This is a genomic window from Conservatibacter flavescens (genome assembly GCF_002795425.1).
GTDB classification, from domain to species: domain Bacteria; phylum Pseudomonadota; class Gammaproteobacteria; order Enterobacterales; family Pasteurellaceae; genus Conservatibacter; species Conservatibacter flavescens.
In genome coordinates, this window is record NZ_PHHA01000016.1 from 1 (window position 1) to 57,671 (window position 57,671).

Here is a 57,671-nt window from a genome sequence, read left to right on the forward strand (position 1 = left end):
AAAGTCCCACCCTTTAATCCTAAGATATTACGCGGTATTAGCCACAGTTTCCCGTGGTTATCCCCCTCCATAAGCCAGATTCCCAAGCATTACTCACCCGTCCGCCACTCGTCAGCAAGAAAGCAAGCTTCCTCCTGCTACCGTTCGACTTGCATGTGTTAAGCCTGCCGCCAGCGTTCAATCTGAGCCATGATCAAACTCTTCAATTCAAGTTCAATCGCTCAATAAACTGCTTAGCTAAAGTTTACATATTACTTAAAGCTTCTAAAGTAAAAATGAATTTCTAGTTTAAGCACCTATTAAGACTTCAAAATTAAAAATAATTTCAACATTAAGTCAATCAACAAGTGCCCACACAGATTGTCTGATAAATTGTTAAAGAACCATTGCTTAACCCTAAAATAAAACAACCCTAGAATTTAAGCGAAAATAAAACGACGCACCGCTAATCTCATTCACAACAGCGCGTCGTTGTGTGGGGCGTATTATAGATAAATCTCAACCCTTTGCAAGTAATTTTTTACAAAAAACTTGAAAAAAATTACCACTTGCTTAAATTAAGTACAAATTGCAGTTTACAGACAAATCAAACCGTAGATAATTGAATAAATTGTCGCAGTAAAGGACGAAAAATGGCTATCACAGAGTTAAAGTATATTTTAGGACTGGATTTAGGCATTGCCTCGGTCGGGTGGGCCGTAGTAGAAATCGACCCACAGGAAAATCCTATCAGCTTAATTGATTTGGGCGTACGAACCTTTGAGAAAGCGGAAGTGCCCAAAACAGGTGAATCACTTAATCTATCTCGTCGTTTGGCTCGTTCACAGCGACGATTAATTCGCCGCCGTGCTCACCGCCTATTAAGAATGAAACGGCTGTTAAAACGTGAGGGAGTGTTACAAGCAGTGGATTGTGGCAAAGATTTTGCCAACTTGCGGTTGCCAAATAATGTATGGTCATTGCGCGTAGCAGGATTAGATCGCTGTTTAGATAATAAAGAATGGGCGGCAGTATTGCTACACTTGGTAAAACATCGGGGCTATTTATCACAGCGGAAAAATGAGAATAAAACTGACGATAAAGAGCTAGGCGCGTTACTTTCGGGCGTGAATGCTAATCATCAACTCTTACTAGCGAAAACCTACCGCAGCCCCGCTGAAATTGCCGAGCAAAAATTTGCCTCAGAAAAAGGACATATCCGCAATAAAGCTGGCGATTATGCTCATACATTCAATCGGTTAGATTTGCAGGCAGAAATGCGACTTTTATTTGAAAAACAAGCGAAACTAGGTAATCCTTACACTTCAGCCTCCTTTCAAGCTCAATGCATTGATTTATTGATGACACAACGAGCTCCCTTATCGGGTGAGGCAATTTTAAACATGTTAGGGCATTGCACCTTTGAGCCAACTGAATATAAAGCTGCTAAAAATACCTATTCTGCCGAGCGTTTTATATGGCTTACAAAGCTGAATAACTTACGCATTTTAGAAAGTGGTTCGGAGCGTCCACTGCTTGATGCCGAACGCCAACAACTACTTAACCAGCCTTATCTCAAAGCCAAGCTCACCTACACTCAGGTACGAAAAATATTGGATCTTAGCGAACAAGCTCGGTTTAATATTCGCTATCAGCGAGATAAAACATTAGAAGAAAGTGAAAAAGCCACCCTAATGGAAATGAAATCCTATCACGCGATTCGCAAAGCTTTAGAGGGAGCCGGACTGAAAACGGAATGGCAGGGACTAGCGACTAAGCCTGACCTATTAGACAGGATCGGCACAGCATTTTCGCTGTATAAAACTGATAATGATATAAGCACTTACCTCAGTGACAAAATCAGCCAGCCAATACTCAATGCTTTATTGGAAAACATCAACTTCGATAAATTTATCAATTTGTCATTACAAAGTTTACGCAGAATTCTCTCTCTAATGGAACAAGGTGAGCGTTATGACACCGCATGCAAAACGATTTATGGCGACCATTATGGCGCAAAATCTGCTGAATTGCAGCTTACCTTGCCTGCTATTCCTGCTGATGAAATTCGCAATCCTGTTGTACTTCGTACCTTATCGCAGACCCGAAAAATCATCAATGCAGTGGTAAGGCGTTACGGCTCACCTGCCTATATTCATATTGAAACGGGACGAGAAGTAGGAAAATCCTTTAAAGATCGTCGAGAAATAGAAAAACGTCAGGAACAAAATCAAGCTGAACGCCAAAGAGCGGTCGAAAAATTTAAAGAATTGTTCCCACATTTTGTGAGCGAACCGAAAGGGAAAGATATTCTAAAAATGCGGTTGTATGAACAACAGCAAGGCAAATGCCTCTATTCAGGTAAAGCGATTGATATCACTCGGCTAAATGAAAAAGGATATGTAGAAGTGGATCACGCTCTACCGTTTTCCCGTACTTGGGACGACAGTTTTAATAATAAAGTGCTAGTATTGGCGATCGAAAACCAAAATAAAGGCAATCAAACCCCTTATGAATGGCTAGACGGTAAACACAACAGCTTACGCTGGCAGACCTTTAATGCGTTAGTACGGGGTTGTCATTTCCCCTATGCAAAAAAACAGCGGATTTTAACCGCTGCCCTAGATGAAGAAAGTTTTAAAGCTCGCAACTTAAACGATACGCGCTATGTAGCTCGTTTTTTAAGTCAATTTATCACGGAGAATATGCAGCTTACAGGCGAGAAAAAACGCCAAGTGTTTACTTCAAATGGACAGATTACCGCCCTGCTTCGAGCTCGCTGGGGATTGAGTAAAGTACGAGAGGAAAACGATCGCCATCACGCCTTAGATGCCATTGTGGTTGCCTGTACGACCCGTGCGATGCAAAAACGGATTACCGATTTTGTACGACAAAAAGAAATGAATGCGTTTAGCGGCGAATATGTAGATCGCGCCACAGGCGAAATCAAGGCGCTCCATTTCCCTGAACCTTGGACATTTTTTCACCGTGAGGTCATGATCCGAGTGTTTGACGATCACCCTGCTGAAGAAGTGATAATACAGCTTCCTAGCCGCCCGCAAGCCAATCATTCATTCGTCACCCCACTTTTCGTCAGCCGAATGCCTACACGCAAAATGACGGGACAAGGTCATTTAGAAACAATCAAATCTGCCAAGCGGTTAACCGAAAACCTAAGTATACAAAAAGTGCGGTTGAATTCTCTGAAACTCTCCGACTTAGAAAATATGGTCAATCGGGAACGTGAAACCGAACTCTATCAAGCCTTAAAAGCCCGTTTAGAAGCTTTTAATAATGATCCGCAAAAAGCATTTGCCGAACCGTTCTATAAAAAAGGTGGTCAGCAAGTCAAAGCCATACGGGTAGAACGCACTCAAAAATCAGGCGTAATTGTGCGTAATGGCAACGGTATTGCCGATAACGCATCAATGGTTCGAGTTGATGTGTTTATCAAAAACGGGAAATATTTCCTTGTGCCGATTTACACTTGGCAAGTGGCTCAGGGAATCTTGCCAAATAAAGCAGTAATAGCCTATGAAGAGGAGGCAAATTGGGAGGAAATGGACGAAAATGCTCATTTCCAATTCAGCTTATATGCTAACGACCTAATTAAATTAACTACAAAAAAAGGTGTATTTTTTGGTTATTATTCAGCATTTAATCGCGCAACAGGAGCAATAGATATCAAGGTCCATGACTTAGATAAAAAAGCTGAAAAAACAAAAAATGGGGTATATCAAGGACTTGGTGTTAAACTTGCCATTTCCTTTGAAAAATTCCAAGTCGATGAGCTTGGCAAAGTCATTCGAGCTTGCAAACCGAGCAAACGTCAGCCTGTGCGTTAATCCAAACCCTCCCTGCTTATCCTCTAACTAAGCAGGGATTTTTATAAGGAGAAGAAAAATGTCTTGGCGTTCTATTCTGATTAGCAACGGCGGTAAATTATCCTTACTTAAAAATCAGCTCTGTATCCAACAAACAGAAAATACCTTTACCGTACCGATTGAAGATATTGCAGTAATTGTAATTGAAAGTCGTGAAGTCGTTATCACAGTCCCTCTTTTGACTGCCCTTGCTCAACAGGGAGTAACACTTTTAACCTGTGATGAGCAGTTTTTGCCCTGTGGGCAATGGTTGCCATTTATGAACTATTCTCGCCAGCTTAAAACATTAAAATTACAGCTTGACATGAGCTTGCCTATGAAGAAGCAACTTTGGCAGAAAATTGTCAAACAAAAAATTTATAACTAAGCCAAAGCCCTTATTGAGATGAGGCGAGCGGATTTAGCGAAAAAATTGCAAGGTATCGCCCAAAGAGTTAAATCAGGCGATCAAGACAATGCGGAAGCCTATGCTGCACAATGCTATTTCCAAATCTTCGGTAAAGGTTTTCATCGTGCCCAAGAAAACGCAATTAATGCCCACTTAAATTATGCTTATAGTGTGCTACGTTCCGCCATTGCCCGTGCGTTAACCTTATATGGTTGGCTACCTGCGTGGGGGATTTTTCATAAAAGTGAAGTCAATCCTTATAACCTTGCTGATGATTTTATTGAGCCATTTCGTCCACTTGCCGATCTGCTGGTTTGGCAGCTTGGCCAAGACAACCAACTAACCCATCCCCTTACCCCACATGCAAAACAGCGATTAATCAAGTTATTACATTATCAAATACAATTTAATGGGCAGGTTTTTAGCCTATTAGCCGCAATCGATCGCACGGTTGGTTCATTGCAAACAGCGCTAGTAAGTAAAAACGCAGATTTGCTAAAATTACCCGAAATCTTACCGCTTAAGGAACACCAATATGAGTGAGAGTTTATTTATGCGCCTAATTGTTTTCTTTGACCTACCCATTACTACCAAAGCTAAAATGCGAGCAGCAAATCAATTTCGCCAATTTTTACTAAAAGATGGCTACCAAATGCTACAACTTTCCGTCTATTCACGCATTGTGCGTGGCCGAGATGCATTAATCAAACATAATAAAAGACTAGTTGCTCACTTACCTGAAGAGGGATCGGTAAGGTGTTTGGAGGTAACGGAAAAACAGTTCGCCAGTATGCTGATTTTACTTGGAGAGAAAAAAGTGCAAGAGCAAAAAGTTAATGCAAACCAAATGCTACTTTTTTAGTGATTTTAGTTTAACCATCTCACTATAATGATCCATAAAATCATCATCTAATTGTATGTATTTTGAACTAAATAAAAGTAAAAAATGGCGTTGTAAGTACAATATACACGCCATTTTTAGCCTCAAACATTAAAATATAAGCGATAGAAATAAGCAAAAAACTACTTAAATGCTACCGCTTAAACCTTAATTTTTATGAAAATTTCTCGAAAGAAAACTTCATAACCCATTGATTATAAATCACTTAAAGCGACCCTATTGTAGCACAGCGAAATGAGAAAGGGAGCTACAACCAATGAATCGTAAATATCGCTTTGATGTGGATTGTAGCACAGCGAAATGAGAAAGGGAGCTACAACGGTTAGGCATTCAAGCAGTGACGCTCACGAATTGTAGCACAGCGAAATGAGAAAGGGAGCTACAACACGATACTTAGGATTTATTTCCATCAATATTATTTAAGGAAAGAACCTATACCACAATTTCTTTCGCTAATTCATTTGCCGCTTTTGATGATTGTCGAACTGGTGCAGATAATTTATCAACTGCACCTAATAATACTGATAATTGTAGATTATTCATGTTTTTTTCTCGATATCTATTGACAATTTTTTCTTTTGTCCTAAAAATAAATGAAAGGAGATAATTATGGGATTTCTATTTCTTAGCGCGTTGTCTATTATTTCGTTTGGTTTAATCCTCTCGTTATTGTTAGCTGTTATTTTTTTACCCTTAGCCTTTTTCTTTGGTATAGGGAGAGTTTTTTTTTGATAGTTATATTTCCGCGACAACATTTGAAGATAAATTCTTAATTATTTTATCTGCATTGTTTTTATTTGCTATCCCTGTATTTTATTTTGGTTTAAATATAGGATTTCTTAATTCCCTATTGATGAGCTTTCTTGTTTTTTGCGTGCTAGGTTGTTGTTATCATGTAAGACAAAAAGTAAGTAAAAAGCTTACCTCTCCAACTGTTCAATAACCAAACTCTCAATCATATCCAAATCCAGCTCACTAAAACCCAACAACTCATGCTAAACGCAGGAGAGATAGACCATATTGTGTGCTTTTCCAATTCGTCCAATAATTCATTAGATCTTTCTTCTGATTTTTTGAGTTGTGCCAAGACTTATGTGATCTTATTTGACAGTAATCATTTCATCGTCCATAATACCTACGTTGTTGCACAGCGAAATGAGAAACGTTGCTACAATAAGATTGTTCTGAAAAGAATATATCGCAAAGCTCTGCCCCTTGATGTTCTACATTAAGGGGCATCTTTTTTGGATATTTTTAACGCTTGTCTTCCTTGTGTTTTCTCTTTAAACTCTTCTTAACTTTCATCAACTTGGAGGATTATATGAATAAAACCCATTTTATCGGTTTAGGGGTGGCTGGCAATTTTGCTGGGCATTTGGAACAAGCGGGCGAAGCGGCTGATTTTTTACAAGTAAAAACAGATGAAGCCATTCAACCCAAAGCGATTTTTCCGTTTTATGTGCCGAGCAACACGCTTGCCAATAGCGAACAATTTTTATCTACCTATCCCCTTTCTCATGATAGGATCGCATTTCCACAAGATGCCGATAACCTTCAAATTGAACCCGAAGTCGCATTAATTTGTGACGTATATTACGACGGTAATCAGGTGATTGAACTTAAACCTACTCATTTTGCAGCCTATAATGATTGTTCAATTCGTCGCCCCAATGCACGGAAAATCTGTGAGAAAAAAAACTGGGGGCCAAACTCCAAAGGCATTTCCGCAACTCAAATTGCACTGGATCACTTTGACGAGGGGGGAATATTAGATCACTATAACATTGCTTGCTTCCATAAACGTAATGGCAAACTTAATACTTATGGTGAGAATAGCCCTGTCGTTAGCTATAGTTATTTTCATCAAAAATTACTGAATTGGATTGTAGATAAAATGAACCATCAGCCCGATCAAGGCCCGATGAACCACATTGCTGAGTTATTAAAACAAGCCAATTACCCAACTCAAGCCGTAATTAGTATTGGCGCCACACGCTACACAGAATTTGGTGAAAGCAATTTCTTACAAGTGGGCGATACGAGTATTGTGGTCGTTTATAATGCGCAAAAATACACTCAAGAACAAATTGTCGAAATGGCAGAAAAAGAACAATTTAGTGAAGATATTTCAGCCCTCATACAATCTGTTATTTAAGTCTTTTATAAAGTGCGGTAAAAACATTGATATTTTTTACCGCACTTTCTCCTTATTTCTTTTTGATCTTTTCGATCACGATCGCAAAAATTCCCCGCTAAGCTAGTATGCGCTTTTCATTCGAGCTACAGTACTTCCTCGATCCGGAGGTGAGTATGCGTTATATTATTTTTTGCTTATGCTGTTTATGTCAAGTATTAACAAGCTATGGAAATGTCATGTTAGTCAATACTTATAAAAATGAAGATTTACAGAATTGGGTAATGAGCGAAAAATTAGACGGTATTCGCGGTTATTGGAACGGTACGGCATTATTTACCCGCAATAACACGCCCCTTTCTCCACCTCATTATTTTACACAGCACTTCCCACCTTTTGCTATTGACGGTGAATTATTTAGCCAACGAAATCAATTTGAGGAAATTTCATCTATCGTCCGTTCGCAGGAAGACAAAGGCTGGGATAAACTCAAACTCTATGTATTTGATGTGCCACATGCCGAAGGCGACTTATTTCAACGTTTACAGCACCTACGTGATTATTTAGCAAAGCACCCCACGCCTTATATCACGATCATTGAACAAATTCCCATTCAAAATCAAGCACAAGTTTTACAGTTTCTACACCATATTGAACAGCAAAAAGGCGAAGGCATTATTGTCCGTGATCCTTCTGCACCTTATGAAACTGGGCGCAGCTCGAAAATTTTGAAAATAAAAAGTACATTAGACGAAGAGTGTACGGTAATTGCCCATCATAAGGGCAAAGGGCAGTTTGCAAATGTATTAGGCGCATTAACTTGCGAGAACCATCGGGGACAATTCAAAATTGGTTCAGGGTTTAAACTGGAAGATCGTATTAATCCACCAGTAATCGGCAGCGTCATCACTTATAAATACCGTGGCATCACTCACAACGGTAAGCCACGATTTGCGACCTTTTGGCGAGAACGGAAAAATGAATAAAAATAGACCGCACTTTAAGTATAATGGATTTACACTCTCCTATCAAAAGTGCAGTCATATTTTAAAATGTTTTATTCCACCATAAAACAAGCGATTTTAGTACCGTCATCATACTCCCTAAGTACTGGCTGTTCCTGTTTACAACGTTCAGTCGCTAAACGACAACGCGCATGAAATGCACAACCTTTAGGCGGATTCAACGGACTTGGCAATTCACCTTCTAATTTAATCCGCTCACGGCGCAGCTCCGGTGATAATCTTGGTGTTGCTGACAATAACGCTTGTGTATAAGGGTGACGAGGGTGGCTAAAAATTTGCTGCGCAGTCCCTTGTTCAACACAACGCCCTAAATACATCACCATCACATCATCTGCAATATGTTCCACAACCGATAAATCGTGGGAAATGAACACATAAGACAGTCCTAATTCATTTTGTAAGTCCATCATTAAATTCAATACCTGTGCTCTCACAGATACATCAAGTGCAGAAACCGGTTCATCGGCCACGACAATATCAGGACTTAGCATTAAACCTCTAGCGATGGCAATCCGCTGACGCTGCCCACCTGAAAACATATGCGGATAACGATCATAAAACTCAGGGCGCAATCCGACTTTCCCCATAATATCTAATACTTTCGCTTTCCGCTCAGCTGCGGAAAGATCAGTATTAATTAATAACGGTTCTTCTAAAATTGACCCCACTTTTTTACGCGGGTTTAAAGAACCATAAGGATTTTGGAATACGATCTGAATTTTTTTACGGCGTAATTTTTGGGTTTCTTTATCATTCACCAAAAAATTCTGGCCATTATAATACAGCTCCCCTTCAGTTGGGTGTTCAATCATGGTGAGTAAGCGGCCTAATGTGGATTTACCACACCCAGACTCTCCCACAACTGCCAATGTTTTCCCCTTTTCTAGTCGGAAAGACACACCATCTAGCGCTTTTACGGTTTTTGCTTCGCCAAATATCCCTTTTTTCACTGGATAATATTTTTTTAGATTTACCGCATCCAACAACGGTGCAGCTTGCTGTTGCTCAGACATGGCTTGGTACTCCTTCAGCATTAAGCGGGGTATGACATTTGACTTGGCGCGCCCCTAATTGTCGTAACTCCGGTTCGACCTGACGACAATGCTCTGTGGCATAGGGGCAACGCGGATTTAATAAACAACCTTGAGGGCGATCATATTTACCTGGCACAACACCTGGTAGTGATTCAAGACGTGATTTCCCTTCCGAAAATTCCGGCAATGAACGTAATAATGCTTGGGTATAAGGATGTTTAGGTGCTTTAAAAATCTCTACCGCACTTCCCTCTTCCACAACTTGTCCAGCATACATCACGATAATACGGTGTGCTGCTTCTGCTACCAACGCTAAATCATGCGTAATCAAAATCAGCGCCATATTTTCTTTTTGCTGTAACTCAAGCAATAAATCCATAATTTGCGCTTGAATGGTCACATCTAGTGCGGTTGTGGGTTCATCAGCAATCAATAATTTGGGTTTACACGCTATCGCCATAGCAATCATAACACGCTGGCTCATTCCTCCTGAAAGCTGGTGTGGATACACCTCCATACGAGACTTAGGATCAGGAATCCCCACTAATTTGAGCAATTCTAACGTGCGCGCATAACGTGCTTTATGGCTGCCACCTTGATGAACTTTGAGCGCCTCCATAATTTGATAGCCAACGGTATAACAAGGGTTTAAACTTGTCATCGGATCTTGGAAAATCATCGACACTTCAGCCCCAACCAATTTGCGTTTTTCTTTTTCCTTCATCGCTAATAAATCGGCATTATCAAATGATAACGCCTCAGCGCTAACGCGGCCAGGATGTCCGATTAATCCCATAATTGCAAGTGAACTCACCGATTTGCCCGAACCCGACTCACCTACGATACCTAATACTTCCCCTTGCTCCACCTGATAACTAATACGATCCACTGCTTTAAATGGCGTAGTGTCATCGCCAAAATGGACGGAAAGCTGATTTACCTCTAATAAAGCCATTGCTCTCCTCCTATTGTTTTAATTTTGGATCAAGGGCGTCACGTAAACCGTCCCCCATTAAGTTAAACGCTAATACCAATAATAAAATGGCGATGCCTGGAATGGTTACCAACCAGTTTGCAGATTGCATAAACCCACGCGATTCTGCAAGCATCGTGCCTAACTCTGGTGTTGGTGGCTGCGCCCCGATACCTAAGAAACCAAGCGCGGCTAATTCTAAAATTGCGTTAGAAATGCCCATCGTCATTTGCACAATGAGGGGCGCAAGACAATTAGGTAAAATCACAATAAACATAAGACGAAAAACGCCTGCACCCGCCACACGAGAAGCCACCACATAATCACGGTTAATTTCATTCAATACTGAAGCGCGGGTTAAACGCACATAACTTGGAATCGACACAACCGCAATAGCAATCGCAGCATTGACTAAAGATGGACCTAAAATCGTCACAACCCCAATGGTTAACAATAAACTCGGGATAGCTAACATGATATCCACAAAGCGCATGATCACTACATCAATTACACCACCATAGTATCCCGCTAATAAACCTAAAATCACTCCAGCAACACAAGACATGATCACGATGATTAAGCCAATAAAAACGGACAATCTCGCGCCATGAATAATACGAGATAAAATATCACGTCCAATATCATCTGTACCCAGTAAATAGGCACTATTTCCATTAGCAAACCATGCCGGCGGTAATAATAAATCTGAACGGTGCTGTTCTAACGGACTATATGGGGCAATTTGATTAGCAAAAAGGCAAACTATTGTCACCAATACAATAAAGCTTAAGCCAATTACCGCCCCTTTATTTTGTCTGAAATAAAACCAAAACTCCTGTAAAGGCGTTTTTGGCAGGGGCGCATAAGTTTCTGTTGTCGTTGACATTTGTCACTCCAATTTAAAATCTAACGATGGCGAATACGTGGGTTTACAATGCCGTAAACCAAATCTACAGTTAAATTCACCAAAATAATAATTGTCGCAATAATTAGCACTGAGCCTTGTAAAACCGGATAATCACGCGCATTAATCGCATCAATAATCCATTTACCAATACCAGGCCACGAGAAAATATTTTCAGTCAATACCGCGCCTGATAATAATTGTCCTACAATTAATCCCACGACTGTCACAACTGGAATTAACGCATTACGTAAAGCATGCACAATCACAATACGTGTCATACTCAGACCTTTTGCACGCGCTGTACGGATATAATCCTCTCCTAATACTTCTAACATAGATGAACGTGTCATACGGGTCACAACCGCCAGCGGAATCGTCCCCAATACGATGGCAGGTAGGATTAAAGATTTAATCGCCGCAACAAATGCCCCCGGCTCATTCGATCGCCACGTATCAATTAACATAAAACCTGTTTCAGCTTCAATCCAATATTCTGATGGCAAACGCCCACCAGCCGGTAATCCCAATGGAGTGGAAAAATATAAAATTAAAATTAATCCCCACCAAAAAATCGGCATAGAGTAACCGGTTAAAGATAAAGACGTCACAATATGAGAGAGCCATGAATCCTTTTTAACTGCGGCAATTACGCCCAGTGCGATACCAAAAATCAGCGACCACAATAGTGCAAAAAAAGCTAACTCGACCGTTGCAGGAAACAACGTAAAAAATTCTTTCAATACTGGCTCATTATTACGGAAAGAGCTACCAAAATCACCCTGTAGAACATTCCCCACATAAGTTAAATATTGTTCATGTAATGGTTTATTTAAGCCTAATTGCTCCATCATTTGCGCATGAACTTCAGGGCTGACACCCCGCTCCCCCATTCGGATCTCAATAGGATCGCCTGGAATTAAATGAACTAAAGCAAACGTAATTAATGTAATCGCTAAAAAGGTCGGGATTATCATCAAGATACGTTTGAAAACAAATTGAAACATAATCATTCTCTTAAAGAATTAAAGCGCGGTGCATTTTCAAAAACTTTTTTAAAAAGCACCGCACTTCTATAAGTAAAAAGAAATTATTTTGCTAGATCAACACCATAGAATGGGTGTAAGCCAAACGGGTTAATCACATAATTTTGTACTTCTTTGCGGAGCGGTTGATACGTTGTTGAGTGTGCAATAGTAATCCAAGGCGCTTGCTCTTTAAAGATGACTTGTGCTTGTTCATACAATTTAGCCCGCTCTGCTTGATCAGCGATTTGTGATGCTTTGACCACTAACTCATCGAATGGTTTATAACAGAACTTCGCATAATTTGAACCTTGCTCAACCGCAGCACAGCTTAATAAGGTATTCAAGAAATTATCAGGATCGCCGTTATCACCTGTCCACCCCATCATGCCAGTTGGATCATCACCGTTACGCATACGTTTTAGGTATTCACCCCATTCATAGCTCACGATTTTCGCTTTTACGCCCACTTTTTCCCAGTCTGCTTGCACTAACTCCGCCATACGACGAGCATTTGGGTTATATGGACGAGACACTGGCATTGCCCAAAGTTCTGTTTCAAAACCATTTTCAAAACCCGCTTCTTTTAATAAGGCTTTCGCTTTTTCAGGATCATATTCATAATCTTTGACAGCCTCGTTATAACCCCACATTGTCGGTGGAATTGGATTTTTCGCTACTTGCCCTGCGCCTTGATATACCGAAGTTAAAATAGCTTCTTTATTTACCGCATAGTTCAATGCTTGACGAACTTTCACATCATCAAATGGTTTTTTCTGAACATTAAAATGTAAATAACCGACGTTTAATCCCGCTTCTTTTAACAAATTAATTTCGCTATCTGTTTTCATTTTTTCAATGTCTGCCGGATTCGGATAAGGCATCACATGGCATTCACCTTTTTTCAATTTTGCATAGCGAACTGACGCATCAGGTGTAATCGAAAATACGAGACGGTCAATTGGTGCTTTACCTTCCCAATAATTTTCAAAGGCTTTATAACGAATAGTAGAATCTTTTTGATAAGACACAAATTCAAATGGTCCTGTGCCAATCGGCGCGGTATCCACTTTTTCTAGTGTCCCTGCTTTTTGCATTTTATCGGCATATTCTGCGGAATGAATAGAAGCGAAATCCATTGCTAAGTTTGCTAAAAACGGAGCGTTTGGTACGTTTAAACTAATTTTCACCGTATAATCATCAAGCTTTTCCACTTTAGAAATAATATTTTGCATATCCATACCGATGAAATATTCATATGCCCCACCAGATACTTTATGGTACGGGTGATTTGGATCTAACTGACGATTAAAAGAGAAAAGTACGTCATCGGCATTAAAGTCACGGCTTGGGGTAAAATCTTTATTGCTGTGGAATTTAACGCCTTTACGTAAATAAAAGGTATAGGTTTTTCCGTCCTCAGAAACGTCCCATTTTTCAGCCAAAGATGGGATAACGTCGGTTTTTCCCTTTTCAAAAGTGGTCAAACGGTTAAAAATTTGCTGACCAGAAGCATCAATACTTGCACCATCTGTTACCAATTGTGGATTTAAATAGGAAGGTGAGGCTTCAGAACAGTACACTAAGGTTTTCGGTGCTGCTAATACTGCACTTGAGCATAATAATGCTAATGCAGATAAAGAAAGTTTTGTTGAAAGTTTCATAAATTTCCTCTGATGTTGTTTTTTTCATATATTAAAATACTCAGCACCTGAGCAAACAATAAACACCTATTTGCCACAGATACTGATACACTATTACACATATAAAATAAAGGCAAGAATAATCATTATGCTTTGATTATTTTTAAATCAATTATTCAGCCGACGAGGGGCTTATAATATCAACAAGTCATCTCGATGAACGGCTACCGCCCCATATTCATACCCTAATATTTGCTCTATTTCTTGAGACTTATGCCCTTTAATCAAATTTAAAGCATCGCTATTATAACGTGGCATGCCTAGTGCGATTTGTTTGCCTGCCTGTGTGAAAATTTTAACCACTTCACCACGAGAAAAATTGCCATTGACTTGCACAATCCCTGCGGGTAACAAAGATTTATATTGCGCCAACATAGCCTTTGAAGCGCCCTCATCAATAGTCAAACTGCCTGCAGATGGCGCCGCAAATAACCATTGCTTGCGACTTTCTAAAGGATCCGTTTGGGCATAAAATTTTGTGCCATGTTGCTGCCCGTATGCCAGTTCCACAATCACATTTGGGCGATTTCCTTGCACAATAATCGTTTCAATCCCCGAACGTGTTGCCACATCTGCTGCAGTAATTTTCGTACTCATGCCCCCCGTGCCTAAATTCGTCCCACTTCCACCCGCAATAGAACGAATATGATCGGTGATCTGCTCCACATCAGTAATAAGCTTTGCTTGCGCATTTTTACGTGGATCGCTATCAAATAAACCTTGCTGATCCGTCAATAAATACAGCTGATCCGCCTGCACTAAAATCGCCACTAAAGCAGACAAATTATCGTTATCGCCTACTTTAATCTCTGCAGTTGCCACCGCATCATTTTCATTGACAACGGGGATAATGCGATTATCTAATAATGCCTGTAAAGTATCACGCGCATTGAGAAAACGTTCTCTATCTTCAATATCTGCTCGAGTTAATAATAATTGTCCGATATGAATATCATAAATCTTAAATAACTGTTCCCATACTTGGATCAACTGGCTTTGCCCAACAGAAGCCAATAATTGTTTAGAGGCAATGGTAGATGGCAATTGTGGGTGATTTAAATAATCACGCCCGGCAGCAATGGCTCCCGATGTCACAATCACCAAACGAAAACCGGCTTGATGTAATTGAGCCAACTGGCGCACAATCTCTAGCATTTGGGGGCGATTTAATTTTGGACTCCCTTGAGTTAAGGTGCTTGTGCCAAATTTAACAACAATAGTTTTCAGTTTTTTTTCAGACATTTTTATGACGCCATAAGTTATGCAAAAATTTGGCAGTAAATTAGCACAAAACTATTAAAAATTTAACCGCTCTTTTGAAAAATACATATAATAGAGCGAATTATTTGCCAATATTAAGGATACTCTATGACATTTAGCCTCATCGTCGCCATGACCCAAAACCATGTTATCGGCAAAGACAATCAAATGCCTTGGCATCTCCCAGCAGATTTAGCTTGGTTCCGTCAAAATACAACGGGGAAACCTGTTATTATGGGGCGTAAAACTTTCGAATCTATCGGACGCCCCTTGCCGAAGCGTACGAATATTGTCTTATCCCGCCACCCTTTTGATCACGAGAATGTTATTTGGGCTGATAGTTTAGAAAGTGCGGTCAATTTTGCTAAAAATTCCCCTGAAATCATGCTGATTGGTGGCGGTGAATTATTTAAACAAGCTTTACCTCAAGCTGACCGTTTATATTTAACCATCATTCAAACGGAATTAGTCGGGGATACGTTCTTTCCTGAATTAAACTGGGCCCAATGGCATATTGAACAAGAAACATGGCACCCGGCTGACGAAAACAATCCCTACGATCTGCGTTTTCTCATTTTACAACGCAAACCATAACTTTTATGCAAAACACGATGCGGTTAACACTGGGCATTAGATTTACATTTCCATACAAACTGCAACTTGATTAAATTATAAAAACTCTTAAAATGAACGAACGTTCATTCAGGGTGTAAAATCCATCGAATGTTCGTTTATATTAACCTTACTCTGAATCTTAATGTATGTTGCAATGTAAAACAGGAATGGTGGAACAAATCTTTGCGGCCACAGAACGATTAATGGCAAGAGATGGCTTTCATCAGCTTTCTATGCATAAAATCGCAAAAGAGGCCCAAATTTCACCAGGTACAATTTATATCTATTTTAAGAGTAAAGAAAAGTTATTAGAACGCCTTGCCCACTACGTATTTGATCAGTTTACCTGTTGTTTAAAATACAAACATAACCGCGAAGCGCCGTTATTTGAGCAGTATCATCAAATGTGGTGGAATTTATGGCATTTATTACATGATAATCCAAACTTAGTATTGAACATGCATCAATACCAGGCTTTACCTGGTTTTGAAACATTGTTACAACAATACAAAACCGATGAAAATAATACATGGCGTCGTTTTTGTTCTATGGCAAAACAAGCCAATATGTTATGTAATATGTCTGATGACATCTTATTTACGCTTAGTTTAGAAAGTGCGGTCAATTTAGCGTTTAAATCCGTTAGCGAGAAACAAGAATTTGACGTGGCACTCTTAGAATCTGTTATTCAACGGACTTGGAATTGCATCCAAAAATAGTTAGTTTTTAATTAGGGTAATCCCTTAATACTCACGGAGTTTTTATGAACCAACCTCAAGCCGCTAAACCGAAAAAGTCACGTACTTTTTTACTCCGTTTAGCTTTATTATTAATTTTAGCCGTCTTTGTTGCAATGATTGTGATGAATATGATTAAAAGCAAGGCCATTGCAAACCATATTGCCAATATGGGGGAAACCCCTGCAGTTGTCACTGCTATGACAGTCAAGGCAGCAGAATGGACACCTGTCATTGAAACCACCGGTATTGTACGTCCAAACCAGGGCGCGATGCTGAGTAGCCAAATGGGTGGTGTTGTTAAAAATATTTTAATTAAAGACGGGCAATCCGTGAAAAAAGGCGATATCTTGGTTGAATTAGATAGTGCTGTAGAACAAGCGACGTTAAAAGCTGCTGAAGCACAATTACCTGCGCTACGTGCAACCTATCAACGTTATAGCAATTTAATCAAGTCAAATAGTGTGTCACGTGCGGAGCTAGACAGTGCTAAAGCCGCTTATGATCAAGCAGTTGCTCAAATTGCCTCTTTAAAAGCCACCATTGAACGCATGCAAATTATTGCCCCATTTGACGGAATCACGGGGATTATCCAAGTTAATACCGGACAGTTTATTAGCGCAGGAACTCAAATTGTACGTGTAGAAGACAGAAGCCAAATGAAAATTGATTTTGCAATTTCACAAAATGAGCTCGAAAACCTTCATATCGGCCAAAAAGTCACCGCCACAGCTGATGCCCGTTTAGGAGAAACCTTTAGTGCTAAAATTACAGCTATTGAACCTGCGATCAATGCATCAAGTGGTTTAATTGATGTACAAGCTACATTTGACGGAAGCAATGCTCAAAACTTAATGTCTGGTATGTTTACTCGCTTACGTGTAGCACTCACCACAAAACAAAATCAAATTGTTGTTCCTCAAGTCGCGGTCAGTTATAACATGTATGGCGAATCCGTTTATCTATTAAGCCCATTATCAGATGAAGATCGTGAGACATTCAAAGATAATGAAGATATCGACAATCTCTATCGAGCTAACCAAATCACTGTCTTTACCGAAGATCGTCAAGGTATTTATGCACAATTGAAAGCAGGTGATATCAAAGTCGGAGATAAAATCGTCACGAGTGGTCAACAAAGCTTAAATAACGGACGTTTAGTCAAAATTGTTGACAAACAAGCCGTAGGTACAGTTGCACCCGCAGTGGAAAACAACATGTAATTTAGTGGTTTAGGATTGTAGAATGAAATTTACAGATATATTTATTCGTCGTCCCGTACTCGCTATTTCGATTAGCTTGCTGATTATCATTTTAGGATTGCAAGCCTTTTCTAAGCTAACCGTACGTGAATACCCTAAAATGACGACAACTGTGGTAACGGTAAGTACTGTTTATCCCGGTGCAGATGCTAATTTGATCCAAGCATTTGTCACCTCGACGTTAGAAGAAGCCATTGCGCAAGCTGATAATATTGACTTTATGTCATCAAGCAGCGCACCAAGTTCTTCTACGATTACCGTTAAAATGAAACTGAATACGGATCCTAATGCGGCACTGGCAGATATTCTTGCCAAAGTGAACTCTGTCCGTTCTGAATTACCAAGCGGTATTGAAGATCCGTCTATTACCGCCTCTACTGGTGGCTCAGGTATGATGTATATCAGTTTCACCTCTGATAAGCTAGCGAGTAGCCAAATTGTTGACTATATTGAACGCGTCGTTAAACCACAATTGTTTACCGTTAATGGTATTGCAAAAGTTGAAGTATATGCCTCAGGCTATGCATTGCGTATTTGGTTAGACCCAGAGAAAATGGCAGCACAAGGTTTATCCGCAAGTGCTGTACAAACTGCTTTATCGAGAAATAACGTACAAACCGCAGCCGGTAATGACAATGGCTATTTTGTACAATACAAAAATAAAGTAGATACCACGACTAAAAGCGTTGAAGAACTCGGTAATCTCGTTGTCTCTAGCAATGGCGATAAACTTGTTCGTTTGCGCGATATTGCGGAAATTGAGCTTAATAAAGAAAGTGATAGCGTGCGTTCAACCGCCAACGGGAAAGATGCGGTCGTTATTGCCATAGAGCAAGCTGCAACTGCTAACCCACTCACTGTGGCAAAAGATGTTTATCCTGTTTTTGAACAAATAAAACAGAATTTGCCAAACAGTATGCAAGGCAATATCCTTTATGATAAAACCATTGCGATTAATAGTTCTATTGATTCGGTTATTCACACCATTATTGAAGCCGTTGTCATCGTATTAGTCGTCATTACCCTATTCTTAGGCTCACTACGCGCCATCAGTATTCCAATTGTCACCATTCCGATTTCCCTGATCGGGGTTATCTTTATGTTACAAATGATGGATTTCTCCATTAACCTGATGACCTTACTCGCGCTTATCTTGGCGATTGGATTGGTTGTTGATGATGCTATCGTGGTATTAGAAAACGTTGACCGACATATAAAACTAGGTGAAACACCATTCCGTGCTGCTATCATTGGTACACGTGAAATCGCTGTGCCTGTTATTTCAATGACCATCGCATTAATTGCTGTTTATTCACCAATGGCATTAATGGGGGGGATTACTGGTTCTTTATTTAAAGAATTCGCCCTCACACTCGCAGGTTCTGTATTTATTTCAGGAATTGTTGCATTAACCCTCTCTCCAATGATGAGTAGTAAAATGCTCAAACACGGCGGTGCGCCATCTAAATTTGAGCAACGAGTAGAACATACTTTAGGAAAAATCACCAATTGCTATATGGGATTACTCTCCTTATTTATGGCAACACGTAAATCCGTTTTACTTTTTGCTGGTGCGATTTTTGTTACTTTGCCAATTCTTTTATCGTCACTATCTAGCGAGTTAACGCCAATAGAAGATAAAGGTGCATTCTTAGGTATGGCAACTGCCCCATCGAATGTTAACGTGGATTATGTACAAAATGCCATGAAACCTTATGAGGCAATTTTAAATGATACGCCTGAAACCCACTATAGCCAGGTTGTTGCCGGTGTACCAAGCAGTAACCAAGCCATTGTTATTACAACCTTAAAAGATTGGAATGACAGAACGCGTAGCCAAAATCAAGTTATGGCAGATTTAAACGCGAAAGCGGCAAGCATCCCTGAAGTGAGTATTTCAAACTTTGCGTTCCCAGAGATCGATACGGGAGAACAAGGTCCACCATTGGTTTTCGTGATTAAAAGTGCGGGTGATTATAGTGATTTAGCTAATGTAGCCGGTCAGGTGCTGCAAAAAGCTCAAGCATCAGGAAAGTTTGTATACTTAAACCTTGACTTAAAATTTGATACCGCACAAATGCACATCACAATTGATCGTGAAAAAGCGAGTACTTATGGGATCACCATGTCTGATATCAGTGCCACTTTAGGTTCATTCCTTTCTGCGGCGACGATTGAGCGTGTGGATATTGATGGACGAGCGTATAAAATTATTGGACAAATTAAACGTAAAGATCGTTTATCGCCAGAAAGTTTTAACGGGTTTTACCTCACTGCGAGCAACGGAGAATCCATTCCGTTAGCCAGTTTAGTGCATATGACCTTAGAGCCACAACCAGCAAGCTTGCCAAAATTCAGCCAGATGAATTCAGCGACCATTCAAGCGGTTGTGACACCGGGTAGCACGGTAGGTGATGGCATTCAATGGTTCCAAACTGAAGGCGCACAACTCCTTCCTTCTGGCTATACTTATGACTGGAAAGGTGAATCACGACAATTAATTCAAGAAGGTAATGCTCTCGCGACGACGTTTGCCTTAGCGGTTATCATTATCTTCCTTGTTCTCGCGATTCAGTTTGAATCTTGGCGTGACCCGATGGTAATTATTGTCTCAGTACCATTAGCTATTAGTGGCGCGCTATTAACCCTCAATTTATTGGGTTTCTTTGGCAAAGAAGGGGCCACATTAAATATTTACTCACAAGTAGGGCTAATTACCTTAGTTGGATTAATTACCAAACACGGTATTTTAATGTGTGAAGTCGCCAAAGAAGAGCAGCTCCACCATGGTAAAAATCGTATTGAAGCGATTATGGAAGCTGCCCGTGTGCGTTTACGTCCAATATTGATGACCACCGCCGCAATGATTGCGGGTCTGATTCCATTGCTTTATGCCACTGGAGCAGGTGCTGTCTCTCGTTTCAGCATGGGCGTAACCATCGTAGCAGGTCTTGCAGTTGGTACATTGTTTACCTTGTTCATCTTACCTGTGATTTACACTTTCTTAGCAAGTGAACACAAGCCGCTACCTGAATTTGATGAATCAATCAAACCGATTGAAGCAACAAATAAAACAACACATTAATCTCATAAACGGGGCGTAATAAACGCCCCTCTATTTGTTTCATAGCTTTATGGTGATTTTTGTTTGCCAAAAGTGCGGTTTAATTTTATTATTTTTTTACGATAATTATTTCCAGGCGGCTCTATGAATACATTTCTTGATTACTTACTTACCGCTTTTTTACTCTTGCCTGTTATCGCGACCTTACTCCCCTTAATTAAACATGATCATTGGATATTCCGAGTAGGCGATTTCCCTCGCTTGCAAATTGCTGTGTTAAGCTTAATTTCTTTGCTTGTAAACGCTGGTGTTACACATTTTGGATCACCTGTTTTTATGGTAATAGGGGGAATGAATGTACTCTGCTTACTTTATCAGCTTAAAGAAGTAAGTGCCTATACACGCCTCAGTCAACCCGAAGTGCGCCAGTATGATGGTGAAGAAAATGAACGTACGATTTCATTACTGACCAGTAATGTATTAACGCCTAATCGCCGGTCTGATCTACTCCTCGCTCAAATTCAACAGCAGCAACCCGATATTGTATTAACGCTAGAAAGTGATTTATGGTGGGAACAACAACTCTCGGTTTTAGAACAACAAAATTACATTTATACCGTAAAAATCCCTCTAGATAATTTATATGGCATGCACCTGTATTCGCGACTACCATTACGCAATGTGGAAATCCGTCATTGGGTAACGGAAGATATTCCATCTATTGCCGCAGAAGTGCAATTACGTTCAAATGAATGGATTCGTATTTACTGCTTACACCCTATGCCGCCAAGTCCGACAGAATCAGATACGGCCACAGATAGAGATGCCGAATTATTATTAGTTGGCAAAGAAATTCAACGTTTAGATCAACCTGTACTGGTATTTGGCGATCTAAATGATGTCGCATGGTCATCTACCTCCCGCTTATTTCAACAAATTAGTGGATTATTAGATCCCCGCAAAGGACGTGGCCTATTCAGTACATTTCATGCCCACTATCCTTTATTACGATGGCCATTAGATCATATTTTTCATAGCAATGATTTCATGATCACTCAAATTAAAGTCCTACCCAATATAGGTTCTGATCATTTCCCTGTATATGGAAAATTTCAATTTATGCCAGCTATAGCAATGGTTCAAGAAGAACCCGAAGCGACGAAACAAGATAATGAGGAAGCGCGAGCAAAAATTAATAAGGCAGACCCCATTAAACATGTGGTAAAAGAAAAATATTCACAATAAATAGAAACAGTCCTTAGCGAAAAACACAAGTTTCTTTGTCAATTAGCTGAAAATCCCCCCTGTTTCTGATATATTTTGCTTTATTATAAAAGACATTCATTTGTACAATTAATTAAATAATATACTCAACCAAAATTATGCATTCAAAAAAACACTTAGGACATACTGCCCGTAAACGCTTTGGGCAGAATTTTTTACATGACGATAATGTTATTCAAAATATTGTGGCCGCAATTTATCCACAGCCCAATCAGTTTTTAGTCGAGATTGGGCCAGGTTTAGGCGCGTTAACTGAACCCGTTGCGGAACAAACTCATCACCTGACGGTTCTTGAATTAGATCGTGATCTTGCTGAGCGACTACGCCATCACCCTTTCTTACATCAAAAACTCACTGTGATAGAAACTGATGCCATGCAATTTGACTTTGCTCAGCTCTATAGCACCGAGAAATTAGCTGAAAAACAACAGAAACTGCGTATATTCGGCAATTTGCCCTATAATATCTCCACACCTTTAATGTTCCATTTGTTTAAATATCATGACATTATTCAAGATATGCACTTTATGTTGCAAAAAGAAGTGGTAAAACGCTTGTGTGCCACACCGAACAGTAAAGCTTATGGACGTTTAACCATTATGGCGCAATATTATTGCCAAGTCTTACCCGTTTTAGAAGTGCCACCAACCGCATTTAAACCGGCACCGAAAGTAGATTCTGCTGTTGTACGCCTCGTTCCTCATACCCAATTACCCCATCCCGTTAAAGATCTTTATTGGCTTAATCGCGTGTGTAGTCAAGCGTTCAATCAGCGACGTAAAACGTTACGAAACGCCCTTTCAAGCTTATTTTCTGAAGAAAATCTGACCGCACTTTCCATTGACTCAAACGCACGTGCGGAAAATCTCTCTATTGCGGATTATGCTCGATTAGCTAACTATTTAGCTGATAATCCGCCGGAAATTGAACGAACTGAAATACAAGACGAAGAATAACATGGCCACTTATATTGTTGGCGATCTACATGGTTGCTTTGATGAACTTCAATTATTATTAGATAAAGTCAATTTCAATCCGAGCCAAGATGTGCTTTATTGCACAGGCGATTTAGTCGCACGCGGCAATAAATCCCTTGAATGCTTGCGTTTTATTAAATCTCTTGCCGGATCTGCAAAGATCGTATTAGGTAATCATGATTTACATTTACTGGCCACCGCGCTCGGTATCAAAAAAATTAAAGCACGAGATCGCGTAGACAGTATTTTCGCTTCGCCTGATTTTCATGCCTTAATCGATTGGCTACGCCGACAACCTTTGCTTATTCATAATGCAGAACAAAACTTCGTTCTCGCCCATGCCGGCATTAGTCCAGATTGGGATCTGGCCACAGCCAAAGCTTGTGCCACAGAAGTAGAACAGGTTTTACAATTCGGTAATTATTATGATTTGATCGAAAACATGTATGACAACCACCCAGAACGTTGGTCACCGGATTTGCAAGGCATTGAACGCTTACGCTACTCCATCAACGCCTTTACCCGTATGCGCTTTTGTTATTGGGATCATCGCCTCGACTTTGCCTGTAAAGCACCTATAAACCAAGCGCCTCCAGAGCTGACTGCCTGGTTTAATTTATCAAATCCCTTATATAAAACTACAAATATTATCTTTGGCCATTGGGCAAGCCTTGTGGATAGTCCGACACCTGAAAATATCTATGCCTTAGATACAGGTTGTGTATGGGGAAACCGTTTAACTTTATTGCGCTGGGAAGATAAACATTATTTTACTCAACCCGCATTAAAAAGTGCGGTCGATTTTGCATAAAATTTATTGATAGATAGCATTTTACAATATAATAATTCCCATATTGCTAATCCTGACAAAGGAGCCTAATCATGCTTACTCCTGAAAGTTGCGAATTGTTCAACCAACCGTTCTTCCAGTTTGCACAAATGAAAAAATTTTGTCCCGAACAAATCCCACAAATCAAAGCGGATTACAAACGGGAATGGGATAACTGGAAAGCCTTAATTTTGGACGTATCTCAGCAATTAGGCACACCTTTCGCCAAACCACATATTGAAAGTTGGACAAATGGTTGGCAAGTCCGCGCACATTTTTTTGCTTTTTTTAAATATGAATATTACCAAAATTCAGCCGCCATTCTTTCCATCATCTTAAACCGTCGCCGTTTACAAGTCTGCCTTGATTGGCACTGCTATCGAGCCAATCGCTCACTAATACAGCTACAACACTATAACCAGTGGTTTGATGATTTTGATTTCACCCGTTATGCTGATTTCGAGTTATGGCGTGGTGATACTAGTGAATATGCTGACTTTACTCCAGCCTCCCTATTCCAGCAAACCGATTTAACCTTACGCGATGATAAGGATTTTTGGTGTATTGGTAAAAATATTGAAAAGGCACAACTCGCCCAGCTAAATACCAGCATATTTATTACGCAAACTATTCGAGAATTACTACCTTTGTATGAAAAATGCCATGAAACAGCTCCCGTCTAATCCAAATACATTTAGCGCATTAAGTGAAATCTTAATCCGCCATTTTCCTGAGCAATTTGATCAGAATATTTGTCAACAGCTTTTCTCTGAATCGAATCTCGCAACCCCTATGGGAAAATTGACTTTCGCCATAAACATGTCCGATTTTTTCGCAGAAACCTTACAAAAACAACCGCACTTTTTTTATGAAATCTTACAAGAGCCTATCAACCTCGAAAAGTGCGGTCAGTTTTCTGAACGTTTACAGGATTTACTGGCGCAAACTGAAGATGAAGCGAGTTTATATAAAGTATTACGACAATTTCGCAATCGAGAAATGGCAAAATTAAGCTATTGCCAAAGCTTAAATTTAGGCACAGTAGAAGATATTTTTATTCGCTTATCTCAATTAGCAGAAGCCTTAATTATCAACACACGAGATTGGTTATATAACAAACTGTGTCAGGAAGTCGGTACCCCAACAGATCAGCATGGCAACCCACAACCTCTGCTCATTTTAGGTATGGGAAAACTAGGGGGCTTTGAACTTAATTTTTCCTCTGATATAGACCTGATTTTCACCTATCCTGAAAATGGCGAAACCGTTGGCACACGGCGGAGCATCGACAATGCCAAATTTTTTACTCGACTAGGGCAACGTTTAATTAATGCCCTTGATGAATTCACGCCTGATGGTTTTGTATATCGCACAGATATGCGCCTACGTCCATTTGGTGAAAATGGTGCATTAGCGCTCAGCTTCAATGGCATGGAAACCTATTATCAAGAACAAGGGCGCGATTGGGAGCGTTATGCCATGATAAAAGGTCGAATTTTAGGCGCTGACCCCAATTGCCCATACCAACGCTATTTACGTCAGCTATTACGCCCATTTGTCTATCGACGTTATATTGATTTCAGTGTTATTCAATCGCTGCGGGATATGAAAGGTAAAATTGAGCGAGAAGTCCGTCGCCGTGGCTTAGTCGATAATATTAAACTCGGTGCTGGCGGTATTAGAGAAATTGAATTTATTGTCCAAGTCTTTCAACTAATTCGTGGTGGACGCGAAATCGCCTTACAACAACATAGTTTATTACAATTATTACCACTTTTAGCAGAATTAAAATTAATTAGCCCCACTGAAAGCCAAAACTTAATGCAAGCATATTTATTCTTGCGCCGCGTTGAAAATGTGCTACAGGCAATTAACGATCAACAAACTCAACAACTACCAGAAAACGCACTTGACCGTTGTAGACTAGTCCAAGCCTGTGCCAATTTTACCCAATGGAACACTAGACAACAAGCCACCAACGTACACTATCCCATTGAAGATTGGGCGAGTTTTTATCACGTTTTACAATCCCACCAACAAAAAGTGCGGTCAGTTTTCAAACATTTAATTGGCGATGAAAATGACAATGAAACAAATGATGAAAATGAATGGCAAGATTTTTTAGATACCGATTTCAACTCGACAGAATTTGAACATTTACTCACTGAAAACGGGGTATCACCACAGGACTTTGAGGAGATTATCAGCAAACTTGTCCTCTTTAAACAAGAAGCTAGTCGTAAGCCTATGGGCGTACGTGGTCAAGATGTATTGGGTCAGCTACTCCCTAAATTGCTCCCACAAATTTTTGCTTATGAAAATCACCGCACTTTATTACCACGTATTCTCACAATTTTAGAAAAAATTCTGACACGTACCACGTATTTAGAATTACTCTTGGAAAATCCCGCCGCCCTGGCTCAACTCTTACAACTGTGTGCACAATCTCAATTAATCGCCGAGCAAGTTGCGCTACACCCAATCTTATTAGATGAATTATTAGACCCCCAAGCCTTGCGCAATCCGCCTCCCCATGATCAATACCACGTGGAATTACAACAATATTTATTACGTTTACCACAAGATGATGAAGAACAGTTTATTGACGGTTTACGTCAATTCAAAAATGCCTCTCTGTTACGCATTGCCGCCGCCGATATTTTAGGCGCACTCCCCGTGATGAAAGTCAGCGACCATTTAACCTTTTTAGCAGAAGCTGTGCTAGAAGCGGTTGTCAATTTAGCTTGGCAACAACTGACCCTGCGATACGGAAAACCTGCTCATTTAACTGATATGGAAAAAGGTTTCTTAGTCGTCGGCTACGGGAAATTAGGTGGCATTGAACTGGGATATAAATCGGATTTAGATTTAGTCTTTTTATATGATAATCGTCAACAAAGCCAAACAGAAGGCGGGCGCCGTCATATTGAAAGTAGCCAATTTTATCTCAAATTAGCACAAAAAATTGTCAGCATTTTTAGTATGAATACTAGTGCAGGCATTTTATACGACATTGATATGCGCTTGCGCCCATCAGGTGAGGCCGGCTTACTGGTCAACTCTTTCAAGGCATTTGAAGACTATCAGCGCCATGATGCTTGGACATGGGAAACGCAATCACTTGTCCGTAGCCGAGCGGTTTATGGCTCTGAGGATTTACGCCAACAATTTGAAACTATTCGCCAGCAGATTCTCGCCACACCACGTGAACTGCATAAACTCAAACAAGATGTGTGTGCTATGCGACAAAAAATGTATGCCCATTTAGCCAATACCGATGAAGCACTCTTTAATATTAAAACCGATATTGGTGGCATTACCGACATTGAATTTATTGCACAATATTTGGTGCTAGCCAATGCCCCCAATAATCCATCATTAAGTATGTGGTCTGATAATGTGCGTATTTTTGAAATTATGGCAGAAAATGCTGTCATTTCTGTCAAAGATGCTGAACAATTAAAGCATTGCTATACTCGCTTACGTAACGAAATTCATCACTTAAATTTATTAGGGAAATCCTCTGTAGTATCCCATACCCAATTTCGCAACGAACGAGCATTTGTGCAGCAAATTTGGCAACAATTATTGCAATAAAAAATTTGCTTGCAAAACAGCCTAAATGCATATAAATTCACTTTTGGTGAATAATTATAAAAGGACGATATTATGCGCAGTACGGAATTAGTGCAATGGTTCAGACAATCAACCCCCTATGTAAACGCGCATAGAGGGAAAACCTTTGTCATTATGCTTGATGGCGATACCATTGCGAGTCCAAATTTTATTAACATCATCAATGATATTAGCCTATTACACAGTCTTGGTATTAAATTGATTATTGTGTTTGGCGCTCGTTATCAAATCAATGACTTACTACAATTACATAATATTGAACCCATTTATCATAAAAATATTCGTGTCACTGATCTCCGTACTTTGGAACTGGCGAAACAGGCCGTCGGCTCCTTACAATATGATATTAACGCGCGCCTCTCCTTGCGCTTACCTCACACACCCGTTATCAACGTTGTCAGTAGCAACTTTATTTTAGCCCAGCCTATTGGCGTTGATGATGGCGTAGATTATATGCTCAGTGGCAAAATCCGCCGCGTGAATATTGAGAGTATTCAACAACAATTAGCACAAAATGCTATTGTGTTAATCAGCCCAATTGCGGCTTCTGTTACAGGCGAAACCTTTAATTTACCCTTTGAAGAAATCGCCACTCATGTAGCCATCAAATTGAAAGCAGAAAAGCTCATCGGTTTTTGTTCGGAACAAGGTATTTTAGATCAAAACCAAGACGTTATTCCCGATCTCCTGCCACAAGAGGCAAGTTTACACCTTGCAACATTAATAAAATCAGGGCAATACCACAGTTCTCAGGCACGCTTTTTGCAAGCGGCAATTGAAGTCTGTCGTTCAGGTGTAAAACGCGCACATTTATTAAGCTATCAGGAAGATGGCGCACTATTGCAAGAGCTTTTTTCTCGCGATGGTATCGGTACGCAATTATCGATGGAAAGCTCTGAAACCGTTCGCACTGCGACAGAACAAGATATTCCTGGCTTGCTGGAATTAATTTATCCATTAGAACAACAAGGGATCCTTGTCAAACGTTCTCGTGAACAACTCGAGATGGAAATTAACAACTATACCATTATCGAACGAGATGGCATTATCATTGCCTGTGCTGCATTGAATATTTATGCAGATGAAAATATGGCAGAAATGGCTTGTGTCGCCGTCCACCCAGATTACCGCAATTCTTCACGAGGGGATATTTTATTAGAAGCGATCCAAAAACGTGCACGCCAACAAGGTGTTGAAAAGCTATTTGTACTCACCACACGTACCGTACATTGGTTCCAAGAACGTGGCTTTCAATTAGCACAAGTTGAGGACTTACCTGCTCAGAAAAAAGTGCATTATAATTATCAACGACGTTCTAAAATTTTAATTCAATCTTTATCTACCTCACATGAATAAACAAAAAGGCGGTCATACCGCCTTCCATCTCACGCCTAAAAAGTCATACTTATGTCATAACTAAACCGTGTATCCTCTAAACGATATTGCGGTTTTAAGGCCGACCCGCACGCATTTGAGCCAATACCTGACATTTTATAATCCACACATAATACAGTGTAAGGACTTGTTTTAAGCTGATAATTATGTGTTTTAGTTTGTAATTCCTCTTGCGTATAAGGCGAAAGATTAAAACTAAAAGGCTGTTCCGCCGTGACCAAAAGGGATTGATACTCCGATTGTATTTTTAACCATGAACATTGGTAATGGCTACCATTTTCCTGTGGTTTCAAATAATCCACATGATTTTGCATCGGTGTGGTTTGATAAACACCAAGCTTAGTTGCATGATGTTTATCACAATAACTTTCTGTTGGCCCATAGGCAAAATATTCGGTGGATTGAAAGTTTTCAGGCAAGAAAAAGCGCAAACCAAAACGCGGTAAAAATGGCAAGTGAGCAGCTTTCTCCCCTTGAATGTGTATATGCAGTTGAGCATGTGAATCAATACGATAGACAACATCCAAACTTAAGATCCGTGCTTTTGAAGTCGCGACTATACCACATTTTGCCCGCACAATAACGGCGCTTTCTTCTACTTGTACAGACATGTCATAACACCGACTATACGCACGATCATAGCCGGCGGCCAACCAATGCGCTTTGATTAAACTGTCATTATCTAGTGGCGCACGCCAGATATTAAACTCAACCGGACGTTTAATCATCGCCTGTCCTTGCTTTTCCCACTCCGCTAATTGTCCCGTTTTTTTATCAAAAATATAATGCACAGTACGATTAAATACAGTTATGTGATGTTGATTTTCTTCAATTTGTAAGGCTTCATCTGACTCATTTTCCTGTCTATGTGGCAAGATTTGCTCACCAAATAACACTATTTGATCAAAGCCCAGCTCATGATTAGCTTCAACTAAAGGCGTGACAACTTTTTGGCGATAGGTTAAATTCAATAGCCATAAATTGCCATTATCCTGTGGCAATGAGAAAGGTAAAAGTGCGGTCTGTTTTGGTAAAATATTCATATCATCAATATACCCTTCACTATACACAGCACCATTCTCTAATAATTGATAATGAATTGAGATAAACTCTCCTGTTGGGGTAAAATCCAAATAATTCGTCAACTGAATTTGCCCGTTAACAAGCTCTGCACGTATTGGGCGCTGAACGTTTTTCAGCTCTAATAAATTAGTTAGCACTCGACGATCTGCGGTGACTAAACCGTCAGCACAAAAATTCCCATCGTTTGGTACATCGCCAAAATCCCCACCATAACCCATTCTACCGTTTGGTAAATAAGGAGAATGATCACACCATTCCCACACAAAACCACCGCAAGCACCGGCATGGCGTTGCATAGCTTGCCAATAATCTTCCGCATCGCCACAAGAATTCCCCATAGCATGCAGATACTCACAGAACAAATAAGGCTTACGGTTCTTCGAATCGGCAAAATAAGCCTCCATTTCTTCTGTTGAAGTATACATTTCGCTATGAAAATCCAAATTTGAGCAATCATTCTGATGGGCTGAATGTTGGAAAATGGCGTTTTCATAATGCACTAAACGGCTTGGATCAAATTGTTTCACCCACGCAGCCGCCGCTTCAAAATTTTCACCATAACCAGACTCATTACCTAAAGACCAAATCACAACAGATGTGCGGTTTTTATCACGCTGAACATTAGCCATTGTGCGGTCTAAAATCGCATTTTTCCATAACGGTGAACGTGCCATATAACAATAGTTATCAATCACTTGTTGGCGAATAGCTTTGTGATCAATATCTGTTTTTACCCCTAATAAAATACTGGTCTCAGGCGACTTCACATACACTGCATTAGTGCCATGAGATTCAATATCCGCTTCAGCAATCAAGTAAAAACCATACTCATCACACAATTCTGCAAACCAAGGAGCATTCGGGTAATGGGCCGTACGAATAGCGTTAAAGTTGTGCTGTTTCATTAAACGTAAATCAATTAATGCTTGCTCACGATTAATCACATAACCGCTTTTAGGATCGCTATCGTGACGATTTACCCCGTTGAATTTAATAGGTTGGTGATTAAAACGTAATACGCCCTCTTTGACCTCAATATGACGAAAACCGATCTTTTGACAAATCACTTCTGAACCATAGCGAAAGACTAAAGTATAAAGTTGCGGATTTTCTGCATTCCATAACTGTAATTCATGAATACCAAATTCAAACTGATTTTCCGTCACGCAACTAAGCAAAATATTGCCTTGCGGATCAGAAAGTTGCCAGCTTATGTCACGATGCCCCCCGACAAAAAAAGTCTCCACTTTGAGTACCGCACTTTTCAAGTCATCAGCTAACTGGGTTTGGATAAAAAAGTCCTGTAGATAATTTTGTTCACGCTCTAACAAATAGACATCGCGAAAAATACCACTCATTCGGAATTTATCTTGATCTTCTAAATAACTCCCATCACACCATTTCAATACGACAACGTGCAAATGGTTTTCGCCCTGTAACAAATAATCCGAAATATCAAACTCCGATGTACAATGACTAATTTGAGAATACCCGACAAACTGTTGATTCACATATAAAAATAAACAACTGTCCACCCCCTCAAAATTCAACAAATAACGTTTGTCTTTGTTGATATCCAAGTTAAATACGCGATGGTATAACCCACAAGGATTATCCTGTGGCACAAACGGGGGATCAAAAGGAAACGGGTAATTCACATTCGTATATTGATGTTCATCATACCCCTCTGTTTGCCAATTAGATGGCACAGGAATCGTTTGATAAAAAGGTTTGGTCAAGAAGTTTTTTGATAATTCATGATAACTTTCATAAAACGCAAAATCCCAATCACCATTTAATAAAGTAAAAAATACAGAATTTTCTCGCGAATTTTTAACCGCGCTTTCTACACTATCATGAGGAATAAAATAAGCATGGTGTGGCGTTGTACCTAGATGTAATATTTGAGGATCCTGAAAATAATTTGGCAACATAACAACCTCCAACTATGTTTGAATTTGCTTACTATACGCAAATTCTTACGGTGGATTGAAGAAAAAATTAAAAATTGTGAACAAGATCACAAAGAAAAGTGCGGTGCATTTTTTCCAAGTTTCTCATAGATATTATTTTTACTTAATGTACAAAATCATATACAATCCGTTCAGATTTAATTACACATCAGAGGTTGTCTATGAATAGAACGTTAGGAAGTACATTACTGGTCTCCGGTACAATGATTGGTGGAGGTATGCTCGCCATGCCGCTTACTTCTGCAGGTATGGGATTTGGCTTTACTTTTCTCTTATTAATCGCCATTTGGGCATTATTGACCTTTGCCGCCCTACTCTTCGTAGAAATTTATCAAACCGCAGATCATGATGCGGGTATTGGCACACTCTCCGCTCAATATTTTGGAAAAGCCGGGCGTGTGATTTCTACTGCCGTCCTGATGATTTTCTTATATGCCTTGTTATCCGCTTATGTAACCGGTGGGGGATCGTTAATTTCTGGCGCCCTTGATATAGCCGATAATGATACCATGAGCAAATTAACAATAGTGCTATTTACGCTGATCTTTGGTGCGGTTGTCACCATCGGCACGCGCAGCACTGATGGTCTAAACCGTCTTCTTTTCTTTATCATGCTCGCCGCATTCGTTTTAGTGTTAATTTTACTCGTACCAAACATTCAGTTTGATAATTTGTTGGCGATGCCTATTGATACTGCATTATTTATCTCTGCCAGCCCTGTATTTTTCACCGCTTTTGGATTTCATGGCTCAATTCCAAGTTTAAATAACTATCTAGGTGGCAATATTAAAGCCCTGCGTTTTTCGATTATTACAGGTAGTTTAATTACGTTAAGTGCTTATATTTTATGGCAGCTCTCAACTCACGGCGTACTCAGCCAATCTAGCTTTCTTGACATTCTTAAAACCGATCCTACCCTTAATGGCCTTGTCAATGCAACTTTACAGGCTACAGGTAGCTCAACAATTGCTTGGGTAGTGCGTATTTTCTCAGCACTAGCACTTATCACATCATTTTTAGGGGTTGCACTAGGTTTATTAGATGCCATTGATGATCTATTAAAACGTGTATTCAAGACTTCAGCCAATCGCTTGTCCTTAGGGCTACTGACCTTTCTGCCCCCACTTTTATTTGCACTCTTCTATCCGCAAGGATTTGTCATGGCATTAGGCTATGCCGGCCAAATGTTCGCGTTCTATGCGGTTATCTTACCCGCTGCAATTGCTTGGAAAGCACGTCAGGCTCATCCAAACTTACCTTACCGTGTTGGTGGTGGCACAGCTGCCCTGATTATTGTCGCAATATTAGGCGCAATTATCGTTTCCATTCCCCTTGCAATTAAAGCGGGATATTTGCCGTTCGTGGTAGGCGCTTAGTGCATTTCAATTGAGAATAGATGGTAACTTCATAAGGCGTGTATAGTAAAAGTGCGACAAAATCAAATTTGTCGCACTTTTTAATATTATGACTTAACGTAAGAAACTGGGAATATTTTTCTCATATTCCGCAATTTTAGCTTCATGTTGCAAGGTTAAGCCGATGTTGTCTAAGCCGTTTAATAGGCAATGGCGACGGAATTCGTCCAACTCAAAGTGATAGATTTTATCGCCAGTTTTCACTGTCATAGCTTCTAAATCTACATCAATTTGTTTGCCTTCATTTGCCCATACCCATTGGAAGATTTCTTCCACTTCTTCTTCGCTTAAACGAATTGGCAGCATATGGTTATTTAAGCTGTTGTTGTAGAAAATATCGGCGAAACTTGGGGCGATCATCACTTTAAAACCGTAATCCGCCAATGCCCAAGGCGCATGTTCGCGCGATGAACCGCAACCTAAATTTTTACGCGCCAACAAAATAGTAGCGCCTTGATATTGTGGGAAATTTAGCACAAATTCCGGATTTGGCTGAGTTTCTGCTTCATCTAAATAACGCCATTCGTGGAATAAATGTTTGCCGAAGCCCACGCGGGTGATAGCTTGCAAAAATTGTTTCGGAATAATCGCATCAGTATCCACATTCGCAGCATCAAGGGGCACTACAAGCCCTGAATGTTGTTTTAATCCTGCCATAGTTCCCCCTAATTTAATTCCACATGACGAATATCAACAAATTTACCAAACACTGCGGCAGCCGCTGCCATTGCAGGACTGACTAAGTGGGTGCGACCGTTACGACCTTGGCGCCCCTCAAAGTTGCGGTTTGAGGTGGAAGCACAACGTTCCCACTCGCCTAAGCGGTCATCATTCATACCTAAGCACATTGAGCAACCCGGATTACGCCATTCTGCTCCCGCTTCAATAAAGATTTTATCCAAACCTTCTTTTTCCGCTTGTTCTTTTACCAAGCCTGAACCCGGCACTACTAAAATGCGTTTCACGTTATCCGCTTTTTTACGCCCTTTCATTACCGCAGCCGCCGCACGTAAATCTTCAATACGCGAATTGGTGCAAGAGCCGATAAATACTTGATCTACAAACACATCTTTTAAGTCAGTATTCGGCTCCAAACCGATATATGCCAACGCTTTTTCCGCAGAAGCTTTAGTCACAGGATCAGCCATTTCTTGTGGGTTTGGCACAAGTTGATCGATACCGATTACTTGACCTGGGTTGGTTCCCCAAGTCACTTGCGGCGCGATCTCTGCTGCTTCAAGCACTACTACGCTGTCAAATTCTGCGCCTTCGTCTGATTTTAAGGTTTTCCAATATTCAACCGCCTCGTCCCAATCTTTGCCTTTTGGCGCGTGCGGACGACCTTTTAAATATTCAAAGGTGGTTTCATCTGGTGCGATCAATCCCGCTTTTGCACCGAATTCAATCGCCATATTACACACAGTCATTCTGCCTTCCATCGAAAGATCACGAATAGCTTCACCACAGAATTCCACCACGTGTCCTGTGCCGCCTGCCATTGTAGTTTTGCCGATAATGGCAAGCACGATATCTTTTGCCGTAATACCCGGATTGACTTTACCCCGCACTTCCACTTTCATACTTTTTGCGCGCGCTTGTTTTAAAGTTTGGGTAGCGAGAACGTGTTCTACTTCCGATGTTCCGATTCCGAATGCTAATGCTCCAAATGCCCCGTGAGTGGCGGTGTGAGAGTCACCGCACACAATGGTCATGCCTGGCAACGTCAAGCCTTGTTCAGGCCCCATAACGTGCACGATACCTTGTTGTTTGGTATTCATATCAAACAATGAAATCCCTGTGGCTTTACAGTTTTTATCCAACTCAAGCACTTGGATTTTGGCTTGCCCTTCAAGCAAATTCACATCACGCACTTGAGTAGAAATACTGTGATCCATCGTGCCGAAGGTTTTGCTCACTTGACGCACTTCACGCCCTGCCACACGCAAACCGTCAAAGGCTTGTGGGCTGGTCACTTCGTGAATTAAATGGCGGTTAATATAAATAATCGGTGTTTCGCCTTCCGCCTCATGTACCACATGAGAGTCAAAAAGTTTTTGGTAGAGTGTTTTTTTCATAAGTAAATCTCGGTTGGTTTTTTATGCCTAGGGTTTTACTCTAGGTTAATCATTGTTCACCCCTCTCAGGGTTGGAAGTGCGGTCAAAAATCTCAAAATTTTCACCGCACTTTGATTATCAATTTCCCCGTGTGCGTTGCCTGAGCGTGATACGATTTTTTCCGTTAAAAAAATCGGATCTAAGCGAGGAACAGCAACGCAGTCGGGGTGTTTTTCTTTGCCTACTTTCTTTGCACAAGCAAAGAAAGTAGGGCGCCCAACGGGCGAAAACCGTTAAATTGCAGCAGCAATCAAATCCCCCATCTCCCTCGTAGAAACAGGCTTGCTATCATCTGCCAAATCACCTGTACGATGACCTGCTGCTAACACTTTCTGCACAGCAACTTCAATCGCTTGCGCAGCTTCTTCTAAACCAAAGCTATAGCGTAACATCATGGCAGCTGAAAGAATCTGCGCAATCGGATTGGCAATGCCTTTACCTGCGATATCCGGTGCGGAGCCGCCTGCAGGCTCATATAAACCGAAACCTTGCTCATTCAAGCTTGCCGATGGCAACATCCCCATAGATCCTGTAATCATTGCCGCTTCGTCCGAAATAATATCACCAAAAATATTAGAACATAGCAACACATCAAAACTTTCAGGGGCTTTAATTAACTGCATGGTAGCATTGTCGATATACATATGCTCCAATTCCACTTGCGGATATTGTTTTGCCACTTCAGTGACAGTTTCACGCCATAAAATTGAACTGGCAAGTACATTGGCTTTATCTACCGACGTCACTTTTTTACGACGTAACATCGCCGCTTCAAATGCTGCTTTGGCAATACGTTCAATTTCATATTGGTAATACACTTCCGTATCGAAAGCGCGAGTTTGTGCGCCTTCACCATCACGACCTTTCGGTTGGCCGAAATAAATTCCCCCTGTCAACTCACGCACGACCACCATATCAAAGCCTTTGGCCGCAATATCCGCACGCAATGGGCAAAAACGTTCTAAGCCTTTATATAGTGTTGCCGGACGTAAATTGCAAAATAATTTGAAATGTTTACGTAACGGCAATAGTGAACCACGCTCAGGTTGTAAATCCGGCGGTAAATTTGTCCATTTCGGCCCGCCTACGGAACCAAATAAAATCGCCTCAGCTTCGTCACAACCTTTTAAGGTTTCCGGAGGCAACGGATGTCCATGCTTATCAATCGCCGCACCGCCTACATCAAAAGTGCGGGTATTTAATTTAAAATTAAATTTACTTTGTACTTTGTCTAATACTTTAATGGCTTCTGCCATGACTTCCGGACCGATACCGTCGCCGGGTAATATTGCAATATTATAGGTTTGCATTGTTATGTACTCTCGTTAATAATGAATTTTTGTAGGGGCGTATTGCATACGCCCTTGAAATGTTCTGATTTTTTATTGGGGCGTATGCAATACGCCCCAACATTCAGCATTACACACCTTGAGTATGTTTCGCTTTCAAATCTGCCACTTTGTGTGAACGGTAAATGGCGTTGATCGCGTGGATTAAGGCACGTGCAGATGACTCAATAATATCCGTTGCCAAGCCTACACCATGGAATTTACGCCCTTCATGTTCTACCACAATATCCACTTGCCCTAAGGCTTCTGCCCCTTCGCCTTTAGCGGTTAAATTATAGTGCGACATGGTAATCTCTAATCCGGTTAATGCCAGAATGGCATTATAAGTGGCATCAACAGGACCGTTACCGCCGGTAGAAACCGTGCTTAATTTTTCGCCGTCTAATTCAAGCTGTACGAATGAGGTAGCCGGGAATTCACTCACGGAATGCGCAGAGATTTTGTCTAATTTCAAACGGTCTTCGTCTCCCTGCTGCATATCAATAAATGCCAATGCCTCAAGATCGTAATCAAATACTTGCCCTTTTTTGTCTGCCAATTTCAAGAAAGCTTCGTATAATTTATCCAAATCGTAATCCGATTCGGTATAGCCCATATCGGCCATATGCCCTTTCACCGCAGCACGTCCCGAACGGGCCGTAAGGTTAAGTTTTTCTTTTTTCAACCCGATGGATTCCGGTGACATAATTTCATAGGTATTTTTGTTTTTCAACATGCCATCTTGGTGAATACCGGAAGAATGTGCAAACGCATTATCCCCAACAATAGCTTTATTCGGCTGGATCGGCATATTACAAAGCTGACTCACCATTTGGCTGACCCGATGAATTTCCTGAGTGTTAATGCGCGTATCAATGCCGAACATATCCTGACGGGTTTTAATCGCCATGACAACCTCTTCCAACGCCGTATTACCCGCCCGCTCGCCGATACCATTAATGGTACATTCAATTTGGCGCGCCCCGTTCATCACAGCGGTTAATGAATTTGCCGTCGCCATACCCAAATCATTGTGGCAATGTACGGAAACTATGGCTTTATCAATATTTGGTACGCGGTTCATCACTTGATGAATCATATTGCCATATTCCGTCGGCAAACAAAAGCCTACCGTATCAGGGATATTCACCGTGGTGGCTCCTGCGTTGATTGCCGCTTCCACAATGCGACAAATATTGTCAATGCCCGTACGCCCTGCATCTTCACAGGAAAACTCGACATCGTCGGTATAATTTCTTGCACGTTTCACCGCTTTAACAGCGCGTTCAACCACATCTTCAAAGGTGCTTTTCAATTTGGCTTCCACATGTAAAGCGGAGCTGGCGATAAAAGTGTGAATACGGTAAGCCTCAGCCACTCTCAACGCCTCATATGCCGCATCAATATCTTTATCGACTGCTCGAGACAATGCAGCCACACGACTATTTTTAATATGGCGAGCAATCGTTTGTACAGATTCAAAATCACCACTTGATGAAACTGGAAACCCGACCTCCATAACGTCCACACCCAGTCTTTCTAAGGCAAGTGCAATTTGTAATTTTTCTTTTACAGTTAAACTGGCTTTCAACGCCTGCTCACCATCACGCAATGTCGTATCAAAGATAATCACATTATTTGTCATAGAATGTTCCTTATTTAGTCAAAAGTGCGGTCAAAAAATACTATATTTTTCAGGTATAAAAAAACCCGCTTTTAATGTGCGGGTTTTGTTTGGATTCGGAAGCTATATTTCTTTTATCCACGCCTTAGCCGCACAAAGAATGTGAGAGCAGAAGGTTGAGAGATAAAGCAGTCATATTCCACATAATTTATTATCCAAACAGATGAAAACTGAAGTTATCTTACTCTATTGAAACAAGCTGTCAAACACTTTTTTCCATCATTATCAAAACACAAAAGAATTATATTTCATCATTTTACGCAATAGTAAAATTTTATTCTAAAACCATGCGCAATACTCTACATAAAATCCAGCCATACTGTGCATTTATAAAATAACAAATTTATTTATTTTTTCTCACACCTTAATGCGAAAAATAAAGCGCTTATGCTAAAATAGGCACATTTCTGACTGACCCAATAATACAATCATGCCGAATATTAATCAGCTTCATCTCCACAATTTAAGTTGCCAGCGCGGTGAAAAATGCCTATTTAGCGGACTTGAACTACACTTACAGAGCGGTGATTTTGTCCAAATAGAAGGCCATAATGGTATCGGCAAAACAAGCTTATTACGCATTATTGCTGGCCTCGCGACACCATTAAAAGGCACTGTCCATTGGAATGGTGAGGATATTCGTCACAATCGCGAAACATTTTATTCTGATTTATTATATTTGGGTCATGCTTCAGGCATAAAACCTGAATTAACTGCATGGGAAAATTTGAAGTTCTATCAAAAAATCAGTGCGAGCAAACAAGGAGATGAAATACTTTGGGATGTCCTACAAATAGTCGGTTTATTAGGACGAGAAGATATTGTCGCAGCACAATTATCCGCAGGGCAACAAAAACGCATTGCACTTGCTCGTTTGTGGCTTTCTCAAGCCCCCCTATGGATTTTAGATGAGCCTTTTAATGCCATTGATAAAAGCGGTGTGCAAGTATTAACGAATTTATTTGAACAACACGCAGAACGAAACGGCATTGTAATATTAACTAGCCATCAAGAAGTGCCTAGCAATCAACTTAAAATAGTGCGGTTAGAAAAATTTAAATTTTTGGAATAACACCATGATTTTTATGCAAATTATCAAACGAGAACTGCAAATCGCCATGCGTAAACAAGCAGAAATTCTCAATCCACTGTGGTTCTTTTTAATTGTAATCACCTTGTTTCCTTTAGTCATTGGTCCCGACCCAGTGTTATTATCTCGTATTGCCACTGGCGTAGCGTGGGTGTCGGCGTTGCTTTCCGCTTTATTATCTTTTGAACGCTTATTTCGAGATGATTTTATCGATGGCTCATTAGAACAATTAATGATAACGCCCCTCCCTCTCCCATTAACTGCTCTAGCCAAAGTGATCGCACATTGGTTGCTCACTGGGTTGCCCCTCATTATTTTGTCGCCCATCGCTGCATTATTATTATCTCTCGACGTAAAAATTTGGTGGGCCTTAGTTCTCACTTTACTGATCGGCACCCCCATTCTAAGCTGTCTTGGCGCAATCGGAGTAGCGCTCACTGTGGGATTACGTAAAGGCGGAGTATTGCTTAGCTTATTAGTCGTGCCTTTATTTATTCCCGTGTTAATTTTTGCAGCTTCAGTTCTAGAAGCCGCCACGCTCAACCTGCCTTATAACGGACAGTTGGCGATTTTAGGGGCGATGCTTGCTGCAGCCCTCACCCTTTCGCCTTTTGCCATTGCAAGTGCCTTACGCATTAGCTTGGCTCAATAATCTAAGAAACCTTTGGGATTGTCTGAAGGTTTCACCTAAACCATACGTTCGCCATGTACAAATTTTGAGTTAGATCAATGAACCTAGTTATTTACCTCTAAATGGTTACTTTATCGTTTATGGTTATTAGTGCCTTAAAGTCGATGGTTATGTTAGAATTGTTAAAAATTTATTATACAAAGACTGATTCAAGGAAACATTATGTGGAAGTGGTTACATCCATATGCAAAAGCGGAAACCCAATATCATTTATGCGGAAAATTTATTCCCTTTTTTGCTTTATTAACTGTCTTATTACTCGGCATAGGATTAGTTTGGGGCTTAGCATTCGCACCGGCAGATTATCAACAGGGTAATAGCTTCCGTATTATGTATATACATGTTCCATCTGCAATTTGGTCCATGAGTATTTATGTATCAATGGCAATTGCGGGCATTATCGGTTTGGTATGGCAGATTAAGCAAGCGCACATTTCAATTATCGCAATGGCGCCTATTGGTGCAGTATTTAATTTTCTGGCTTTAGCCACCGGTGCCATTTGGGGTAAACCAATGTGGGGGACTTGGTGGGTTTGGGATGCCCGTTTAACCTCCTCACTGATTCTATTCTTTTTATATTTAGGTGTAATGGCCTTATATTCTGCTTTTCAGGATCGTAATACGGGCTTGGGCTTAAAAGCCGCAGCAATCTTATCAATTGTTGGCGTGATTAATATTCCCATTATCCATTTTTCCGTAGAATGGTGGAATACCCTACATCAGGGGGCAAGTATTACTAAATTTGAAAAACCGTCCATTGCTACCCCAATGCTAATCCCGTTGATTCTCAGCATTTTTGGTTTTATGGCATTAACAATTTGGTTAACTTTAGTGCGTTATCGTAACGCCTTGCTCAAAGATGAAATTAAACGCCCTTGGGTTCAAGCATTAGCAAAGTAATCTAAGTGCGGTCGATTTTTTAAAATTTTTTATAGAGAGTGAATTATGTTTTTTCAAACGTGGAGTGATTTTTTTGATATGGGGGGCTACGGCTTTTATGTTTGGCTCGCCTATGGCATTTCGCTACTGTGTATTATGGTGCTAATTATACAAAGCTATAAAGGCAAAGACGTTGTATTACGTGAAATTCGTCGTGAACAACAACGTCAAGCTCGCCAACAAGCTGCACAAAGACGAATGGGGGGACTATGAACCCAAGACGTAAATCACGATTGAATATTATTTTATTAGTCTTATTAGGCGTGTCTATCGCAACAGGACTTATGCTCTATGCTTTACGACAAAATATCGACTTATTCTATACTCCAACAGAAGTGGTTTATGGCAAAAATGATAATGCCGATACCAAGCCCAAAGTTGGTCAACGTATCCGCGTTGGTGGCATGGTAGTAGCCGGCACAGTGGAACGAGATGCCAAAAGCCTGCAAGTCAAATTTGACTTAAATGATATAGGCCCTTCTATTACTGTTGAATATGAAGGTATTTTGCCCGATTTATTTCGTGAAGGACAAGGCATTGTCGCACAAGGTGTACTTAAAGCGCCTACTGTATTAGCCGCAACTGAAGTGCTAGCAAAACATGATGAAAACTACGTGCCACCTGAGCTGGACGAACAAATGAAAAAAGTCCATCAACCGATGGGCGTTTCTGATTTAAAAGCTGAATCTGAGCGCGATCGAATGGCGAAAGAACAAGAGACAAAATAATGATAGCTGAATTAGGAAATTATGCTCTGGCTTTAAGTTTAGCCGTTGCCATACTATTGGCTGTTTTTCCTTTATGGGGAGCAGAAAAAGGTAATGTTCAATTGATGTCATTGGCTCGCCCAATGACTTTTGGCTTGTTTATTAGTCTAACCATTTCATTTGTCGCCTTATTTTACTTATTCGCCACCAATGATTTTAGTGTGAAATACGTTGTTCACAATTCTAATACAAGCTTACCTCTCCACTATCGCTTATCTGCTGTATGGGGATCTCATGAGGGTTCCTTATTACTGTGGATTTGGTTATTAACCTTGTGGGGAGCGGCTGTAGCTTGGTTTAGTAAACAGTTACCTCAAGAGGCTGTCGCACGTGTATTAGGCATTATGGGGATCATTGCCATCGGCTTCTTAATTTTCGTTTTATTTACCTCTAATCCCTTTGATCGTACGTTCCCTGACTTTCCTGTAGATGGTCGAGAATTAAACCCGTTATTACAAGATGTTGGCTTAATTTTCCACCCACCATTGCTCTACATGGGCTATGTGGGATTCTCTGTTGCCTTTGCCTTTGCTATTGCCTCACTAATCAGTGGTAAATTAGACACCGCATGGGCAAGATGGTCACGCCCTTGGACTCTCGCGGCTTGGGTCTTTTTAACTTTAGGTATCGTATTAGGATCTTGGTGGGCTTATTATGAACTCGGCTGGGGCGGCTGGTGGTTTTGGGACCCCGTAGAAAATGCATCGCTTATGCCATGGTTGGCCGGCACCGCTTTAATTCATTCTCTATCGGTAACAGAAAAACGTGGTTCATTTAAAGCTTGGACTGTATTATTAGCGATCCTCGCTTTTTCTCTCTGTTTATTAGGGACATTCCTTGTTCGTTCGGGTATTTTAGTCTCTGTTCATGCCTTTGCTTCAGATCCAACGAGAGGCTTATATATACTCGCCTACTTAATTGTCGTCATAGGTGGTTCCCTAGCCCTTTATGCCTACAAAGGTAGCCAAATTCGTTCTATTGACAATGCCGAAGCCTATTCACGTGAAAAAATGTTGTTATTAAATAATATCTTATTAATGACCGCACTTTGTGTCGTGTTACTCGGAACCTTACTGCCTTTAGTCCACAAACAAATTGGCTTAGGCACGATTTCTATTGGTGCGCCATTTTTTGATCAAATGTTTTTAATCATTATGATCCCTTTTGCTCTCTTATTAGGAGTAGGACCATTAGTTAAATGGCGCAGAGACCAAGTCTCCCACATTCGTACACCGGTCATTATTAGCTTAATCATCATGCTAATCGCAGGATTTAGCTTACCTTATCTATTACAAGACCGTATTACAACGAGCTCCGTACTGGGCGTGATGATGGCAGTTTTTATTGTGTCATTGAGCCTATACGAGCTTCACCAACGCGCCACGCATCGCCACAATTTCTTTGTCGGTTTAAGCAAATTATCCCGTTCACATTGGGGTATGGTATTGGCGCACTTAGGTGTCGCGATGACAGTATGGGGCATTGCTTTCAGTCAAAATTATAGTGTTGAACGTGATGTACGTATGCGTGTAGGCGATGTGGCTCAAATTGCAGACTATGAATATAAATTTCAAGGCATTACGGCGGCTAATGGCCCTAATTATGAAGGCGGAAAAGCGCAAGTTGATATTAGCAAGAATGGAAAATTTGAAACCACATTATATGCCGAAAAACGTTTTTACACCGTCAGTAAAATGACCATGACTGAAGCGGCTATTGATTGGGGATTTAGCCGTGATATTTATGTCGCACTCGGCGAAGCGCTTGGCGATGGTTCGTGGGCATTGCGCCTCTATTATAAACCGTTTATCCGGTGGATTTGGATTGGCGGTGTATTTATGGCGCTCGGCGGTTTACTCTGTATGTTCGATAAACGTTATCGTTTCTCTAAGGTATTGAAAAAATAATAAGTGCTATGAAAAAGAAACTTTATATTCCATTAATTTTATTTTTAGCTCTCGCTTTCGCTTTTTTTGTGCAATTACAACGCAATGCTGGTGGGGAAGATATTAAAGCCCTTGAATCCGCCTTGATCGGTAAACCTGTGCCAACTAAACCTTTGCAAGATTTATTTGGAGAAACACAATACGATCAAAGTTTATTCCAGCAAGGCAAACCCATTTTACTGAATGTCTGGGCTACTTGGTGTCCAACTTGCTATGCTGAACACCAATATTTAAATCAATTAGCAAAACAAGGCATTACCATTATTGGAATTGATTATAAAGATGATCCTAAAAAAGCGATTAAGTGGTTAAAAGATTTAGATAACCCTTACCAAGCTGTACTGCTTGATGAAAAGGGTTCATTCGGTTTAGATTTAGGTGTATATGGTGCGCCAGAAACCTTTATTATAGATGGTAAAGGCATTATCCATTACCGCCATACCGGAGATGTGAACGATCGCGTATGGAATGAAACCTTAAAACCGATTTATGATAAATTGGCGGAGGGAAGCTGATGAAAATATTGCAAAAACTCACCGCACTTTTACTGCTCAGCTTAAGTTTGAGTAGCTTTGCTGCCATTGATGCCTTAAATTTTGACTCCCCTGCACAGGAAAAAGACTATCATGCTCTTACACAAGAGCTGCGCTGCCCACAATGTCAAAATAATAATATAGCGGATTCTAATGCGACCATTGCTGTTGATATGCGCCATAAAGTGTTTGAATTGTTACAAGAGGGTAAATCCAAACAAGATGTGGTCAATTATATGGTTGAACGTTATGGTAATTTTGTGACCTACGATCCCCCTATCACGGCGGCCACACTGATTTTATGGATTGCTCCAATTTTATTAGTATTAATCGGTATATTCATGCTATTTCGCCGTAGGCCACAAGTTCAGCAAAAAAGTGCGGGGCAAAATACAGTAGATTTAACTCAAGCTGAAAAACAGCGATTAGAGAAAATTTTAAACGGAGAAAAACAATGATTTTTTGGTTTAGCATCGCCGTCATCACTGTGGTGATTGCATTAATTTGTTTTTATCCTTTGCTAAAACGCAAGGAGCAGCACCAAGAGAATGTTGAACGTGATGCCTTAAATAAAGCGTTATACTTTGATCGTTTACAAGAAGTCGAGCGTGATGAAGCACAAGGGTTATTAGACAATGCTGCGCAATTAAAAACCGAATTGCAGCAAGCCTTGCTAGAAGATATTCCCGCAGAGCAAACCGCCGATAATAAGGACAAAAAACGTTTTGGCGGAATTTGGTTTACATCCGGTTTACTCGCCCTAGCTATCATAGGCTTAGCCACCTACTTTAGCGTAGGTTCATGGCAGGCCGAAAACATGCTGGAAAAAACCTACGAAAAACTACCGCACTTTTATGAACGTTTAAAAGAAGAAGAAACACATCCTTTAAGCGAAACGGAACAACAACAATTTATTACCGCCTTACGACTACATTTGCAAAAATCACCCGATGATGCAGCAGGCTGGTGGTTATTAGGGCAACTTGCAATGAGTATGGATAAAGGCCAGCTCGCCCATGACAGCTATGCACGTGCCTATAAACTCTCTCCTGAGAATACAGATTATAAAATGGGCTTTGCCCGCATTTTAATGTTTTCAGATGATGCTTCGGATAAATTTAAAGGAGAAGAATTACTCAAAGAAGTTCTTCGTCAGGATCATACAAATTTCCAAGCCCTGAGTTTATTAGCTTTTCATTATTTTGAAAAAGAAGATTATAAAATGGCTGCAGTCACTTGGGCGATGATGTTACGTTTATTACCAGAAAACGATCCTCGCGTTCCATTATTAGAGAAAAGTATCCGCTCTGCTCGTGATGCTTTAGAAGAACAAGAAGCACCCCAATCCAAATAACAACCGATCGGAACAGGAAATATTCTGTTCCGATCTTCGCACATCTATCAAGAAACACGCTCAAAGCCTGCTATCATATCCAAACGTTTTTGATGCCGACCGCCATCATAAGCAGTATTCAACCATAATGTCGCAAGGGCAAGTGCTTTTTCGGGAGAAATAATATTTGCGCCAAAAGCAATAATATTGGCATTATTATGTTCTCGACACATTAAAGCAGTAAACTCATCCGCACATAATGCACAGCGGATACCAGCTATTTTATTTGCCGCAATAGAGATACCCACCCCCGTCCCACAAATCAATATGCCGGCTTCAGCATTTTCGGTATTAATGGCTTGCGCGACTTTATGCGCATAGATAGGATAGTCCGTTCTTTCTTGATCGAATGTTCCCATATCCATGATGTGATACCCTTGTTTTGTTAGCTTCTCAATTAAAAATCGTTTATGATTTAATCCGATATGATCGGAACCAATCGCAATCCTTTTCATCATTACCTCTCACATGATTGAGCATATAACGCCGCACCAATTGCCCCATTAAATGAGGAAGATTCGGCTTTTAATATCTTTAATTCATTATATGGCAAAGGTTTACGCACATATTTCCCTATTAATGATTTCAATTTTTCAATGGGAAAATCTTGCATATCCATCACACCACCACCCAAAATTAATACTTCGGAATCAAATAAATTAACTGCGGTGCTAATGGCTTTTGCGGCTTGTACCAAATAATCCTGAATAAATGTCTCTTGTGAGGACTTTTTAAAAATAAGATCAATCGGATAATCAAATTGATTGTGCTCAAACCAACGTTTTAACGCAATCCCCGAACAAGTTGTTTCTAGACAACCATAGTTACCACAACCACACCGAATATCTTCATCGCCATAGGGAATATGCCCCAATTCGCCGGCAACACCATGCGCGCCAATAAATAAATGACCTTTATTCCAAATAGCAAATCCCATGCCTGATCCCAAATAAGCCGCCAAGACTAATTTATCGGTTAATTTATAGTGATGAATATCGTAGATCATTTGTAAATTCACATCGCGCTCTAAAAAAACAGCACAATGGAAATGTTGAGATAAAGACGAACTCAATTGATCCAATTCCTCTTGTGATACGGAAAGGTTCGGTACGGATAAAACACGCTTGCGATCTGCAGAAATCGCCGCAGGCAGCCCAACCACAATACATTCAATCGCGGTCGATAAAAAACGCTCACAGAATGTGATTAATCCATGCACTAATCCCTGCGTTAATATTTCTGATGTTTTTTTACGCTCCGTTACCAGCACATCCCCACGCATATCCATGACACATATACGAATATGAGTGGCTCCCATATCAACCCCGATGACCACCTTTTCATTTTTCATGGCAACGTCCTCTAATATTGAGAAATATCTTTTTTCATGATTTCCCATGCTTCTGCAATATTTTCAGCATTATTAAATAACCCCGAACTGCCCACAATAAGCACATCAGCCCCAGCATTAATTAACATCTCATAGGTTTTAGGGTTACATGAACCATCAACTTCGATTTCATATTGCAATGTATTTTCTTCTCTAAACGATTGTAATTCTTTAATTTTTTCTAACATTTCAGGAATAAAAGCCTGTCCAGCAAATCCGGGATCGACCGTTAATACGGTTACTTTATCTGCTTTATGCAAATAATATTTTGCATTTTCCACCGCACTTTCAGGATTAAAAATAATGCCGACTTTCATACCTAACCTTTTAATTTTGTCAATAATTCTAAAGGCTTGACCAGAAATGGTTTCAACGTGCAAGGTCACCATATCACAGCCGGCTTGAGCAAGATCATCAATATAATTTTCAGGGTGAGTAACCATCAAATGACAATCCAAAGGCTTGGTCGCAATTTTCTTCACCTGGCTCACAAAAAAAGGTGAAAGTGTCAGATTTGGCACATAATGACCGTCCATAATGTCAATATGGAAATAGCCAACATGTTGATCGAGAAACTCAATTTGTTCTTTAAATTTTGTTAAATCCATGCACATTAAAGAAGGTGCGATTAAAACTTTCATAACGATACCTCATAAATTAACGACTGATTAATCGATCTAATGCCACAGCAACAATAATTAATCCGCCCATTACAACTAATTGATAATAAGTTTGAACTTGTAAAATATTTAATCCGTTGTTAATCGTGCCGATAATCAATCCGCCAATCACCACTGAAAAAATACGCCCTTTACCGCCAAAAAAGCTCGTGCCACCAATTATGGCGCTTGCAATCGCATAGGTTTCAAAACCAACACCGGCTAAAGGTTCTGCAGCACCTAAACGCGCCGTTGACACAACTCCAGCAAGCCCCGCACAAATACCGGAGATAATAAATACCGCCATCGTATGAAATTTCACATCAATTCCCGAATAATAGGCAGATTCTTTATTCCCGCCTAACGCATAAATATTGCGCCCTAAACGGGTTTTACTGGTTAAAAACCACAACATAAACGCCACCAAAATGGCAAAAACAACGGGAACGGGGATAAATAAAATATCTTGTGCAAAAAAATCCACAAATTCGAAAGAAAAGCCATAAACTGAATTGGCATCGGAAATAATTAATGTAATGCCACGAAAAATGGCATTTGTTCCTAATGTGATAATAAATGGATGTAATCCGGTATAATTCACTAATGCACCGTTAATCGCACCTAATGCGCCCCCAACTAGCACACCGCCAATGATTGCAGCGAATACAGGATCAATACCCGCTATCATTAACTTAGCCGTTACCATACCCGCTAGGGCAAGAATAGCGCCCACAGATAAATCAATACCCGCAATTAGAATCGCAAAGAACTCTCCCATACCGATTAATACGGTAACGGAGCTTTGTACAAAGATTTGCCGAATATTATTTGTTGTTAAAAAATACTGTCCGGAAATAGCGCCAAAGATTAATACGATGATGCCTAAAATAAAAAACGTTCCGTATTTTTCCCAGAACTGTGGGAAATTAAATTTTGCCGTATTCATTATTAATGTACCTCTCTCATGTCGGGTAATGCCCAGCTCATAATCATTTCTTCAGTTAAATGTCTATCGTTGTCTAAAATTGTTGAAATTTCGCCTTCTCTAAACACTGCTATACGATCACAAACCGACATAATTTCCGGTAATTCCGATGACACCATCAAAATGGCTTTACCTTGTTCGGCCAACTGACGCATAATTTTGTAAATTTCTGTCTTAGCGCCTATATCAATACCGCGTGTCGGTTCATCAAAGATGAGAATATCCGGTTCACAAATTAACCATTTGGCAATAATCACTTTTTGCTGATTACCACCGGAAAGTTCGGTTATATTTTGATCAAGAGAAGCACATTTAATGTTTAAAAGCGCTTTTTGTTGCTCCGCGAATTGGTTTTCTTGTATACAATCAAATAGACCTATAGCGCCTTTGTAATGCCCATCTTTTAAGCTTTTGGAGATAGCAATATTTTGTACAATAGAAAAATTATGGAAAAAGCCGTTTTCACGCCGACTTTCTGTGATATAAGCCATACCTTTAGTAATCGCTTCAAGGGGTGAAGACGGCGTAATCTTATTGCCATGCAAATAGATTTCGCCTGAAATACGTTTATCTACACCAAAAATGCAGTTCATTAATTCTGTTCGCCCCGCGCCCACTAAGCCGGCAAAACCTAAGATCTCACCTTTATTTAGCTGAAATGACACATTATTGACTTGTTTGTATTTTTTACCGGTTAAATTATTCACCTCAAAAATTACTTGTGACGATTTTGAGCTTTCCATACCGGTAAAACGAGATTCAACATCACGTCCGACCATTAAGCGTATAATTTCCTGATTGGTAATATCGTTAATCATGCCGGAAGTCACACTACTACCATCTTTTAGGATCGTATAGCGATTAGCAATTTGACGGATTTCATTCATTTTATGCGAGATATAAATAATGGCTTTACCCTCTTCTCTTAATTGCTTCATAATGAAGAAAAGATATTCAATTTCTGAATGGGTTAAGGAAGATGTAGGTTCATCCATAATAATCACCTTGACATCAGAAATTAAAACTTTTGCAATTTCAATCATTTGTTTGTAAGAAATAGAAAGATTTCCGACCTTTTCATCTAAACTCACTTTAAGTCCAAGACGTAATAAAATGATTGATGCCTGAGATCGCATTCGCTTCCAATCAATGATCGGAATCCCCATCACGTTCTTAACAATCAAACGGCCAATAAATAAATTTTCTAATACCGTTAATTCATCAATTAAACTCAATTCTTGATAAATAATCCCGATACCCAACCTAGCTGCGAGTTTATGATCCAAATATTCATACTCAATATTATTGACCGTTACTGTGCCTGAACTCGGTTTATGCAGGCCAGACAATATTTTCATTAATGTGGATTTGCCCGCACCGTTTTCCCCAAGCAATGCATGAATTTCATGAGTATAAATATCAAGATCGACATTTTTTAATGCTTTTACCGCCCCAAAACATTTAGAAATATTTTTCATTTGAATTAACAAGTTATGGCTCATATTTCCTCCCTAACGGCTTCTATCACAAAGGTAAATCTAAGGGAACGGTAAAATTTTCTGCATTCCCTTAGGTGGAAACTTACTCAGTGACAAGAATGGAATCGACGGTAATAAATGCCGATGCTTGTTCCACTGGAATTTGCTTACCCGATTTATGCGCCTCCACTAATAAACGTAATCCTTTTGCGCCGATCTCCGCAGGGTCTTGTGCGACTGTGGCCGTTAATTTTCCTTCGCTCACCATTTTTTTCGCTTCCGGGATACCATCTGTACCCACCACGATGATTTGTCCTTGTTTTCCCGCATTAATGACTGCCTGTGCCGCTCCCATTGCCATCGTATCGTTAGCAGCATAGAACGCTTTAAGGTTTGGATTTCTTGATAGAACGTTAGTCGCCACATCTAAGGCTTTAATACGATCCCAGTCGGCAGGTTGGCTTGCGACTAACTTTATTGTCGAATTTTTAGCGAAAACATCAGTAGCACCACGACGACGTGCTTCACCTGAAGCATTTCCGGCTTTTCCTTCAATAATGGCAACCTCTCCGCCGGCACTACCTAATTTATCCACAATAAATTGTGCAGCCTTACCGCCCACTGCAACATTATCCGTCGTAATAAATGCTTCCACATTGCCTTTTGCTTTACTCAAATTATCCGTATCAATTTTTTCATCTAAATTGACCAAATAGATTCCCTTGCGATAGGCTTTTGCCACCGGCATAACCAAATTCGCCGGCGAAAGCGGAGCAAACGCAATGCCTTTATAATCTTTATTAATTAAGTCCTCAAAAAGTTGAAGCTGGGACTGATAATCGCCCTCTGAAGGTGAAGCAAAAATATCTACTGAAACACCTAATTCTTTTGCTTCTTTTTCAATCCCTGCTTTCATATCCACCCAATATGGATTGGATAGGGTTTTTAGAATCACTGCATATTCCGCAGAATATGCATTCATTGAACACACTAATCCCAGAGCCACTAAACCACTTTTTAATGTTTTTAATACTTTCATCTGATCTCTCCTCATCAATTAAACGAACGACCTGCCTTATACCGCAACATAAAAATAGTGATGATATAAACCACAAACTTCACTATTTTTTATGTGAAGTTTATTTTTTCCTATTTATACCACTATTTTAGGATTAAAAAAGAGATCAACTTCACAAAATAAAAAATATTATGAAGTTTAATTAAAGAAAGAAATATTTTATAAACAAGAAATGCAGACAAGACATCACGTATTTATCTGACTGTTGGCAAAGTATTATTGCTTGTGGGACGTATGCCATACGCCCCTAGCTGAGAAATAAATATAACTTAAATTTCAATGAATTATGGTGTTTATTGAAGGCATATTACATGCCTCCATTATCTTACTCGGTTTGTCACTCGTCTGAGACGATACATCATGTATTTCTACAAATGATTGATAAGAAGATTGGAGAGACCAAATGTGTATAAAAAACCAACAAACTTTATCAAAAATTATTTTTGTCTAAAGTATTCTGTTGCATGAAATGTTTTTTCTAAATTGCCTTGAGCAAAGTCAATGTGTTGTTGTGCAACCGCAACAAAAAAAGCATCAACTAAAATCAACTGTAAAATCCTTGCTGAAGCATTTTTACCCAGCAACGGCGTATCCGGCGCAGGCGTGCAAATCACAAAATCAGAAACTGCCGCAATCGGCGAAACATCGCTATGCGTGATACAAATAATCTTTGCCTTATTTTTTCGTGCTTCATTGACCACTTTCAGTAAATCGGTGGTTTTCCCTGAATGAGAAATCACTAACACCACATCATCTTCGGTTAATAGAGAAGCCGACATCATCATCAAATGCACATCACGATAGCTATTACACCGCACGCCAATTCTCAAAAACTTATGAGCGATATCATCACAAATCGTATTTGAGCCTCCCGCCGCATAAAGATCCCGATTTTTTGCATGAAAAAAACATTTTGCTGCTTTTTCAATGACATCAGATTTTAAAATCGCCCGCCCTTCTGTAATCGTTTGAACTGAAATATCAAACACCTTATCAACAAGATCTTGTACAGAATCCTGAGACGAAAGCTCAATCGTATTCAAATGATTAATCTCAAAAGAAGAAGTAATCTGTTTACGCAAATCACGAAACCCAGAAAATCCCAGTAACTTTGCCACTTTCACTACTAAAGGTTCTGAAACATGAAGAGACTCAGCCACCATACTCAGTGATGTTTTTTTATCAAACTTTGTCGAATCCAATAACCAATCCACAACCCGTTTTTCGGTATTGGTCATTGCCTCTCTTTTCATTCGAATGCTTGGAATGAGAGATAAATCCTTATTCATGCTTGATCCTTAGTTTAATGTGGCTGTAATAAATAGCGATATAGGAAACAACTAAATACGATTTTAACAAATCTAGTAAAAAACACCTACTAATCATCACTATCATCTCAGATTTAAATCAATAAAATCACATTTTTTGCAAGACAAATGGACGAAATAGCTTTACTATATGGGCATTATTTTTTTAATGCTTTAAATTAACTCATAGAGGAAAATAAAATGGCAAAAATTGTTAAAGTAATCGGTCGTGAAATCATTGACTCTCGTGGTAATCCAACTGTTGAAGCTGAAGTTCATCTTGAAGGTGGTTTTGTTGGTTTAGCTGCGGCACCATCTGGCGCGTCAACAGGTTCACGCGAAGCGTTAGAATTACGCGATGGTGATAAATCTCGCTTTTTAGGCAAAGGCGTATTAAAAGCTGTTGCAGCAGTAAACAACGAAATTGCAAATGCAGTTGTGGGTAAAGATGCGTCTAACCAAGCTGAAATCGACCAAATTATGATCGACTTAGATGGTACAGAAAACAAATCTAAATTTGGTGCAAACGCTATCTTAGCGGTTTCTTTAGCTAATGCAAAAGCCGCTGCTGCTTCAAAAGGTTTACCGCTTTATGCACATATTGCAGAACTTAATGGTACTCCGGGCGTTTACTCTATGCCATTACCAATGATGAACATCATCAACGGTGGTGAGCACGCTGACAATAACGTTGATATTCAAGAGTTCATGATTCAACCAGTTGGCGCAAGCACATTAAAAGAAGCGCTACGTATCGGTGCTGAAGTATTCCACAATCTTGCAAAAGTATTAAAAGCAAAAGGTTTAAATACAGCTGTGGGTGATGAGGGTGGTTTTGCGCCTAACTTAGCTTCAAACGCTGATGCTTTAGCTTGTATTAAAGAAGCAGTTGAAAAAGCAGGCTATGTATTAGGTAAAGATGTGACTTTAGCAATGGACTGTGCCTCTTCTGAGTTCTATGACAAAGAACGTAATGTGTACGACATGAAAGGTGAAGGTAAAACATTCACTTCTCAAGAGTTTACTCACTACTTAGAAGGCTTATGCAAAGAATACCCAATCGTGTCTATCGAAGATGGTCAAGATGAATCAGACTGGGAAGGTTTCGCATACCAAACTAAAGTGTTAGGTGACAAAGTTCAATTAGTGGGTGATGATTTATTCGTAACCAATACCAAGATTTTAGAGCGTGGTATCCAAAACGGTATCGCAAACTCAATCTTAATCAAATTCAACCAAATCGGTTCATTAACTGAAACTTTAGCTGCAATCAAAATGGCGAAAGATGCTGGTTACACTGCAGTAATTTCACACCGTTCTGGTGAAACAGAAGATGCGACTATCGCAGATTTAGCAGTAGGTACAGCGGCGGGTCAAATCAAAACTGGTTCAATGAGCCGTTCTGATCGTGTTGCAAAATACAACCAGTTAATCCGTATCGAAGAAGCATTAGCGGCTGCAGGCACACCAGCACCGTTTAACGGCTTAAAAGAAGTGAAAGGTCAAGCATAATATTGCTTAACTTTAAAACTTTCTAATATTACACCGCACTTTTTAATAAAAGTGCGGTGTTTTTTTATGAAGTTTTAACAGACGATATATCATTTAGGGGCTTGTGGACGATAAAAATTCGCACACATAACTTTTGCCACCGTATCCAACGAAGAACCTTCAATAATATCGGTGGTTTTATATAATTGGCGATGTCGTTTTAATTCCACGCCCTCTCCCCAAAATCTTGAATAGACCATTTCCCCTGTTCGCGAATAAGTATTGGTTTTACAATTTACATTTTTATGGCTACGAATAGATTTTCCAATCTCATTAGGATGATCCTTAAACCCGAGCTGTCCTTTAGATAAATTTGTCACCATATCAAAGTTAATCACTTCAGGAGACTGATTATCAATCCAAATCGAGGCAGAATCGATATAATAATCTTTTTCAGCCAATACTTGCACAAATCCTTCTGCGGGTTCTTTTGGCGTAACTAAATCGACCATTTGGCTGTGTTGACTAGTACAAGCATTCAGAGCCAATATCATCGCGCATGATAAAAATACCTTTTTCATATAAACCTCCTAATCAACATATTGGCTGATTTCAATTAAATTACCACTCTTCGATCTCAATTAACGCCCAAACATACCGCCTAAGCCACCAAGACCGCCACCCATCATGCCCTTCATACCCCGCATCATTTTCGCCATTCCGCCTTTACGCATTTTTTTCATCATACGTTGCATTTCATCAAACTGTTTCAACATACGATTAACATCTTGTACTTGTGTCCCTGAGCCCATCGCAATACGGCGTTTACGTGATCCTTTGATAATATCAGGGTGACGGCGTTCTTTCGGTGTCATGGAATTAATCATCGCTTCCATACGATTAAACATCTTATCATCGACCTGTCCTTTCACATGATCAGGTAAATTTTTCGCACCAGGCAATTTTTCTAACATGGACATCATACCGCCCATTTTTTTCATTTCAATCAACTGTTCTCGGAAGTCTTCTAAGGTAAACTCATCGCCTTTCTTAAACTTCTGAGCCATTTTTTCGGCTTTTTCTTTATCGACAGAACGTTCCAAATCTTCGATTAAAGACAGCACATCGCCCATACCAAGAATACGAGAAGCGACACGATCCGGATGGAATGGTTCCAAAGCATCAGTCTTCTCACCGATCCCTAAAAATTTAATAGGTTTACCCGTAATTTGGCGAATAGACAACGCTGCACCACCACGCGCATCACCATCCACCTTAGTTAAAATCACACCGGTTAACGGCAAAGCTTCGTTAAAGGCTTTCGCGGTATTTGCCGCGTCCTGCCCCGTCATCGCATCAACAGTAAACAAGGTTTCGATAGGTGAAAGCGCTGCATGAATTTGCTTAATTTCTTCCATCATCTCGCTATCAACATGCAAACGGCCGGCGGTATCCACAATCAAGACATCATAAAATTTTAATTTTGCATGACTTAATGCGGCTTGGGCAATTTGCACAGGCTTTTGTTTGACATCTGATGGGAAAAAATCGACATTTACTGCTTGTGCCAATGTTTCTAATTGCTTAATCGCCGCAGGACGATACACATCCGCCGAGACCACTAACACTTTTTTCTTATGGCGTTCTCTCAAAAATTTTGCCAGTTTTCCAACCGACGTCGTTTTACCCGCACCTTGCAAACCCGCCATTAACACAACGGCTGGCGGCTGTGTCGCGAGATTTAAACTTTCGTTCGCCTCTCCCATTGCAGCTTCTAACTCAGCGCGGACGATTTTCAAAAATTCTTGTCCTGGCGTTAAGCTTTTATTGACTTCTTCGCCAATGGCACGTTCTTTTACTTTATTAATAAATTCGCGCACAACCGGTAAAGCGACATCCGCCTCAAGCAAGGCCATACGCACTTCTCGTAAAGTGTCTTTGATATTCTCTTCCGTCAAACGACCCTTACCCGTAATATTACGCAAAGTTTTAGACAAACGATCGGATAAATTTTCAAACATAGATGATCCTATTTTATATCTCTGCGACAAGGCGCATTCTGTTTCAATTAGCTCTGATTATACTTGAAATTCCTGTCTTTGTTAATGACTCAGCTTTGTGGATAACTCTGTCAATAAACCGCGCATAAATTGGTGAAAAAAGTATTTTTTTATTTTTCACCGCACTTTTGTCGTTTATAATCCCCAAGTCTTATATTAGAAAATAAACAGCTTCTGATAAAAATTTAACCATCTTACGACCATACAAAAGGGCCTGTGAGTTATTCAGGTTTTCTGTGGATAAAATTGTGATTGAAGTGCGGTATAATTTGGGAAAACTTTTTAACGGATAAAAAAAGCCCATTCGCATTTTTATAAATAACATTTAAAATCAAATAGATAACAAAAATATTTATCATTTTTTGCCTGGTAAGAAAAAGCACAATATAGACTGACTACTTCTTAAACAAAGAAAATACTATGATTAGCACGCCACAAACAGAACAAGCACTCCTCACACGAGCGCAACATATCGCAGGCCTAAATTTTGCTGAGTTGGCCGCTGAACTACATCTTCCTATACCAGCAGATCTCAAACGTCATAAAGGCTGGGTCGGCATGCTCATTGAAACGGCACTTGGTGCGAAAGCGGGCAGCAAAGCCGAACAAGACTTTGCCCATCTCGGTATCGAATTAAAAACCATTCCAATTAATGCACAAGGTTTTCCTTTAGAAACCACCTTTGTGAGTCTTGCGCCATTAGCCAATAATACCGGTGTGAATTGGGACAGCTCCCATGTTAAATACAAACTCACTAAAGTCTTATGGATCCCCATCGAAGGAGAACGGCATATTCCACTTGGTGAACGCCGTATCGGCGCGCCAATTTTATGGCAGCCCACACCGGCACAAGAACATCAATTACGCCAAGACTGGGAAGAATTAATGGACTACATTGTATTGGGCAAGGTGGAGCAAATCACAGCAAAAATCGGCAAAGTGATGCAACTTCGTCCTAAAGGCGCAAATAGTAAAGCATTAACAAAAGGAATTGGGAAACAAGGGCAAAGCATTCAAACGCTACCGCTTGGATTTTATTTACGTAAAGAGTTTACCGCACAAATCTTGCAGCATTTTGAAAGAGGTCTCCACAACATATAAGCTTTTGGATATGTAATAACCCCCATTATCTTGCGAGGTTTGTCTCGAATCTGAAATATTGGTGTCTGATAATTTTAAGAAAAAATACATAATTCCATTGCATTCTTATCACAAGAGATTATGATTAACCGCTATTTATTTTATTTAAGGAAATAT

Annotated in this window: 46 protein-coding genes, 1 rRNA gene and 1 pseudogene; 27 read left to right on the forward strand and 21 right to left on the reverse strand. The window is 40.1% G+C overall.

From position 1 onward, the window contains the following. Positions 1–209 (reverse strand): 16S ribosomal RNA (locus CVP05_RS06755); the annotation flags it as partial. Between the two features lie 423 nt (positions 210–632). On the opposite strand from CVP05_RS06755, the gene cas9 reads away from it, so the two are divergent. From cas9 to CVP05_RS06785, 5 genes and pseudogenes are all read left to right on the forward strand, one after another. Beyond that, entirely contained in the window at positions 633–3,824 is a 3,192-nt protein-coding gene (gene cas9, locus CVP05_RS06760; protein WP_100288818.1) for a type II CRISPR RNA-guided endonuclease Cas9, read from the forward strand. 58 nt (positions 3,825–3,882) lie between these two features. Continuing rightward, positions 3,883–4,794: pseudogene (gene cas1, locus CVP05_RS06765) on the forward strand (type II CRISPR-associated endonuclease Cas1). Further along, positions 4,787–5,113 (forward strand): CRISPR-associated endonuclease Cas2, encoded by a 327-nt coding sequence (gene cas2 / locus CVP05_RS06770; RefSeq protein WP_100288819.1) that lies wholly within the window; start codon positions 4,787–4,789, stop codon positions 5,111–5,113. The pseudogene cas1 and the gene cas2 overlap by 8 nt, the downstream one beginning before the upstream one ends. Positions 5,114–6,473: 1,360 nt before the next feature. Continuing rightward, the gene (locus tag CVP05_RS06780; protein WP_100288821.1) at positions 6,474–7,307 is read left to right on the forward strand and encodes a DUF5718 family protein; all 834 of its coding nucleotides are present in this window, start codon (positions 6,474–6,476) and stop codon (positions 7,305–7,307) included. A gap of 155 nt (positions 7,308–7,462) precedes the next feature. Then, on the forward strand, positions 7,463–8,272 hold the full coding sequence (locus CVP05_RS06785) for a DNA ligase (RefSeq protein WP_100288822.1): 810 nt from the start codon (positions 7,463–7,465) through the stop codon (positions 8,270–8,272). A 71-nt stretch (positions 8,273–8,343) separates the two neighbouring features. Here the strand turns inward: CVP05_RS06785 and CVP05_RS06790 are convergent, their stop codons facing one another. From CVP05_RS06790 to proB, 6 genes are all read right to left on the reverse strand, one after another. Beyond that, positions 8,344–9,324, reverse strand: a complete 981-nt coding sequence (locus CVP05_RS06790; protein ID WP_100288823.1) for a peptide ABC transporter ATP-binding protein — start codon at positions 9,322–9,324, stop codon at positions 8,344–8,346. Beyond that, entirely contained in the window at positions 9,317–10,300 is a 984-nt protein-coding gene (gene dppD / locus CVP05_RS06795) for a dipeptide ABC transporter ATP-binding protein (protein WP_100288824.1), read from the reverse strand. The genes CVP05_RS06790 and dppD overlap by 8 nt, the downstream gene beginning before the upstream one ends. A gap of 10 nt (positions 10,301–10,310) precedes the next feature. Then, positions 10,311–11,204, reverse strand: coding sequence for an ABC transporter permease subunit (locus tag CVP05_RS06800; protein WP_100288825.1), 894 nt, complete (start codon positions 11,202–11,204; stop codon positions 10,311–10,313). 20 nt (positions 11,205–11,224) lie between these two features. Continuing rightward, positions 11,225–12,229 (reverse strand): ABC transporter permease subunit, encoded by a 1,005-nt coding sequence (locus CVP05_RS06805; protein WP_100288826.1) that lies wholly within the window; start codon positions 12,227–12,229, stop codon positions 11,225–11,227. An 83-nt stretch (positions 12,230–12,312) separates the two neighbouring features. Continuing rightward, positions 12,313–13,911 carry an ABC transporter substrate-binding protein gene (locus CVP05_RS06810; RefSeq protein ID WP_100288827.1) on the reverse strand — a complete coding sequence of 533 codons (1,599 nt, stop codon included), beginning with the start codon at positions 13,909–13,911 and terminating at the stop codon, positions 12,313–12,315. 171 nt (positions 13,912–14,082) lie between these two features. Further along, positions 14,083–15,192 (reverse strand): glutamate 5-kinase, encoded by a 1,110-nt coding sequence (gene proB / locus CVP05_RS06815; RefSeq protein ID WP_100288828.1) that lies wholly within the window; start codon positions 15,190–15,192, stop codon positions 14,083–14,085. 126 nt (positions 15,193–15,318) lie between these two features. Here proB and folA point away from each other — a divergent pair, with 126 nt between their 5' ends. The 10 genes from folA (at position 15,319) to argA (ending at position 28,970) form a co-directional block, all read left to right on the forward strand. Further along, the gene (folA, locus tag CVP05_RS06820; RefSeq protein ID WP_100288829.1) at positions 15,319–15,804 is read left to right on the forward strand and encodes a type 3 dihydrofolate reductase; all 486 of its coding nucleotides are present in this window, start codon (positions 15,319–15,321) and stop codon (positions 15,802–15,804) included. Between the two features lie 167 nt (positions 15,805–15,971). Then, the gene (locus CVP05_RS06825; protein WP_100288830.1) at positions 15,972–16,544 is read left to right on the forward strand and encodes a TetR/AcrR family transcriptional regulator; all 573 of its coding nucleotides are present in this window, start codon (positions 15,972–15,974) and stop codon (positions 16,542–16,544) included. A 44-nt stretch (positions 16,545–16,588) separates the two neighbouring features. After that, a complete protein-coding gene (locus CVP05_RS06830; protein WP_100288831.1) occupies positions 16,589–17,785 on the forward strand; it encodes an efflux RND transporter periplasmic adaptor subunit in 1,197 nt (398 codons plus the stop codon). A gap of 22 nt (positions 17,786–17,807) precedes the next feature. Further along, positions 17,808–20,909 (forward strand): efflux RND transporter permease subunit, encoded by a 3,102-nt coding sequence (locus CVP05_RS06835; protein WP_100288832.1) that lies wholly within the window; start codon positions 17,808–17,810, stop codon positions 20,907–20,909. A 123-nt stretch (positions 20,910–21,032) separates the two neighbouring features. Then, a complete protein-coding gene (locus CVP05_RS06840; RefSeq protein WP_100288833.1) occupies positions 21,033–22,133 on the forward strand; it encodes an endonuclease/exonuclease/phosphatase family protein in 1,101 nt (366 codons plus the stop codon). 137 nt (positions 22,134–22,270) lie between these two features. Next, complete coding sequence (gene rsmA, locus CVP05_RS06845) at positions 22,271–23,128, forward strand: 16S rRNA (adenine(1518)-N(6)/adenine(1519)-N(6))-dimethyltransferase RsmA (protein WP_100288834.1); 858 nt, start codon at positions 22,271–22,273, stop codon at positions 23,126–23,128. A 1-nt stretch (position 23,129) separates the two neighbouring features. Continuing rightward, positions 23,130–23,960, forward strand: a complete 831-nt coding sequence (gene apaH, locus CVP05_RS06850; RefSeq protein ID WP_100288835.1) for a bis(5'-nucleosyl)-tetraphosphatase (symmetrical) ApaH — start codon at positions 23,130–23,132, stop codon at positions 23,958–23,960. Between the two features lie 71 nt (positions 23,961–24,031). Continuing rightward, positions 24,032–24,661, forward strand: coding sequence for an HI_0552 family protein (locus tag CVP05_RS06855; RefSeq protein ID WP_100288836.1), 630 nt, complete (start codon positions 24,032–24,034; stop codon positions 24,659–24,661). Further along, the gene (gene glnE / locus CVP05_RS06860) at positions 24,642–27,575 is read left to right on the forward strand and encodes a bifunctional [glutamate--ammonia ligase]-adenylyl-L-tyrosine phosphorylase/[glutamate--ammonia-ligase] adenylyltransferase (protein ID WP_243389217.1); all 2,934 of its coding nucleotides are present in this window, start codon (positions 24,642–24,644) and stop codon (positions 27,573–27,575) included. Before CVP05_RS06855 ends, glnE begins: the two co-directional genes overlap by 20 nt. A gap of 72 nt (positions 27,576–27,647) precedes the next feature. Then, positions 27,648–28,970: an amino-acid N-acetyltransferase gene (gene argA, locus CVP05_RS06865; RefSeq protein ID WP_100288838.1), complete on the forward strand. Its 1,323-nt coding sequence runs from the start codon at positions 27,648–27,650 to the stop codon at positions 28,968–28,970. A 35-nt stretch (positions 28,971–29,005) separates the two neighbouring features. Here the strand turns inward: argA and CVP05_RS06870 are convergent, their stop codons facing one another. Continuing rightward, positions 29,006–32,026, reverse strand: a complete 3,021-nt coding sequence (locus CVP05_RS06870) for a glycoside hydrolase family 2 TIM barrel-domain containing protein (protein ID WP_100288839.1) — start codon at positions 32,024–32,026, stop codon at positions 29,006–29,008. 200 nt (positions 32,027–32,226) lie between these two features. Between CVP05_RS06870 and CVP05_RS06875 the strand changes: the two genes are divergently transcribed. Beyond that, entirely contained in the window at positions 32,227–33,441 is a 1,215-nt protein-coding gene (locus tag CVP05_RS06875; RefSeq protein WP_100288840.1) for an aromatic amino acid transporter, read from the forward strand. 93 nt (positions 33,442–33,534) lie between these two features. Here CVP05_RS06875 and leuD read toward each other — a convergent pair whose 3' ends face one another. The 4 genes from leuD to leuA form a co-directional block, all read right to left on the reverse strand. Beyond that, on the reverse strand, positions 33,535–34,137 hold the full coding sequence (leuD, locus tag CVP05_RS06880) for a 3-isopropylmalate dehydratase small subunit (protein WP_100288841.1): 603 nt from the start codon (positions 34,135–34,137) through the stop codon (positions 33,535–33,537). 8 nt (positions 34,138–34,145) lie between these two features. Beyond that, positions 34,146–35,555, reverse strand: coding sequence for a 3-isopropylmalate dehydratase large subunit (leuC, locus tag CVP05_RS06885; protein WP_100288842.1), 1,410 nt, complete (start codon positions 35,553–35,555; stop codon positions 34,146–34,148). Between the two features lie 273 nt (positions 35,556–35,828). Next, positions 35,829–36,905: a 3-isopropylmalate dehydrogenase gene (leuB, locus tag CVP05_RS06890; protein ID WP_100288843.1), complete on the reverse strand. Its 1,077-nt coding sequence runs from the start codon at positions 36,903–36,905 to the stop codon at positions 35,829–35,831. A gap of 109 nt (positions 36,906–37,014) precedes the next feature. Then, a complete protein-coding gene (leuA, locus tag CVP05_RS06895; RefSeq protein ID WP_100288844.1) occupies positions 37,015–38,568 on the reverse strand; it encodes a 2-isopropylmalate synthase in 1,554 nt (517 codons plus the stop codon). A 469-nt stretch (positions 38,569–39,037) separates the two neighbouring features. On the opposite strand from leuA, the gene ccmA reads away from it, so the two are divergent. The 9 genes from ccmA to ccmI all read left to right on the forward strand — a co-directional run bounded on the left by ccmA (position 39,038) and on the right by ccmI (position 45,927). Beyond that, positions 39,038–39,679, forward strand: coding sequence for a cytochrome c biogenesis heme-transporting ATPase CcmA (gene ccmA / locus CVP05_RS06900; RefSeq protein ID WP_100288845.1), 642 nt, complete (start codon positions 39,038–39,040; stop codon positions 39,677–39,679). A gap of 4 nt (positions 39,680–39,683) precedes the next feature. Beyond that, positions 39,684–40,349, forward strand: a complete 666-nt coding sequence (gene ccmB / locus CVP05_RS06905; RefSeq protein ID WP_100288846.1) for a heme exporter protein CcmB — start codon at positions 39,684–39,686, stop codon at positions 40,347–40,349. Between the two features lie 201 nt (positions 40,350–40,550). Next, positions 40,551–41,288, forward strand: a complete 738-nt coding sequence (locus CVP05_RS06910) for a heme ABC transporter permease (protein ID WP_100288847.1) — start codon at positions 40,551–40,553, stop codon at positions 41,286–41,288. Between the two features lie 45 nt (positions 41,289–41,333). After that, positions 41,334–41,540 carry a heme exporter protein CcmD gene (gene ccmD, locus CVP05_RS06915; protein WP_100288848.1) on the forward strand — a complete coding sequence of 69 codons (207 nt, stop codon included), beginning with the start codon at positions 41,334–41,336 and terminating at the stop codon, positions 41,538–41,540. After that, positions 41,537–42,055: a cytochrome c maturation protein CcmE gene (gene ccmE / locus CVP05_RS06920; RefSeq protein WP_100288849.1), complete on the forward strand. Its 519-nt coding sequence runs from the start codon at positions 41,537–41,539 to the stop codon at positions 42,053–42,055. Before ccmD ends, ccmE begins: the two co-directional genes overlap by 4 nt. Next, positions 42,055–44,001 carry a heme lyase CcmF/NrfE family subunit gene (locus tag CVP05_RS06925; RefSeq protein WP_100288850.1) on the forward strand — a complete coding sequence of 649 codons (1,947 nt, stop codon included), beginning with the start codon at positions 42,055–42,057 and terminating at the stop codon, positions 43,999–44,001. Before ccmE ends, CVP05_RS06925 begins: the two co-directional genes overlap by 1 nt. 8 nt (positions 44,002–44,009) lie before the next feature. Next, positions 44,010–44,555, forward strand: coding sequence for a DsbE family thiol:disulfide interchange protein (locus tag CVP05_RS06930; protein WP_100288851.1), 546 nt, complete (start codon positions 44,010–44,012; stop codon positions 44,553–44,555). Next, positions 44,552–45,031 carry a cytochrome c-type biogenesis protein gene (locus CVP05_RS06935; RefSeq protein ID WP_423739125.1) on the forward strand — a complete coding sequence of 160 codons (480 nt, stop codon included), beginning with the start codon at positions 44,552–44,554 and terminating at the stop codon, positions 45,029–45,031. Before CVP05_RS06930 ends, CVP05_RS06935 begins: the two co-directional genes overlap by 4 nt. Next, positions 45,028–45,927 (forward strand): c-type cytochrome biogenesis protein CcmI, encoded by a 900-nt coding sequence (gene ccmI, locus CVP05_RS06940; protein WP_100288852.1) that lies wholly within the window; start codon positions 45,028–45,030, stop codon positions 45,925–45,927. Before CVP05_RS06935 ends, ccmI begins: the two co-directional genes overlap by 4 nt. 47 nt (positions 45,928–45,974) lie before the next feature. Here ccmI and rpiB read toward each other — a convergent pair whose 3' ends face one another. The 7 genes from rpiB to alsR form a co-directional block, all read right to left on the reverse strand. Beyond that, complete coding sequence (rpiB, locus tag CVP05_RS06945; RefSeq protein ID WP_279324784.1) at positions 45,975–46,424, reverse strand: ribose 5-phosphate isomerase B; 450 nt, start codon at positions 46,422–46,424, stop codon at positions 45,975–45,977. Next, positions 46,424–47,317, reverse strand: a complete 894-nt coding sequence (gene alsK, locus CVP05_RS06950; protein ID WP_100288854.1) for an allose kinase — start codon at positions 47,315–47,317, stop codon at positions 46,424–46,426. Before alsK ends, rpiB begins: the two co-directional genes overlap by 1 nt. An 11-nt stretch (positions 47,318–47,328) precedes the next feature. Next, a complete protein-coding gene (gene alsE / locus CVP05_RS06955) occupies positions 47,329–47,997 on the reverse strand; it encodes a D-allulose 6-phosphate 3-epimerase (RefSeq protein WP_100288855.1) in 669 nt (222 codons plus the stop codon). Positions 47,998–48,013: 16 nt separating this feature from the next. Then, the gene (gene alsC, locus CVP05_RS06960) at positions 48,014–48,961 is read right to left on the reverse strand and encodes a D-allose ABC transporter permease (protein ID WP_100288856.1); all 948 of its coding nucleotides are present in this window, start codon (positions 48,959–48,961) and stop codon (positions 48,014–48,016) included. 2 nt (positions 48,962–48,963) lie between these two features. Continuing rightward, positions 48,964–50,502: a D-allose ABC transporter ATP-binding protein AlsA gene (gene alsA / locus CVP05_RS06965; RefSeq protein WP_100288857.1), complete on the reverse strand. Its 1,539-nt coding sequence runs from the start codon at positions 50,500–50,502 to the stop codon at positions 48,964–48,966. A 79-nt stretch (positions 50,503–50,581) separates the two neighbouring features. Continuing rightward, positions 50,582–51,517, reverse strand: a complete 936-nt coding sequence (gene alsB / locus CVP05_RS06970) for a D-allose transporter substrate-binding protein (RefSeq protein ID WP_100288858.1) — start codon at positions 51,515–51,517, stop codon at positions 50,582–50,584. Between the two features lie 476 nt (positions 51,518–51,993). Then, entirely contained in the window at positions 51,994–52,845 is an 852-nt protein-coding gene (alsR, locus tag CVP05_RS06975; protein WP_100288859.1) for a transcriptional repressor AlsR, read from the reverse strand. Positions 52,846–53,064: 219 nt separating this feature from the next. Between alsR and eno the strand changes: the two genes are divergently transcribed. After that, a complete protein-coding gene (gene eno, locus CVP05_RS06980; RefSeq protein ID WP_100288860.1) occupies positions 53,065–54,375 on the forward strand; it encodes a phosphopyruvate hydratase in 1,311 nt (436 codons plus the stop codon). An 89-nt stretch (positions 54,376–54,464) separates the two neighbouring features. Here the strand turns inward: eno and CVP05_RS06985 are convergent, their stop codons facing one another. Together CVP05_RS06985 and ffh are read right to left on the reverse strand one after the other, a co-directional pair. Beyond that, complete coding sequence (locus CVP05_RS06985) at positions 54,465–54,935, reverse strand: surface-adhesin E family protein (RefSeq protein WP_100288861.1); 471 nt, start codon at positions 54,933–54,935, stop codon at positions 54,465–54,467. Positions 54,936–54,995: 60 nt separating this feature from the next. Next, positions 54,996–56,375, reverse strand: coding sequence for a signal recognition particle protein (ffh, locus tag CVP05_RS06990; protein ID WP_100288862.1), 1,380 nt, complete (start codon positions 56,373–56,375; stop codon positions 54,996–54,998). Between the two features lie 459 nt (positions 56,376–56,834). On the opposite strand from ffh, the gene mutH reads away from it, so the two are divergent. Then, positions 56,835–57,515, forward strand: coding sequence for a DNA mismatch repair endonuclease MutH (gene mutH / locus CVP05_RS06995; protein ID WP_100288863.1), 681 nt, complete (start codon positions 56,835–56,837; stop codon positions 57,513–57,515). Positions 57,516–57,671 lie beyond the last annotated feature (156 nt).

What these genes read in the sequence shown, in the direction of transcription:
- cas9 (WP_100288818.1), top strand. Translation starts at nt 633, where the DNA reads ATGGCTATCACAGAGTTAAAGTATATTTTAGGACTGGATTTAGGCATT.
- cas2 (WP_100288819.1), top strand. Translation starts at nt 4,787, where the DNA reads ATGAGTGAGAGTTTATTTATGCGCCTAATTGTTTTCTTTGACCTACCC.
- CVP05_RS06780 (WP_100288821.1), top strand. Translation starts at nt 6,474, where the DNA reads ATGAATAAAACCCATTTTATCGGTTTAGGGGTGGCTGGCAATTTTGCT.
- CVP05_RS06785 (WP_100288822.1), top strand. Translation starts at nt 7,463, where the DNA reads ATGCGTTATATTATTTTTTGCTTATGCTGTTTATGTCAAGTATTAACA.
- CVP05_RS06790 (WP_100288823.1), bottom strand. Translation starts at nt 9,324, where the DNA reads ATGTCTGAGCAACAGCAAGCTGCACCGTTGTTGGATGCGGTAAATCTA.
- dppD (WP_100288824.1), bottom strand. Translation starts at nt 10,300, where the DNA reads ATGGCTTTATTAGAGGTAAATCAGCTTTCCGTCCATTTTGGCGATGAC.
- CVP05_RS06800 (WP_100288825.1), bottom strand. Translation starts at nt 11,204, where the DNA reads ATGTCAACGACAACAGAAACTTATGCGCCCCTGCCAAAAACGCCTTTA.
- CVP05_RS06805 (WP_100288826.1), bottom strand. Translation starts at nt 12,229, where the DNA reads ATGTTTCAATTTGTTTTCAAACGTATCTTGATGATAATCCCGACCTTT.
- CVP05_RS06810 (WP_100288827.1), bottom strand. Translation starts at nt 13,911, where the DNA reads ATGAAACTTTCAACAAAACTTTCTTTATCTGCATTAGCATTATTATGC.
- proB (WP_100288828.1), bottom strand. Translation starts at nt 15,192, where the DNA reads ATGTCTGAAAAAAAACTGAAAACTATTGTTGTTAAATTTGGCACAAGC.
- folA (WP_100288829.1), top strand. Translation starts at nt 15,319, where the DNA reads ATGACATTTAGCCTCATCGTCGCCATGACCCAAAACCATGTTATCGGC.
- CVP05_RS06825 (WP_100288830.1), top strand. Translation starts at nt 15,972, where the DNA reads ATGTTGCAATGTAAAACAGGAATGGTGGAACAAATCTTTGCGGCCACA.
- CVP05_RS06830 (WP_100288831.1), top strand. Translation starts at nt 16,589, where the DNA reads ATGAACCAACCTCAAGCCGCTAAACCGAAAAAGTCACGTACTTTTTTA.
- CVP05_RS06835 (WP_100288832.1), top strand. Translation starts at nt 17,808, where the DNA reads ATGAAATTTACAGATATATTTATTCGTCGTCCCGTACTCGCTATTTCG.
- CVP05_RS06840 (WP_100288833.1), top strand. Translation starts at nt 21,033, where the DNA reads ATGAATACATTTCTTGATTACTTACTTACCGCTTTTTTACTCTTGCCT.
- rsmA (WP_100288834.1), top strand. Translation starts at nt 22,271, where the DNA reads ATGCATTCAAAAAAACACTTAGGACATACTGCCCGTAAACGCTTTGGG.
- apaH (WP_100288835.1), top strand. Translation starts at nt 23,130, where the DNA reads ATGGCCACTTATATTGTTGGCGATCTACATGGTTGCTTTGATGAACTT.
- CVP05_RS06855 (WP_100288836.1), top strand. Translation starts at nt 24,032, where the DNA reads ATGCTTACTCCTGAAAGTTGCGAATTGTTCAACCAACCGTTCTTCCAG.
- glnE (WP_243389217.1), top strand. Translation starts at nt 24,642, where the DNA reads ATGAAACAGCTCCCGTCTAATCCAAATACATTTAGCGCATTAAGTGAA.
- argA (WP_100288838.1), top strand. Translation starts at nt 27,648, where the DNA reads ATGCGCAGTACGGAATTAGTGCAATGGTTCAGACAATCAACCCCCTAT.
- CVP05_RS06870 (WP_100288839.1), bottom strand. Translation starts at nt 32,026, where the DNA reads ATGTTGCCAAATTATTTTCAGGATCCTCAAATATTACATCTAGGTACA.
- CVP05_RS06875 (WP_100288840.1), top strand. Translation starts at nt 32,227, where the DNA reads ATGAATAGAACGTTAGGAAGTACATTACTGGTCTCCGGTACAATGATT.
- leuD (WP_100288841.1), bottom strand. Translation starts at nt 34,137, where the DNA reads ATGGCAGGATTAAAACAACATTCAGGGCTTGTAGTGCCCCTTGATGCT.
- leuC (WP_100288842.1), bottom strand. Translation starts at nt 35,555, where the DNA reads ATGAAAAAAACACTCTACCAAAAACTTTTTGACTCTCATGTGGTACAT.
- leuB (WP_100288843.1), bottom strand. Translation starts at nt 36,905, where the DNA reads ATGCAAACCTATAATATTGCAATATTACCCGGCGACGGTATCGGTCCG.
- leuA (WP_100288844.1), bottom strand. Translation starts at nt 38,568, where the DNA reads ATGACAAATAATGTGATTATCTTTGATACGACATTGCGTGATGGTGAG.
- ccmA (WP_100288845.1), top strand. Translation starts at nt 39,038, where the DNA reads ATGCCGAATATTAATCAGCTTCATCTCCACAATTTAAGTTGCCAGCGC.
- ccmB (WP_100288846.1), top strand. Translation starts at nt 39,684, where the DNA reads ATGATTTTTATGCAAATTATCAAACGAGAACTGCAAATCGCCATGCGT.
- CVP05_RS06910 (WP_100288847.1), top strand. Translation starts at nt 40,551, where the DNA reads ATGTGGAAGTGGTTACATCCATATGCAAAAGCGGAAACCCAATATCAT.
- ccmD (WP_100288848.1), top strand. Translation starts at nt 41,334, where the DNA reads ATGTTTTTTCAAACGTGGAGTGATTTTTTTGATATGGGGGGCTACGGC.
- ccmE (WP_100288849.1), top strand. Translation starts at nt 41,537, where the DNA reads ATGAACCCAAGACGTAAATCACGATTGAATATTATTTTATTAGTCTTA.
- CVP05_RS06925 (WP_100288850.1), top strand. Translation starts at nt 42,055, where the DNA reads ATGATAGCTGAATTAGGAAATTATGCTCTGGCTTTAAGTTTAGCCGTT.
- CVP05_RS06930 (WP_100288851.1), top strand. Translation starts at nt 44,010, where the DNA reads ATGAAAAAGAAACTTTATATTCCATTAATTTTATTTTTAGCTCTCGCT.
- ccmI (WP_100288852.1), top strand. Translation starts at nt 45,028, where the DNA reads ATGATTTTTTGGTTTAGCATCGCCGTCATCACTGTGGTGATTGCATTA.
- rpiB (WP_279324784.1), bottom strand. Translation starts at nt 46,424, where the DNA reads ATGATGAAAAGGATTGCGATTGGTTCCGATCATATCGGATTAAATCAT.
- alsK (WP_100288854.1), bottom strand. Translation starts at nt 47,317, where the DNA reads ATGAAAAATGAAAAGGTGGTCATCGGGGTTGATATGGGAGCCACTCAT.
- alsE (WP_100288855.1), bottom strand. Translation starts at nt 47,997, where the DNA reads ATGAAAGTTTTAATCGCACCTTCTTTAATGTGCATGGATTTAACAAAA.
- alsC (WP_100288856.1), bottom strand. Translation starts at nt 48,961, where the DNA reads ATGAATACGGCAAAATTTAATTTCCCACAGTTCTGGGAAAAATACGGA.
- alsA (WP_100288857.1), bottom strand. Translation starts at nt 50,502, where the DNA reads ATGAGCCATAACTTGTTAATTCAAATGAAAAATATTTCTAAATGTTTT.
- alsB (WP_100288858.1), bottom strand. Translation starts at nt 51,517, where the DNA reads ATGAAAGTATTAAAAACATTAAAAAGTGGTTTAGTGGCTCTGGGATTA.
- alsR (WP_100288859.1), bottom strand. Translation starts at nt 52,845, where the DNA reads ATGAATAAGGATTTATCTCTCATTCCAAGCATTCGAATGAAAAGAGAG.
- eno (WP_100288860.1), top strand. Translation starts at nt 53,065, where the DNA reads ATGGCAAAAATTGTTAAAGTAATCGGTCGTGAAATCATTGACTCTCGT.
- CVP05_RS06985 (WP_100288861.1), bottom strand. Translation starts at nt 54,935, where the DNA reads ATGAAAAAGGTATTTTTATCATGCGCGATGATATTGGCTCTGAATGCT.
- ffh (WP_100288862.1), bottom strand. Translation starts at nt 56,375, where the DNA reads ATGTTTGAAAATTTATCCGATCGTTTGTCTAAAACTTTGCGTAATATT.
- mutH (WP_100288863.1), top strand. Translation starts at nt 56,835, where the DNA reads ATGATTAGCACGCCACAAACAGAACAAGCACTCCTCACACGAGCGCAA.